The following is a 57,671-nucleotide window of genomic DNA, read 5'->3' on the forward strand; positions in this document are numbered from 1 at the left end:
GCTCCGGCTACAGCTGCGCGCTTGTCGAGCTAACGGACTATGCGCCACCGGGCACGCTGTGCGGTGGCCCGTGTTCACCCACCTGGGTTACCGTGCGCGGACCCGGTTGCGCTGGCGGCGATAGCGGTGGGCCGGTGTTCATCGGCGATGTCGCCTTCGGCATCGCCAAAGGGGTCAACCGAACCACGGACGGCCGGTGCCTGTTCTATTATTATATGTCGACAGATTATCTGCCGGCGCCCTGGCGGTTGCTCACCACAGCACCTAGCGCGCGCCGACGAGATCGCCCCTGACCTGGTCGCTGCCGGGGACGGGTTCGGCGGGATCGTTACCGATTTTAACGACTCGGTTAGTCTCATCGACATGGATCACCGTCGGCACGAGGGTCCGCGCGAAGGCATCATCGAACATCGCATAGCTCATGATGATGACGAGATCGTCAGGATGGACGAGGTGCGCCGCGGCGCCGTTGATACCAATCACGCCCGTTCCGCGGGGGCCTGGAATGACGTAAGTCTCAAGCCGCGCGCCGTTCGTGATGTCGACGATCGCAACCTGCTCACCCTCAAGCAGGTCAGCGGCGTCCATCAGGTCGGCATCCATCGTTACCGATCCAACATAGTGCAGGTCGGCCTGGGTCACCGTCGCGCGGTGGATCTTCGACTTCATCATGATCCGCATCATGACCGTGACTCCCAACAGGGCTCCTAACGGCCCGGCGCTAGCAGATTGTCGCTGAACGCACACTGTTCAAGTGCTGCGCTGCAATATCGCACTTGCAGCACGCGGTGCGTATTCCCAACTGCTGGGAAGTAGGACCAGTGGAATCCACCGACTATGGCGGAATGGCATCGTGCAAGGTGCTGAATTTTCGTCGTTTTCTTATTTGGCACGTCTCTTGCTCTGTCACTGACGACAATTTGCCAATGGAGTTTGAAAATGGAAACGCAGACCAATCACGTCGCACTTCCGCTGCGCTCACATACAATCTTGGGCGTCTGCGAAGCGATCGGCGAGGAATTCGGCTTCAACCCCGTATATCTGCGCATCCCGTTTGCCGCGTCTGTGATCTACAGTCCGATGATGGCGATCGCCGCCTATCTGCTGCTTGGATTGGGCGTCCTTGCTGCCCGGCTGCTGGTCAAGGACAAGCAGCAGGTGACGGAGTCCGTCGCGCGATATGCCGACGATGGGGCGAACAGCCAGGTCGAGCTAAAGAAGGCCGCCTGACCTAGTAGTCGCCGCGGGCTTCGGCGCGGGCTTCGAGGAGATCGAATAAAGCGCGGTGTTGCAGCAGCAGTTGCTCGCCCCCGAACGCTAGCGCCCGCGCGCGGGCAGGCGCTTCGGTGCCATCGCCGATCACCGCCAAAATCGAATTGTCGTCGGGCAGCGACGGCGCAGGAGACTCAATACCCGCCCGGGTTGCCGCCCGATCAAGCAGGCGGCGAATCGGCAACCAGTCGCCGACGAGCGCGGTCGCGGCGCCAAGCGAGCAGCCCTCGCGTTCGGACATAGCCAGAGTCTCCAGGGCATGCCGCGCGGCGACGAGGCTAGTTTCCGTCTCCCCCGCCCCCGGCGTGCTGGGCAATGGCCCCACCGCCGAGGTGAGGCGGACGAGAAACAGGCGTTCGCGCTCGAACCCTTCGGAGGCTCTGCCTAGCCACGCTTGGACGGCCCCCTTGGGCGCGCGCTGGAGCGCAAGTTCGATGACCCCCGGATACCGCCCGTGAAGGCTGCAAAGAAGGTGGACCGCGTCCGCCAAATCGCGGCCCGAATGGCGACCGGCGGCCTCAAGCAGCGAGTTCAAATATGAATGGCGTGCACAACCTTCGCCCGCGACGCGCGCGAGTTGAGCCTCGGCAACGCTGACCGGCTGAACATTCGCCAGCGCGGCTTTCTGCTGAGCGGCGGGCCGGAAATTCGCCATTCTACTCCCCTCGTCCTGACATCAGGCGGAGCCTAGTCGAGTTCGTCCTAACCCAAGGGCGTAAAGACGAGGTTTATGGTCGCGTAAGCTTTCGAGAACCTTAGTCCCGCTGCGGGACGGAGCATCAATCATCGCGGTAGGCGAGTTCGAAATTGCCCCAGCGGCGACCCTTGATCCACAGGGGAACGAAGACGTTTTTCACCGGGATAAACTTGTCGCCCAGTTCCATGCGATAGGTCGCGAGTGTCGCGGGCCGGTCGCTTGCCAGCGCCATGCGGGTGGTGTCGTCGATCAGGACGCGGCGATTGCGGCTGTGCTCGTCGTTCCACACGGGATCCGGACCCTGCGGATGGCTTCGCTCCGACAAGTGCGTTGGAAGATAGCCATTCATGTCGCCGATCGCGGAGCCGATGATGCGGTTGTCGCCAGCTTTCGTACGATCGAGGATCGGCCGGACGTAGCGATCGGCGCATTCGTTGAAACGCACATCATACTGCACCGGGTTGGTACCTTCGACCATGCGGTAATCGGCGTCGAACACGTCATCGACGGTGATTTCACCGTCATCGATCGCCTGTTCGATCGCGGCCTGGATGTGGCGGCAGGTCTCTTGCGCCTTCAAGATGAAGGGAGTGTCGTCGATCTCGGCGCCAGAGTTGGCGAGCGTATCGAGCATGGTGTTCGATAGCAGCTCAAGGTGCGCAAGGCGCTTTTCGGCCGTCAGCAATTCCTTGCCGTTGTCGCGAGCGTCGGCAGCGAAATCGGTCAGGCCGGCTTTCACGCGGTCGACGCTGGTCTGGATCATGCTGGTCGAATGCGCGATGCCCTCGGTTTGGCGATCGACCATACCGACGATCTCGCTGACTTCGCGAACGGTGTCGCTGATCATGCCGAAGCCGCTCTGGGCGGCGCGGCTCTGTTCCACGCCAGTCTTGATCTCGGCTGTGACGGCGCCAGCTTCTCGGGTAAGTTCGCCGATGGTCGATGCGATCTGGCTAGTTGCGGCGCGCGTGTCGTGCGCCAGCTTTTTCACCTCGGCTGCAACCACCGCGAAGCTTCGGCCAGCGTCACCGGCGCGCGCGGCCTCGATCGTCGCATTTAGCGCGAGCATGTTGGTCTTGCGGGCGATCGTCTCGATCGTCGAGGAGACGGTCTGGACCTGGTTCATCGCCAGAGCGAAACCCGCCATGCGCTCACCAAGCTGGACGATCAGGCTGGTCAGCCCTTTGAAGCCCTCGATCGTGCCCTCAATCGCCTCGCGGCCGGCATCGAGTTTTGCCTTGGCCTGTTCCGAAAGCAGCCGGGCTTCATCGGTTGAGTCTGAAACGCGCGCCTGATCGCCCATTAGGCGCGTCGTGACTTCTTCGAGCTGGTCGAGCATCTTCATATGCTCGGCGATGCGGGTTGCGACGCCTTGCACGTAGCCAGCCACGTCGCTGCATTCCATCGACAGCGAACCGCAATCCCGCGCGACGGCGCGAATGGCATTTTCCGTAACTTGCTCGATACCCTGCGTGGCCATCGAAGACGCGCTCCCACCCAAAACCGTGAGAGCGTGTTAGGTGGAACGTCCTACTTCTTAGTTAACCAACCTTGATGCCGTCGGGACAGCTAGCGGCCGTTGGTCATTCCCTTGCGACCCTGCAATTCCTCCCACGGCTGACGCAACTCATCGGTTTGCCTGCCCCATTCGCGCTTCGTCATGCAGGTGCGTTCGACTCCCCCGATGGTGCCCGTCCGAATGGCTTTCTTACAGACAACGGTGTCGAGATCTGACGAGGCCATGACCTTCGGCGCCGTCAGCGCCGCCGTGCTTCCCGGAAGCTTCCACGCAATCACCCCCTCGCTCGTGCGCGCCTGAGAGGCCGACTGGCCCGGGAGCGGCTTGAATTCCGCATGCATCGTGATGAGGTTGCAGGTTTCGGCATCCAGCAACGGATGGCCACTGCTGTGCGTGACCTTGCATTCGGTCACATATCCTTTGCCGTCGACTGTAACCTTGAACCCGACCGCGCCTTCTTCTTTGGCCGCAATTGCGCGAGCGGGGTACAGCTTCTGGAAGATTTCCCAGTTTTGCGCGTTCTGAGCGGCTCTATCAGGAGCCTGCGCAAACGATGCGGTCGACAGCGCAGCTACGATCGGTATCGCCAGCACAGATTTGATCATCACACACCCCTTCGTTTGATCGAGCCGCAGGATCTGACTGCGCCTACGTTCCTACTTCGGATTTTGAGTTGCAAGGGCCTTTAAATACTCCTGCTGAGCAATGGAGTCACAAGTGGGCCCTTGGCACATGCCTTCGCTTGTAAAGCCTCGGCGCCCCTGCAACTCTTGAAACGTCTGCCGGTACTCGTCTGACCGTTTGGCCCATTCGGAACTGGTCATGCACGTACGCTCCACCGCCGCGAGCGTGCCGACGCGAACGTTCTTCTTGCAGACGACCTTCTCCGGCTTCTGATCGCCTGTCAGCAGAATTGGTCTGATTGGTTCCGGGGTCCGGCCCGGGATGGTCCAGTTTACGACACCTTCCGCCGTCTGCTGCGTGAGATGGCCGCTCGCATCTCTCGCGGACTTGAATTCCGCATGCAGCATAATGAGCTGGCATGTCTCGATATCGAGCAGAGGATGGCCGCTTCCGTGGGTGACTTCGCACTCGGTCGCATGCGCATCCTTGTCCAATCGGACTACGAAGAACACGGCGCCCTGCTCACCCGCAGCAAGGGCGCGTGGCGGGTAATTTTGAAATACGATTTCGCGGATCTGGCGAGCGCCATTATCGGTGGCGCCGGAAGCCGTGGCGGAAGCACCCTGCAGCATTGAAACCGCAAGGGCGGCGCAACACAATGCCCTGTTCATGAGCTTCTCCTGTCTTGGACAAGAGACGCCTTTTACCACTTTCTCGGCGCGGGCGCGCTGATCATCTGCTGATCGAAACCTGATCCCTTAGTAAAGTAGGAAGTCCTGCCGATGCGCCGCCCATTCGCATTCGTCCGGAATCGTCAGCTCGTCGAGGTCCGACGCCTGGGCGCCCTCATCGTCGACCCACTCGCGCAGCAGCGGAGAGCCATTGATCACATCGATCGCCAGCTTCTCGAACTCATACTCGTAAGGGAAGTCGCGCCAAAGATCGTAATCCGGATAGAGATTTCGGATGGCCTTGAATGCCAACGACTGCAGCCGCCATGGCCTGAAAGCCTGATGATCGTAGGCGGCGCCTTCTGCGTGGATGAAAAGGCCGCGGCACATCTCGCCCACGTGCTTGTGAAACGTGGGCTGGAACGTCGTGTCGCGAAGCGTGCAGCCCCGTAGCCATTCGGGCGCCAGGCGCTGCATTTCGGCAAGAATGCGGTTCGGCTCCAGATCCGGTGCACCAAACAGCTCGAGCGCCCGCGTCGTGCCCCTGCCCTCGCTAAGCGTTGTGCCCTCAAGCATCACCGTCCCGGCATAGGCGCGCGCCATGTTGACGTTGGCGGCATTGGGACTCGGGTTGATCCAGACGCGCTCGGGCGGCCAGCCGTATCCGGGTCCTGCTTCGGGTTCCCAACCCTGCATTTCGATCACGCGATAATCGACGTCGAGCTTGAAGTGCTCGATAAACCACTTCCCAAGCTCGCCGAGCGTTAGGCCGTGACGCATCGGGATCGGGCCGGCCCCAACGAAGCTCTCCCAACCGGGCCGCAAGGTCAGACCTTCGATCGGACGCCCAGCAGGATTCGGGCGATCCAACACCCAGACAGACTTGCCATGTTCCGCCGCGGCTTCAAGCACGTACAGCAGCGTCGTGATAAAGGTGTAGATGCGGCAGCCAAGGTCCTGCAGGTCGATAAGGATAGTATCGAAAGTGCCCATCGACTGCCCGGTCGGACGGCGAACTTCGCCGTAAAGGCTGAACACCGGAATGTTGTGGACTGGATCAGTGAAGTCGTCGGACTCAACCATATTGTCCTGCTTGTCGCCGCGGAGCCCGTGCTGGGGACCGAAGGCTGCAGTCAGGTTCAGCCCGGCAGCCGCCAGCGCATCGACGCTATGCGTGAGGTCGCGCGTCACCGAAGCGGGGTGCGCGAGGATGGCAACTCGCTTGCCCTCCAGCGGCCGGCGAAGCTCGGGCTCGGCAATGAGCCGATCAATACCGAATAGGGTCATGACCGCTGCTTAAGGCAGGCGGGCGGTGAAGCAAGCGGGGTCATGGAAGTCCGGCTTATCGCCCTCGGGATGCGCCAGCGCCCAGTAGCTTTTCGTCCCGTCCCGTTCTTCAAGGATCGCAGAGAGACCGAGCTCCCACGATTGCGAGGCGACTGGGATCGTCGCGCCCAGCGCCCACCAGGTCATATTGTCTTCGAGCCGGACGTATGGAGCGGCCACATCCGCGTCGGTGCGTCCTGCGCGATGCGAAGTGAAATCGTAGGCAGCCCAATCTCCCGATGGCGCGAAGTTCCACTCACGGTATTCGCTCCGGCCGGGCGCGTGGAGCCATGCCTCGAGACAGGTTGTCTCCCAGAGATTCTCCGATCGCGACGGCTCGTCCGAAGTTGGCGGGAGCACGAACCGGCTCGCCGGTGCGCCGATTCCGAACCAGATGTTGGTCGAGCCGACCGCGCCGAGCGAAGCCGCATGGTCGATATTGACCCAGACCTTGAACGGCGGTCCTGATGAATGCGTGTCGGGGTGCGGCACGAGGTTCAGCTGCATCGGCCCGGTGTAGCAGGGTCGCGCGAACGACGCTAAGCGCCGCGCATGACGTCCTACAGTTCAACCTTGCTCAAGCTCCTCGACGAGCGAGGGTATATCCACCAGCTGACCGACGCGGCGGCATTCGATGCGCTTGCCGCCCGCGAGCCGGTCAGCGCCTACATCGGCTTCGATGCCACAGCATCGAGCCTGCACGTAGGCAGCTTGGTGCAGATCATGATGCTCCGGCGGCTGCAGCAATCCGGTCATCGCCCCATCGTGCTGATGGGCGGCGGGACGACTAAGGTCGGCGATCCGTCGGGCAAGGACGAGAGCCGCAAGCTGCTGACGGAGGAGCAGATCAACGCGAACATTGCCGGCATCCGTCGGGTGTTCGAGCGGTTCCTGACGTTCGGCGACGGTCCGAACGACGCCATGATGGTCAATAATGCTGATTGGCTCGACAGGCTGGAATACATTCCCTTTTTGCGCGACGTCGGGCGTCATTTCACGATCAACCGCATGCTGACCTTCGACAGCGTCCGCCTGCGGCTCGACCGTGAGCAGCCACTGACGTTCCTCGAATTCAATTACATGATTTTGCAAGCATACGATTTCCTGGAATTGTCCCGACGCGCAGGCTGCCGTGCCCAGATGGGCGGATCGGATCAGTGGGGAAATATCGTCAACGGCATCGAGCTCGGACGCCGGGTGGATGGCGCGGAGTTATTCGGCGTAACGACGCCGCTGATCACCACCGCCGACGGCGCGAAAATGGGTAAAACCGCGCAGGGCGCGGTGTGGCTGGATGAGCAACTCCTGAGCCCATATGATTATTGGCAGTTCTGGCGGAACACGCAGGACGCCGATGTAGGGCGCTTCCTGCGGCTTTTCACGGATGTTCCAGTTGATGAGGTCGCGCGGCTTGAGGCTTTGCCCGGGGCCGAAATTAATCAGGCAAAGATTGTGCTGGCGACAGAAGCGACAGCAATGCTGCACGGTCGCGACGCGGCGCAGAAGGCAGAGCAGGCCGCGGCGGAAACCTTCGCCGGGCGCGGTGCGAGTGCTGACTTGCCTACCCTCCGTACGGGCGGGTCGATTGCCGTTCTCTCGGCGCTGACAGGCTTGGGTTTCTGCGCTTCCAACGGCGAGGCCAAGCGCAAGATCGCGGAGGGCGCGGTAAAGCTCGACGATCAGGCGGTCAGCGACCCCGCGCTGCAGATCTCAATTGGCGACGCGCCGGTGAAGCTGAGCCTCGGCAAGAAGAAACACGGTCTGCTCGTTCGCTAGCTGCGTCGCACCAAGACTACGCCAGCTACCACCAAAGCAGCGCCGAGAAGGCGGCCCAAGCTAACCGGTTCGCGCGGCAGGCCGAGCGCACCGATGTGGTCGAGCCACAGTGCCATGGCGATCTGTCCGGCAATGCCGATGGTGATCAGCGAGGCGAGCCCGATCTTCGGCGCCGCATAGGCTGCAACCGCGACATAGGTGGCACCGTACAGCCCGCCCATCCACGCATACCAGGGCAAGCCAGCAAAGGACGCCGCCGGCGGCTTGTTTCCGCCGGCAAGCCAAGCCGCAAAGAGAGCGATCGTCCCGACCGCAAAGGAGACCAGTGCCGCCAGTACCGGCGACCCGCCGGCCTTCGCGAGCATTGCGTTCGTCGGGGCTTGAACAGCGATCATGCCCCCCGCGAAGATAACGAGCAAAACCGGTAATATGGCGACGGGATTCATTGAAGCTCCTCAACCGGAGCGGATCAGGTCGACCGCCTGATCGCGCTCAAATAGATAAAGGCAAACGCGCGCGGCTTGGCCGCGTGGGCCCTTGAGACCGCCATCGCGGTCGAGCAGGAGTTGCGCGTCGCTCTGCGCGATTGGGGCAAGCGCCTGCACATCTTCCGCTGTGGCGATACGAAAGGCCTCCTCGCCAGACTGGCGGGTGCCGAGGATCTCGCCCGGCCCGCGCAGGCGCAGATCTTCTTCGGCAATGCGGAAGCCGTCGTTCGTTTCACGCATGAGCGCCAGGCGGGCGCGGCCGACCTCCGTGAGGTTCTGGCCCCGGACCAGCAGACAAACACTCTTTCCGCTGCCTCGACCGACCCGACCCCGAAGCTGGTGCAACTGAGCCAGGCCAAACCGCTCGGCGCCTTCAATCACGATGAGCGTCGAATTGGGGACGTCGACACCGACTTCGATAACGGTCGTTGCGACCAAAAGCGCCAGTTCGCCGCCGGCGAAGCGGGCCATCACTGCATCCTTGTCGGGGCCTTTCATGCGGCCGTGCACGAGACCGACGCGATCCTCACCGAAACGAAGTTTCAGAATACGCGCCCGCTCCTCGGCAGCCGCGGCATCGGTCTTTTCGCTTTCTTCGACCAGCGGGCACACCCAATAGGCCTGGCCGCCGGCTTCGATGTGTCGACCAAGCCCCTCGATCACCTCGCCCAGCCGCTCCTCGCTGATCACTCGCGTTTCAATCGGCGTCCGGCCCGGCGGCATCTCGTCGATCCGGCTGACGTCCATCTCGCCATATTGGGTGAGCGTCAGCGTGCGCGGGATCGGCGTAGCGGTCATGACCAGCAGATGCGGCGGCCGCTCGGCTTTTGCCGAAAGCAACAGGCGCTGGGAGACGCCGAACCGATGCTGTTCATCAATCACCGCGAGGCCGAGGCGCCTGTAGGTGACCTTCTCCTGGAAAATGGCGTGGGTGCCGACGAGGATATCGATCGAGCCGTCGGCCAGCCCCATCAGCACGCTGTCGCGCGACCGGCCTTTCTCACGACCCGTCAGGATCGCGACGCGGACGCCGATGCTGTCGAGTTGCTTGAGCAAGGTCGCATGATGTTGGCGCGCAAGGATTTCGGTCGGCGTGAGCAATGCGGCTTGCGCGCCGCTCTCGACAGCGGTGAGCATCGCTAGCAAGGCCACCAGCGTCTTACCCGAACCCACATCGCCTTGGAGGAGGCGCAGCATCGGCGCCTGCTGCGCCATGTCGCCACGGATCTCTTCGGAGACACGGCGCTGCGCGCCCGTGAGTTCGTACGGCAGGCTCAGCTTGCCGATCAGGGCGCCCGTGCCTGCCAGCGGCGTCGTTCGATGGCGCCGCTGCGATTGACGCAGCAAAAGCAAGGCCAGCTGATTGGCGAAGACCTCGTCGTAAGCCAGCCGGCGCCGAGCGGTTTCCTCGCCCGGCTCTCGATGCGCCTGCGTAAGCGAGGCCCGCCAATCCGCCCAACTTTCGCGGCTGGCCAGGCCGGGCTCAATCCACTCCGGCAGTTCCGGCGCGCGTTCCAGGGCGTCGCGGGCAAGTTCGCCGAGGCGGCGATTGGTCAGCCCTTCGGTCAGCGGATAGACGGGCTCACGCAACGCGGGCTGCACCCCCTGTCCCGGCTCGCTGACTTCGGGATGGATGATCTGCCACTCGTCGCCATAGGCTTCGAGCTTACCGGAAACCGTTCGCAGATGACCGATTGGCAGGCTCCGTTTCGCCCAGCCTGGATTGTTGAAGTAGATGAGGCTGATCGTGTTGCCGTCGCCATCGGTAGCGAACACGCGTGTCGGCCCGCGCCCGGATCGATTTTCGCGCGTCTCGACCGGCGTCATGTCGAGGATCACGTTTCGCCCGAGCAGAACGGGAGATGCATGATCGGCGCGGATGCGTTCGATTGCGCCGGTCGGCAGGTGATAAAGCAGGTCGACGACGCGCGTCAGGCCCAGCTTTTTCAGCATCTTGGCAACCTGCGGCCCGACGCCTTTCAGCGTTTCCACCTCGGCGAAGAGCGGATTCAGAATTTCGGGCCGCATGATTGACTGTTAGCGGCTCCGTCGACGCTCGCAATGAGGTCGGTTTCACCCTACATGCGCCCTATGCCCAACGACCTGGATTTGAAGCGCCTGGCATGGCGCGCGCATCATCGCGGCACGAAGGAAGCGGATCTGATGATCGGTGGCTTCTTCGACGCGCATCACGCCGCTTGGACGACGGATGACTGCGCGCTGTTCTCCGAGATGCTCCATGAGCAGGATGTCGACATCATGTCCTGGGCGCTGGGAACCGCGACGCCGCCCGAGCGCTTCGCAGGTCCCATGATCGACGCATTGCAGAAGCTCGACTACATCCGGATTGCCAAGTGACTGAGCCCCTGCAGCGCGTAATCCTTGCCGACCGGCCCCTGACCCTGGCGGGTGTCCCGACCGGGTTCCTGCCGTGGCTGTCGGCCGATCTCGCGCGAGCCGCCGGCGGAACCGGTAAGGGCGGACGCGCCGTTGCCATTGTGGCCGACGAAGCCGCGATGCGTGCATTGGCCGAAACAGTTCCCCTGTTCGCGCCGGAAGTCGAAGTGCTGACTCTGCCGGGGTGGGACTGCCTGCCATACGACCGAGCTTCCCCCGCCCTTCGGGTTATGGCCGAGCGCCTGGCGACGCTCAGCGCGCTACAAGCGAAGCGCGAGAAGCCGCAGTTGCTGATCACCACCGGAAGTGCCGCTTCGCAGCGATTGCTGACGGCATTCCGCGTCCGTCAGTTGACCCGCCGCATTGCAGAAGGCGAGCGCGTTGCGCGCGAGGCGTTGATCGAACAGCTCAATGCGCTTGGATACGAGCGCGCCGATACCGTCGCAGAACATGGCGAATATGCCGTCCGCGGCTCGCTGATCGACGTGTTTCCCGCGGGCGCGGAGTTTGCGCTGCGGCTCGACTTCTTCGGCGACGAGATCGACAGTCTGCGCAGGTTCGATCCCGCCGATCAGCGCTCGACCGACAGGGCCGACGCGTTTGTGCTGATGCCGGCTTCCGAGGCCCTGCTGGATGTCGATAGCATCAAGCGTTTCCGCTCGCGCTACCGCGAGGAGTTCGGCGCCACCGCCACCCAGGATCCACTGTATCAGGCCCTATCGGAAGGCCGCCGGATGGCGGGCATGGAGCATTGGCTACCGCTGCTGGAAGAGCGGCTAGAGACATTGTTCGATCATCTTGGCGATCATGACATTGTCTTCCGCGATACGGCCGCAGACCAGGCGCTGCAGAGCCGGCGCGAAGCCATCGAGGATTATTACCAGAACCGCGTTCGCGCGATGGAGGGCGAGCCGGGCAGCTACCGGCCGCTCGAGCCTGGAAAGCTTTATCTCACCGAACAGGAATGGACGCAGATCGTCGGTGACCGCCCTGTTCACCTTGCGTCGCCGTTTCCCGAGCCCGAGTCAGCCCGCATCATCGATTTCGGCGTGCAGCCCGCGCGCGACTTCGCGCCCGAGCGGGCTCAACAGGAGAACGTCTACGAAGCGGTCGCCAAGCATGTCGGCGAATTGCGGAAGAGCGGCCATAAGGTCGTCCTTGCAAGCTATACCCGAGGTGCGCGTGAACGCCTCGCAGGTCTGCTGGAAGACCACGGCCTCAAGTCGCAGAAGATGGCCGACAGCTGGCAGGAAGCGCTCGGCGTCAAGAATCAGCCCGCGCTGCTTGTGCTGCCTCTCGATCACGGTTTCACGACGCCAGAAGTTTCGGTGCTCACCGAGCAGGACATGCTCGGAGACCGCCTGGTCAGGCGGCGCAAGAAGCGCAAGGACGCCTCGGCATTTCTCGAGGAGTTGGCGACGCTTTCGCCGGGCGATCTCGTCGTCCATGCCGACCATGGCATCGGTCGGTACGAGGGCCTGACGCAGATCAAGGTCGGCAACAGTCCGCATGATTGCGTCGCCCTTGAATATGCGCGCGGCAACAAGCTGTACGTCCCGGTCGAGAATATCGAGTTGCTGAGCCGCTACGGCAGCGAGAACGAGGGCGTAACGCTCGACAGCCTCGGCGGTGAGGCGTGGCAGCGGCGCAAGTCGCGGATGAAGGAGCGGATTCGCGAAATGGCGGGCGAGCTTATCAAGGTCGCCGCACTGCGCGCGACGCGGCCGGGCGTCATTGCAGAGCCGGACTCCAGCTATCCCGCCTTCGTCGATCGCTTCCCGTACGAGGAGACGGACGACCAGGAGCGCGCGATCGCCGACGTCATCGAGGACCTAGGCGCGGGCAAACCGATGGACCGGCTCGTCTGCGGCGACGTGGGCTTCGGCAAAACGGAGGTCGCGCTGCGAGCGGCGTTCGTGATGGCGATGACCGGAAAACAGGTAGCCTTGATCGGGCCGACCACCCTCCTCGCCCGCCAGCATTTCAAGAACTTCGAGGAGCGGCTGCACGGTTTCCCGCTCAAGATTGGCCGCCTGTCGCGGCTGGTCCCCGCCGCCGAGGCCAAGAAAACAAAGGAGGGGCTGGCCGACGGTACGGTCGATATCGTCATCGGCACGCACGCAATCCTGGCCAAGGGCATCGAATTCAAGCGGCTCGGCCTGGTGATCGTCGACGAGGAGCAGCATTTCGGGGTCACGCACAAAGAGCGGCTGAAGGCGCTGCGCGCCGACGTTCACGTGCTCACGCTAACTGCGACGCCGATTCCACGCACGCTGCAGATGGCGATGAGCGGGCTGCGCGAGCTATCCGTGATTCAGACACCGCCGGTCGATCGTCTTGCTGTCCGCACTTACGTTACGCCGTGGGACGGCGTGGTGCTGCGCGAGGCCCTGCTGCGCGAACATTATCGCGGCGGGCAGAGCTTCTTCGTCGCGCCGCGGATCGCCGATCTTCCTGACCTTGAAGAGTGGTTGCGGGAACAAGTGCCGGAAGTGAAATTCATCACCGCGCACGGCCAGATGAGCCCAACCGAGGTCGAGGAGCGAATGAGCGCTTTCTACGACCGCAAGTACGACGTACTTCTGTCGACGACGATTGTCGAAAGCGGGCTTGATATTCCAACAGCGAATACGCTGATCGTGCACCGGTCGGACCGGTTCGGCCTAGCCCAGCTCTACCAACTTCGCGGTCGCGTTGGGCGTTCCAAGACCCGCGCCTACGCCTATCTGACCATGCCGGCGACGCGGTCGATTACCGAGGCGGCGCAGAAGCGGCTGCAGGTGTTGGCCGACCTCGACAGTCTGGGCGCCGGCTTCCAGCTCGCCAGCCACGACCTCGACATTCGCGGTGCGGGCAATCTGCTTGGCGACGAGCAGTCCGGCCATATCAAGGAAGTCGGCTTCGAGCTGTACCAGTCGATGCTCGAGGACGCGATCGTCGAGATGAAGGCCGGCGGCGTCCCGGCTCGCGAGGACTTCACGCCGCTGATCAGCGTGGACGCGCCGATCATGATCCCGGAGACTTATGTCCCCGACCTCGACCTTCGCATGGGTCTATATCGTCGCCTCGGCGACCTCGACGACCGCCAGGCTATCGACGCCTTCGCGGCCGAGTTGATCGACCGCTTTGGTACGCTGCCGGAGGAAACGGCGAACCTGATGAAGATCGTCGAGGTGAAGCTGAACCTTCGCCAGGCAATGGTCGCGAAGCTCGACATGGGTCCGAAGGGCGCCGTGGTCACATTCGCGGACAGTGGCTTCCCCGATCTCCAAGGACTGCTCGGCTACATCGACCGCCTCAAAGGTACTGCCAAGCTGCGCCCCGACAGCAAGATGACGGTGTCGCGCGATTGGCCGACGCCCGAAGCAAGGCTCAACGGCGCGGTGCAGCTCGCGCGCGGCCTGGCCCGGGTCGCGGCCGCGGGCGAAGCCGCCGCCAAGAAAGAATTGGAGCCGGCCTAAGCCGCTTCGGCGTTGGCTGCGGCGACGAAGCGCGCTAGCTCGTCCTGTGTCAGCGCACCGGCGCCGAGGAACCCCTGGTAAAGGTCGCAGCCCCATTCGGCGAGCAGGTCGAGCTGGCCAGTGGTTTCCACGCCTTCGACCACGACCCGCAGATCGAGCTCGCGCGCCAGGTGGATCATCGCGCGGACGACAATACGGTCGCGCTCCCCGCCAACGATGTCGGCAATGAGCCCACGGTCGATCTTGATCGAATCCAGCGGCAGCGAAATCAGATAGGCAAGGCTCGCGTAGCCCGTGCCGAAGTCATCGACAGCGATCTTCATGCCCGCTTCGCGCAAGCGCGTCAGCCGCTCCGCGACGGCTTCCTGGTCCGTCAAAAGCGCGCTCTCGGTGATCTCGGCTGTCACCCGGCGCGGGTCCATTCCTGCCGAAAGGACCTCGTCGAGCAACCATAGCTCGTAATTCGGTCGCGCAAGATCCGCTGGCAACACGTTGATCGACAGGCCCAACCCCTTGAGCGGGCCTTCCCAGGCCGCCGCCGTCCGCAGCGCCTTGCGCTGTACAAGCCTCGAGAGGCGCTCGGCTAGACCCCCTGCGGCGGCGCGGTTGAAGAGCAATTGCGCGTCGTTCGCGACGGCTGACCGGGCCAAGGCCTCCGCACCCATGATGATGCCCGTCGCCGGATCGATCAGTGGCTGGAAAAGAACGTCGACCTGCTCATGAGCGATCGCGGCCTCGAGCAGCGGATCCCGCCGCGGGGCAGCCAGGGCAGTCGCCCCATGGTCAGAAGCTCGCCGGCCCCACTTGCTCATATCGTTCCAGGTCAAAGCCTCTTTCCCCCGCTACTCAACTCACCTTGCCCCTGGTCTCCACGAGCGCTGACTAACCGGTGCCGCCGGGGTCGGATATGGGCTGCCAAGGTTGCGCATCGAAACGGGACAGTGACCTCGCGCGTTCGGATGCCTATCTTCACCCTTGCCACTGCTTGAGGAGTTGCGGCTTTGAATGCGGACATGGGCACCTCAGCAGTGATGGCCGATCTTTCGACCCAAGGAATCGGATTGCTATCTTCGCACACCGATGTCGCCCGGGCGGCAGAGGCCATGCTTCGCAAGCGCTTCACATTCGCGCCGATTGAATCCGCCAGCACGCTGGTCGCGCTCGGCGGCGATGGCTTCATGCTGCAGACCCTGCACAGGATGCTCGAGGAGGACAGGTCCATCCCCGTGTTCGGCATGAACCGGGGCACCGTCGGCTTCCTGATGAACGAATGGCGCATCGACCGGCTTGCAGAACGGATTGCCGCGGCGAAGGCGATCCGGGTTGCGCCACTGCAGATGAAGGCGACGACCGTTTCCGGCCAGGTCTTTACCTACGCCGCGATCAACGAGGTCTCGCTGCTGAGGGAAACGCGGCAGACCGCGAAGATTGAGATTTCCGTCAACGGACGGGTCGCGCTGCCGGAGCTTGCTTGCGACGGCGTCCTGGTGGCGACGCCGGCCGGGTCGACCGCATACAATCTTTCCGCGCACGGCCCGATCCTGCCGCTGGCAGCCAAGATGCTGGCGCTGACGCCCATCAGCCCGTTCCGCCCGCGACGCTGGTCTGGTGCCATCCTTCCGGACGACACGGCGGTATGTTTTTCCATTCTTGAGGCCGAAAACCGGCCTGTTTCGGCGGTCGCCGATCAGATCGAAGTTCGCGACGTCGCGCGCGTCGAAGTGCGGCTTGATCGCGAACGCTCGCTCACCTTGCTATTCGACCCCGAGCATGCGCTGGACGAGCGGATCGCGATGGAACAGTTCGCCACCTGAATTTTCGGCTAATCCAGCCGTGGTGACTTGCCTTTAAGGAAGGCCGCGCTATTGAGCGCCCGCGCCCTCTTGAGGGCTGCTCCCCGGTAGCTCAGCGGTAGAGCATCCGACTGTTAATCGGACGGCCGCCTGTTCGAATCAGGCCCGGGGAGCCATTTTCTTCCAGCGCGAAAGAACGAAGCGGCCGAGCTTTGGGCGTCCCGGCCGCTCCGACGAGACGTGTTCATGTCCGCTAAGAGGACCGCCCCGCACTGCCACCAACCCATTTTTTCGAGGCTCGCTCCAGCGAGAAGTCTGGCGCGTGTCAGGATGGGACGGCGTTAGCCGTCGATCGACGCCATCAGCGACGCATTGCCGCCCGCCGCAGTAGTGTCGATGCAGGTTACCCGTTCCGTCGCGAACCGAGCAACATAGTGCGGTCCGCCCGCCTTGGGGCCCGTTCCGCTGAGGCCCTCGCCCCCGAAAGGCTGGCTCTCTACGACCGCGCCGATCTGGTTGCGATTGACGTAGAAATTGCCGACCCGCGCATGCTCCTCGACATAGTCGCGGACGGTGTCGATCCGGCTTTGCAGCCCTAGCGTCAGGCCATAGCCCGTCGCGTTGATTTGCTCGACGACGTCCGCCAGCTTTTCGCCGTTGAAGCGAATAACATGGAGGATTGGGCCGAAGTTTTCCTTGTTGAGCTCGCTCAAAGATCGGATTTCGTAGATCGCGGGCGCGACGAAGCTGCCCTTTGCTGCCTCGACCGGTAGATCCAATCGTCCGACGCGCTTCGCGTGCTGATCGAGCCAGGTAAGGTGTTCGTCGAGAAGCTTCTTCGCCTCTTCGTCAATGACCGGACCAACGTCCGTTGCCAGGTCTGAAGGGTCGCCGACCGTCAGCGCGCTCATGGCGCCAGCGATCATGGCCACTATGCCGTCCGCCACGTCGTCCTGGACGAAGATGACGCGGCACGCGGAGCAGCGCTGGCCCGCACTCTGGAATGCGGACGAAATGACGTCGCGCGTGACCTGCTCGGGGAGCGCCGAGCTGTCGACGATCATCGCATTCTGCCCGCCGGTCTCGGCGATGAAGGGAATGATCGGTCCGTCGCGCTCTGCGAGGGTTCGGTTGATCAACCGCGCAGTATCAGTCGAACCGGTGAAGGCGACGCCGGCGAGTAGCGGATGCTGCGTAAGCGCGGCGCCGACGCGGCCGTCGCCGGGTGCAAGCTGAACGATATCCTTCGGCACGCCAGCCTGGTGGAAGAGATCGATGGCCAAGGCGCCAATGAGCGGAGTCTGTTCCGCCGCCTTCGCGATCGCCGCATTGCCGGCGGCCAGCGCCGCGGCAACGGGCCCGGTGAAGATCGCCAGCGGAAAATTCCACGGGCTGATGCAGGCAAACACGCCGCGGCCATGCAGCCGCAGCTCGTTATGCTCCCCGGTTGGCCCTGGCAGCGGCATTGGCCGGACGAACTGCCGCCGCGCCTCGGATGCGTAGAATCGAAGGAAATCGACCGCTTCGCGGACTTCGAGGATCGCGTCTGGAAGCGTTTTCCCGGCTTCACGGATGCACAGCGAGTAGAATTGCTCGCGATGCTCCTCGAACAAATCGGCGGTGTGATCTAGCAGCCGCGCGCGGGCCTCGCCGCCTACCGCATCCCAACGCTGCTGCGCAGCATGACCCGCGCGCACCATTTGGTCGACGTCGTCCGCGCTCGCTTCGAAAACGGTCCCGACCTCGCTGCCGCGATCGTGCGGTGAGGTCACAGGCCGCGGCGTTCCCGATCCAATCGTGGGCTTCGCGATCCAGCGCTTGCTTTCGAGGGCCTGTAGGCGCGCCAGCACCGGCTCCCGCTCCAGCGCGTCGGAAAGATCGAGACCGGCGCTGTTGTGCCGGTCGGGGCCGAAGACGTTGCGTGGAAGCAGGATCTTGGGATTCCGCCGCGGCTTCAACGCGTCGAGCTCCGCAACCGGATCGCCGATCAGCTCATCAATCGACACCTGCTCGTCGGCGATGCGGTTGACGAAGCTGGAATTGGCGCCGTTTTCGAGGAGGCGGCGAACCAGATAGGCCAGCAGTTCCTTGTGACTGCCGACTGGCGCGTAGATGCGCACCGGTGTGCGGCGGTCCCCGATCGCGCCTTCCAGCCGGGCGAGCTCTTCATAAAGCTCCTCGCCCATGCCGTGGAGCCGCTGGAACTCGAATTCATTGCCGCCCGCGAGTGCCTTGATCTGGCCGATGGTGTTGGCGTTGTGCGTGGCAAACGCCGGGTAGATGGCGTCCGTGGCAGCCAGCAGCTTGCGCGCGCATGCGAGGTAGGAGACGTCGGTCGCGACCTTGCGCGTGAAGACCGGATAATCGGGCAGTCCACCGACCTGCGCGGCCTTGATCTCCGTATCCCAATAGGCGCCCTTGACCAGACGAACCATCAGCTTGCGCCCGTAGGTTCGCGCCGCGTTGATGACCCAGTCGCATAACGGTGCCGCGCGCTTCTGGTATGCCTGAAGCGCCAGTCCGAACCCGCCCCAGCCCTTGGCGAACAGAGCATCGTCGGCGAGCAGCGCCTCGAATACGTCCATCTGCAGCTCGAGCCGGTCGGCCTCCTCGGCGTCGATGGTGAAGTGAACGTCGGCTTGTGACGCCAGCATCGCCAGTTCGCGAACGACCGGGACCACCGCGGCAAGTGCCTCTTCGCGATGCGTGTATTCGAAACGCGGGTGAAGCGCCGTCAGCTTGACCGAAATGCCGGGATCCTTGCGGAAGCCACCTTTGGACTCTTTCGCGATCCGCTGGAGCGCAGCACGGTAAGATTGCGCGTAGCGATCGGCGTCGGCGAACGTCTTGGCCGCCTCACCCAGCATGTCGAAGCTGTGGCTAAGGCCCTGCTTCTGCTCCGGCGCCGCGCGCTTCAACGCCTCATCGATGGTGCGGCCGAAGACGAAATTCTTGCCGAGGATCTTCATCGCCTCGCGGACAGCCGTTCGGACGACCGGCTCGCCAAGGCGACCGACCGCGCGACCGAGGGCGGCCTTCCAGTTGGACGAACGATCCTGTGCGCCTTCAAGCACCTTGCCGGTCAGCAGCAGCGAGAAGGTCGCGGCATTCACGAACGCGGAGTCGGACCGTCCGACCTGATCCGACCAATCGGGACCCGACAATTTGTCGGCGATCAGCTCATCGGCGGTGTGGGCATCGGGAATGCGCAGCAGGGCTTCCGCTAGGCACATCATTGCAATGCCCTCGTCCGAGCCCAGGTCGTAGGCGTGGAGGAACGCGTCCACCCCCGACGGCCTGTGCGCGCGAACGCCTTTGACCAATGCACGGGCCGTCGCGGTCGCTTCGCCGAGTTCGGCGGCGCTCAGCCGAGCCTGGGCGATCCGCTCGTCGACGACCTTATTTTCGTCCGGACGATAGGCACCGCGAACGGCGGTACGATCGATCGGCATGGCGGCGGCCATTGGCTCTGCGATCAGGCCGGCTGTCCGTGGCAATGCTTGTACTTCTTGCCCGACCCGCATGGGCACGGCGCATTGCGGCTGATCGGCGCTTCGGCAACGCCCCCGCCCTCGCGGTGCGGCAGATCGGGCTGCGGGATGTTCAACAACGGCGGCATGTTCGACATCAGGCCGCGCGCCGCGGCGTCGATATCTGCCGTGTCGTCGTCCGCCGAGAACGGATCGATGTGCTGCGTGATGAAGTCGGGCAACTCGGGCGGCGGCGCCGGATCGAACGATACCTGCGCCCGCATCAGCACGCGGGTGACTTCCTCACGGATCGCGACTAGCAGCCGCTCAAACAGCAGGAAGGCTTCCTGCTTGTATTCGTCGATCGGCTTCTTCTGCGCATAGCTGCGCAGGTGGATGACCTGACGCAGCGCGTCGAGCGTCCCGAGATGCTCCTTCCAGTGGTGATCGAGCGTCTGGATCAGAACCTGCTTCTCGATACTGGCCCACTGGTCCGGCTCGATCTGCTGGAGCTTCGCCGCAATTGCGTCGTCAGCGAGCTTCTGGATGCGCTCGGTGACTAGTTCGGGATCGATCGCTTCTTCCTGCAGCCACTCGTCGATCGGCGGCTGAAGGCCCAGCACCTCGTCGATCGCTTCCTTGAGGCCCGGAACATTCCATTGCTCCGGATAGGTCCCCTCAGGACAGTTCACTGCCACGATCGAATTGATCGTCTCGGCGCGCATGTCGACGATCGTTTCGTCGACGCTCTCCGCGTCCATGATGTCCGAGCGCTGTTCGTAGATGACCTTGCGCTGGTCGTTCATCACGTCATCGAATTCGACGACCTGCTTACGGATGTCGTAGTTGCGGGCCTCGACCTTCTTCTGCGCCGTCTCGATCGCCTTGGAGATCCAAGGGCTGACGATCGCTTCGCCGTCCTCGAGCTGGTTCTTCATCAGGCGCGAGAACATGGTCTGCGGACCGAAGATGCGCAGCAGGTCGTCGTCGAGACTGAGGTAGAAGCGCGACAGGCCAGGATCGCCCTGACGACCCGAACGCCCGCGCAGCTGGTTGTCGATACGGCGGCTTTCGTGACGCTCGGTGCCGAGCACGTAAAGGCCGCCGATACTGAGCACATGCTGCTTCTCGGCGACGATCTCGGCGCGGATCTGTTCGGCCTTTGCATCATATTCGGGCGTGCCGGCGACGAGCTCGGGGAACTCATCCTGCATCCGGAACTCGAGGTTGCCGCCCAGCTGAATGTCGGTACCCCGGCCCGCCATGTTGGTGGCGATCGTCACCGCGCCAATGCGGCCTGCCTGCGACACGATATGCGCTTCCTGCTCGTGGAAGCGGGCGTTCAGCACGGAGTGCTTGATGCCTTCCTTTTGCAGGAACTCGGACAGCATCTCCGACTTTTCGATCGACACCGTGCCGACCAGCACCGGCTGACCGGCCTCCTGCTTGCCCTTGATCTCCTTGGCGATGGCCGCGAACTTCTCGGGCATCGTCTTGTAGAATTCGTCATCCTCGTCGACGCGCTGCACCGGGACGTTGGTCGGGATGGAGACCACGTTCATCTTGTAGATGTCGAAGAATTCCGGCGCCTCGGTCATCGCCGTGCCGGTCATGCCCGACAGCTTCGGATACATGCGGAAGTAGTTCTGGAAAGTGATCGAGGCGAGCGTCTGGTTCTCAGGCTCGATGACCACGCCTTCCTTGGCTTCCACCGCCTGGTGAAGGCCGTCCGACCAGCGGCGCCCATCCATCATGCGGCCGGTGAACTCATCGATGATGACGACCTTACCGTCCTTCACGATGTAATCGATGTCCTTTTTGAACATCACATTGGCCTTAAGGGCCTGATTCAGGTGGTGGACGACCTGCGTGTTGGCGATGTCGTAGAGATTGCGTCCTTCGATCAGCCCCGCAGCCTCGAGCATGCGCTCGGCCTTTTCGGTACCGTCTTCGGTCAGGACGACGCTCTTCTGCTTCTCGTCCTTATCGTAGTCAGACGCCTCGAACGTCTTCACGATGCCGTCGACGGAAATGTAGAGGTCGGACTTGTCGTCGGTCGGTCCCGAGATGATCAGCGGCGTCCGCGCCTCGTCGATCAGGATCGAATCTACCTCGTCGACAATCGCAAAATTGAAGGGCCGCTGGACCATCTGGTCACGCGAGAACTTCATGTTGTCGCGAAGGTAATCGAAGCCGAGTTCGTTGTTCGTCGCGTAGGTGATGTCGCAATTATAGGCGTCCCGACGCTCCTGGTCGGTCAGGTTCGGCACGATCACGCCGACCGTCATGCCGAGGAAGCGGTAGATCCGCCCCATCCAGCCCGCGTCGCGGGAAGCGAGATAGTCGTTGACGGTCACGACGTGGACGCCCTTGGAGGTCAGCGCGTTCAGATAGACCGCGAGGGTCGCGACGAGCGTCTTGCCCTCGCCCGTCTTCATCTCGGCAATTTCGCCGCGATGGAGCGCAATGCCGCCGATCAGCTGAACGTCGTAGTGACGCTGTCCGAGCGTCCGGATCGCGGCTTCGCGCACCGTAGCAAAAGCTTCCGGCAGGAGATCGTCGAGCTTCTCGCCGCTCGCCAGCCGCTGACGAAACTTCTCCGTCTGTCCGCGCAGCTCATCATCCGTCAGCGCCGAAATGTTGGGCTCGAAGCCGTTGACCGCGTCGACATATTTGCCGAGCCCGCGAACGTAGCGATCGTTGGCCGATCCGAAGATGCTTTTTGCCACTGCGGCGAACATGGAAATCCCTTAAAAACCCGCGCGATTCAGGTGCGACGAAGTGCACCCGCCGAAGCAGGGGAAAATGTCTCCGGCGATTTAGGGAGCGCCCCCCTTATAGTCAATTAATCGGGGGCGCTGCCGAACGAAGGCTCAGGCCGCGTCGAGGCTGCTTTCGAGCCACTGCTGAATCTGGCTGCGGGGCGCGGCGCCGACCTTCTGCGCCACCGGCTGGCCGCCCTTGAAAAGCAGCATCGTCGGAATGCCGCGGACGCCATAACGGCCCGGCGTGTCCGGGTTCTCGTCGATGTTCAGCTTTGCGATCGTGACCTTGTCGCCGAGTTCACCCGCAATCTCCTCGAGCGCCGGGGCAATCATTCGGCACGGTCCGCACCACTCTGCCCAGAAGTCCACGAGCACGGGGGTTTCAGAGCCCAGAACGTCGGACGCAAAGCTCTGGTCGGTGACAGACTTGGTGGCCATGACAAAAGATCTCCTGCGAATTGATGGCTGATATGGGCGCTTGGGGCACCACCCTCAAGGCGTCAGTTCGATCAACTTGGGACCGGCTGTGTACAAAAGGGAGGCGCTGACATGCCGACCAGGGAAGATGATCTCCAACGCCTGGGTGTAGGCCTTCATCTGCGCCAGGTGGCTGGCCGGAACGTCGTCATCGGCTACGGGCACCCGCCCGGTCTTGAAGTCGATCACCGCCACCCGGTCATCGGTGACCATAAGGCGATCGACCGTTCCGGCGATGACGCGGCCGTCGTGCAGTGTTGCTGCAAGTGGCGCTTCGCCCAGTGAGCCAGGCCCGAAGAGATCGGAAAAGCGTGGATCCGACAGGATATCGCAAACGAGGGCAACGACCTCGTCACGGACCGAGATCTCCACAACATTGGCGGATTTTTCGAGCCAGCGGTCGGCGGCGGCCGATCGCGCGCCCGGTGGCACCGCGGGCAGAAGCTCGAGCAGATGGTGGATCCAGGTTCCACGAAGTGCCGCCCGGCGCATCGCCTCGCTCGGTGGTGGCGCGCTTTCATCATCCACGGCGATTGCTGACGGCGCGAGCGGACGCGGCGGCCGCGCCTCGGGTGGCGCCGGCTGCATCGCCCACGCCGGAACAATCGTGGTCGGCAGTTCGACTTTCGATCGGACGCGCCTAGGCGAAATCGGCGCGCCAGCGGCGTAGCGCAGTGCAACGTGACCCTCGCCCGCCTCCGAGATGGGCAACATGGCCTGCTCGACGGTCCGATGCCAGCAGCCCGCCGGCCGCGGATCGGCGCCATCCTTGCGCTCCTTCGGCCGTACGCCGCTAATAATCAGTCGGTCCGCAGCGCGCGTCAGCGCTACATACAACAGGCGCAGATGCTCCTCTGCATCGCGGCGCTCGCGTTCGGCCATTGCTTCCTCGAAGGGCGGGCCACGCTCTTCCTTGCGGGGCCGCAGCAGCGGCGCATCACCGACACCTGGCACCGGGATGTCCATTGAAATCGGCATTCGGCCCAACCGCGCCGGGTCAGCGGTCGCGTCGGCGAGGATGACCACCGGCGCTTCGAGTCCCTTGGCGCCGTGAACGGTCATCACCCGCACCTCGTTGGCCGGAGCCCCGGGATCGCGCTGGACGTCCACTGTGCCGCGCGAAAACCACGAGAGGAAGCGGTCGAGGGACGCGGTTTCCGTGCGCTCGAATTCCAGCGCGCTGTTCATCAACTCATCGATGGCATCCCGCGCCGCCATGCCGAGGCGTGAGTAGATCTTACGGCGACCCTGCATCGGACCGGTCAAGATGGTCTCCAGGAACCGCGAAGGCGTCGTGAAATCGGCAATCCGTAGCAGCTCAGACAGTGCCGAATGGGCAGCGGCGAACGCGTCATTCTCCCCTGCCCGCTCGCGCAATGCGCGCCACAGACGGCCCTCCCGCCCATAAGCAAGCAGCCTAAGCTGGTTTTGGTCCCAGCCGATCAGTGGCGACACGAGGAGACACGCGAGGCTGAGGTCGTCGCTGGGCTGGACCGCAAACTTCACCGCCGCGAGCAGATCCTGCACCGCCAGCGGTTCGTGCAGATGCAAGCGGTCGACACCAGCCACGGGCACGCCGGCCGAAAACAGGCGGGCCACGATGAGCGAAGCCAGTTCGCCGCGGCTGCGGACCAGGATCAGAATGTCCCCCGGCGTCAGGGGGCGCTCGGTCGAGGCCAGCACTGGCCCTTCCTCGAGCATCGCCCGAATGCGGTCGGCGATTTCCTCCGCATATTTGCGGTCGCGCAGGCTAATCCAGCGTTCTTCGCCTTCGTCGCTGTCATCCTCGGGGTCGGGAATCGCGAATGGCTGCCAAAGCTCGACCTGGCCAGGCCGGGTGGAATGATGCGCGCGATGGGCTGGCGGCGCCTCGGCCAGCCCGATCGCTTCGGCGCCGACCGCGTCGATCACGGCATCGACCACATCGAGCACCGGTTGAGCCGAACGGAAGCTGGCAGCGATAGACAGGTCGCGAAATTCTTGCGCCCTCGCCTGATAGCTGAAGAGGTCGTCGGCGCCCGGATCGAGCGCCGCCGCGCGCGCCTTGAAATGCTCACGGGCCTCGTTGAATCGGGCGGGGTCGGTTCCCTGAAAGCCGTATATCGCCTGCTTGAAGTCACCCACCATGAACAGCGTGCGTACACGTTGCTCGGCCTCGCTCGACCCGCTGAAAAACTCATCGACCAGCCGGTCGATGATGTCCCATTGGGCGGCGTTGGTGTCCTGCGCCTCGTCGACCAGCACGTGGTCGACCTGCCGGTCGAGCTTGTAGCGCACCCAATCGCCCATGCCCGGCTCGTTCAACAGGCGCCGAGTCCAGTCGATGAGGTCGTTGAAGTCCGCGACTCCGGCAGCGCGTTTCGCTCGCGTATAAGCGAGCGCAAAAGCCTGTCCGGCGCGTAGGCCGGCAGCAATGTCGGCAGCAAACTCCGCGCCGCGCTGGATACGGAGGAGGTCGCCGATGAGATTGGCCAGCCGACCCGCGTGTTCTTCGTAGTTTGGCTCCGCTTTCTTTTGGCCCGCGGAAACTCTCGGTGTACCCTTCTCGGTCTGAACGACCTTTCGCAGATTATTAAGCTTCGCGGCACGTTCGATTGGTGTCAGGGCCAACCATTCATCGATCTCCGCCGCGTGACCCAGACCGGAACTTGCTCCCCAGGCCCGATTAGCGTCGGCAACCGCGCGAAGCAGATCGCAATCGAACCGATCGTCGCCGCAGTGGTGCGCGATGTAATCTTCGACCGAATCGTCGTGCGTATCCACCGGAAGCTGAAGCAGATTACGAATGCGCGGTTCGATGGTCTCAGGAAGACCAAACGCGTCCATGGCATCGGGTCGCCGCGCGCAGATTTGAAGATATTCAATGGCGCCCGCTTCACCGAGCCGGTGGCTGAGCCGCTGCACATCCGCGATTAGGCCTTGGGCACCACTACTCTCGGCATCGGCAAGCACCTCGGCCAAGGTCCGTCGCACCAATTCCTGCTCGGCACGCCCTTCCAGGGGCTGGAAACCAGGCACGATCCCGGCCTCGGCTGGAAACGCGGCCAGCAGCGACTGCGAAAAGGCATGAATGGTCTGGATCTTCAGCCCGCCAGGACAATCTAGGACGCGGGCGAACAGCTGTCGTGCGCGCTCGCGCATGCGGGGATCGTTGCGCTCGCCAAGGTGCAGCAGATCCTGGCCAAGGTCGGTATCCTTGAGCCGCACCCATGCGGCGAGCCGCGAGCCGATGCGATTGGCCATCTCGGCAGCCGCAGCCTTGGTAAAGGTTAGACACAGGATCGATTCCGGTCGCGCGCCCTGCAACAGCAGGCGGAGCACGCGCGCCGTCAGCACCTGCGTTTTGCCTGTGCCCGCAGAGGCCGACAGCGCAGCATGGACACGCGGGTCCGACGCCTGCGACTGCTCGCCCTTGAGCTCCGGCAAAGTCTTCAGGCGCCCGCTCATGCGGCTTCCCAACTTTGACTCGACCGCATAGAGACCGAGGCATGAGCGAAGACGACAACGACCGCGCCGACGAGCAACGGCGCTCCAAGCTGGTCAAAGCCGGCGTCACCGTAGGGATCGGCTCCGCGGCCTTGGTTGCCGCCCTGCTCTACGCCTCCAAGGTGAAGAAAAAGCCGCGCAATTAGGGTCATTTGCGGCCGTACCATTCTTCCAGCCGCATAAGCTGGTCGTAGTCCCCATATGGCGCGTAGGCGGGGTTTAGCTTGGCGGTGAACGGCGCGGTGCCCGTCAGCCATTTCTGCGCTGCCTGCGCGAAGTTCCGGTAGGCGTGATCGAGGAATTCGCCGGACTGCAAGCCCTTGTCCGGCTCCATCTTGCGGCCGAACTTGCCGCGATACCGCGCCAGTGACCAATATTCGAACTTCACCGGATCGCCTGACACGCCCTCGAAGCCGCCGTTCCGCCCGATGAGACCAAGCAAGCCCAACTGCAACGCAAAGCCCTCAGTTACCGTTTTCTGGGAGGGCGGCTGGCCGGTCTTATAGTCGATGATCGCGAGATTGCCGTTGGCTAGCTGGTCGATGCGATCGACCCGCCCGTGCACGATGACCCCCGCGAGCGGCGTCTTTCCAGTCACTTCAGCGCGTAGCGGCCGCCGTCCCTCGGCCTGGTTTTCGCGCTCCTGGTTCGCAATCCAGTCGATTGCTTCCAGCAGGCGCGGAGCCCACAAGGCCCGCAGCATCGGGTGGATCGCGCCGTCCTGCAGCAGCCGCTCCGCGCGCGCTCGCAGCCGGTCGGGATCGCACTCGTCGTGGAGGAGCCATTCCTCCAGCGCCTTATGAACCGCGTCGCCCTTCCACCGCGCGTCCTGCTCCGCGTCGACCGGATCCAATTGGCGAAGGTTCAGAATGGCGCTCGCGTAAAACGCAAAGGGATCGGCGTTGAGGCGATCGACTGCTGTGACGGATATACGGTCGGGCCGCTGCTCCGCTGGAGGCGATGGCGCCGGGCGATCGACAGGTTTTGCCGGGCCGGGATCGTCAAGCAGACGCGTTAGCCGTTCGAGCCGCGTATCGCGCGGGAGCCCGCCGCTGATCGCCTCCAGCCGAAGCAGGAAGCGCGACGCAACGGTCGGCGACTTGGCGTCGCGGCGCGATCGGGTGATCAGCACTTCAGGCGCACCGAGCGCGCTCGCGAAATCGTGCGCAGCAAGGCCGATGCGCGTTTCGAGCGTCGGCATCCCAAGCGTTGCGCGGACCTTGGGCGGAAGCCATGGGTCGGGCGCCGGGAGAGATGGCCACACTCCCTCGTTAAGGCCGCCCAGCACCACGAGATCGGCACGTTGGAGGCGCGCTTCAAGCAGGCCCCAGATGAATATACGCGGGTGACCGCCATAAGGTGGGCGGACGGCGCGGGCGTCGAGCAGTTGGCGGAGGATCGGGACAGCGTCGGGCGCGGTGATTGACAGGGTTTGCGCGGCGTCGGAGCTTTGGAGTTCGGAAAGCAACTCGGCGGCGGCTCGCCCAGCGGGTCCTCGCCAGCCCCGGTCACCGGCAAGAGCTTCCGCGGCAATCGATAAGGCTGTCGCGAAGGCGGCGACCGCAATTGGCTTGGCCAGCAAATTGTCGAGCGGGACAAGGCACGGACGGATCTTCTGCCACGCAGCGACGTCCACGAAGTGCGCGTCAAGGCCAGCCAGCCCGGCGGGGGGACGCGGGCCGCGCAGCTTCAGGTCGAGTTGGCGGACCCGTTCAAGCCAGGCGAGGCGTTCGTCGCCCTCCCCGCCAACCAAAGGGTGTTTGAGCAGGGCCAGCAAGGCGACGGGGGCCAATTCTTCAGCAGCCGCGCCCGCAATGCTCAGGAGAAGCGTTCCGGCAGGCGCGGCGCCTAGCGGCGTGCCGGCGCTGTCGTCGGCGGCGATATCCCATCGGGCGAGCAGTGCCGACACACGGCCAGCCAGCTGGCGATCGGGCGTGATCAGCGCGGCCGTTCGCTCAGGCGTTTCCAGCGCCTCGCGCAGCGCGAGCGCGATCGCCTGTGCCTCGGCGGCGGGATCGCGGAGCTCGGCGACCCGAATTCCGCTGAGGCGGCGTTCGGCTGGGCTCAAGCGCTGCCACTTATGCGAAAAGTCCGATGCGGCCATCGCATTGGCGATTGCCCGCCCACGTGCCGGCGACGAGGTCGCGGCTCCGGCCCAGCGCCACTGCTGCACCTCGCCACGCGCTACGCCGATCCGGTCGAGCAAGGTTTTCAGATGCAGTTGCGGATGCGTGGCTTCGCTGCGCCCCTGATCATCGGGGCCGAGCCCATCCCATTCAGCGTCAGGGAATATGTTGGGCAGCCACAAGCCGGGCAGCACGACCAGCCCATCCGGCATTCGTGCCACGCGCGCCAGAACGTCCGCAACTGCCGGGGCGGCCGTCGTAATGCCAGCCGCCACTGTAAAGCCCTGAGGCGGGCGATCGCGCCATCGCTCCGCCAACCCGTGCAGCAGGCGGTTGCGGCGTTCGGCCAGGTCGATCGCACCCGACTCCGCTAGAAGGTGTGGCCATACCTCGTAGATCAGTTGCAGCTTCTCGAGCGATTTCTCCCAATGCGCCGCCAGACTGTCGGTCTGCGACACCGCCTCGCGAAGTCGAAGCGGCGGCACTTCTTCGATGAGCAATGCATCTAGCGTCCGCGTCAAATCGGCGGCCAGGCGCAAGCTTTCTGCGGTGCCCTCGCCACGCAGGGTGGCGGCAAGGCGCAACAGGCGCTCCAGCGGATCGATCGCGGGTGGAACAGGATCATCAATTTGATCGAGCGCGCCGCCCACACGTTCGCCAAGGTCAGGGTCGCCGATCGGAATCAGTCGAGGCAAAAGCAAGCCGCTGCCACTGGCGCGGACAAACGCCTCGGTGACGGCACGGACTGCGCGGTTGTTCGGTAGAAGGATGCGGCCCGCGGCCAATCCCAAGGGATCCCTGCCGAAGCGCGCAATCAATCCCGCAGCGAGCGCATCGGCGAAAGAGCGGTGCGACGGGATGCTGTAGACGGCGACCCGTTGCGGGTCAGACATTCTGCAGCACCGCTTCCGTCACAGGGATCGACTGAGGGGTGCCGACGTCGAACCACAAACCCTGATGAACGGCCCCGTAAAGCCGTCCCTCTTCCATCGCGCGGTCCCACAGGATGTTGGTCGAGAACGGACCGCTCGGAGCGTCGCGGAGCAGGCGCTTCGACGCGATTTGGATGCCGGTGAAAACGAACGGCGCCACATGGCTGCGTTCACGGCGACGGATGCGGCCCACCCGGTCCATGTGAAAGTCGCCCTGCCCCTTGTGGCCGACCGCGCGTGCCTGCGGGACAAGCAGCAGCAACGCGTCCATCTTTTCCCCATCCCATTGCGAGGCAAGCAGCTTCAAAGTGTCGGCGGGGCCATCGATCCACAGATTGTCGCTGTTAAGCGCGAGAAACGGATCGCAATCGATCAGCGGTTCGGCCTTGATCAGGCCGCCGCCGGTTTCGAGCAGCAGATCCCTTTCATCCGAGATCTTGACGTTGAGCTCTCTTGCGCGCGTCGCAAGATGAGCCTCAAGCGCGTCGGCAAGGTAGTGAACGTTGACGACAACGTTCTGCACGCCCGCGGTGCGCAATCGGTCGAGCACATGATCGAGCAGCGCCTTTCCGCCGACCTCGACCAACGGCTTCGGACGCGTCGCCGTCAACGGGCGCATACGCTTGCCAAGGCCGGCCGCCATGATCATCGCGGTCTTTGGCACCTCGGCCGGCACTTCGGCGCGGAGACGGAGGGCCTGACGCGCCTGGCTCACGCCGCGTCCTGCCAGGGTTCGTTGCGGTGCACGGGCAGGACATTGGCATCGAACCAGTCACGAACGGGAGCGAGATGCGGCTGGGCAAGGTCGCGCTCGAGCAGCCCCCACATTCGCGGCTGGAACCGGCGGTAACCAGGCTTCCCATCCCGCTTCCACAAGCGGGTGAAAACCCCAAGGATGCGCGTGTTTCGCTGTGCAGCCAGCGCCCAGTAAGCGCGCTTGAAGACCTCGCCGCCCCCGGTCGCTGCGACGTAGCGTTCGATCATCGCGCGTTCCGTGTCCGGCGACACATCACGACGTGCGTCCTCCAGTACGGACGCGAGGTCGTAGGCCGGGTGACCAGCGAGTGCGTCCTGAAAATCCAGCAGGCCGAAATGCGCAACGCCGGCGCGGCCCTGAACGAGCATGATATTTTCAGCATGATAGTCGCGCAGAACGGTGACTGGTCCCAATCCGTCTTCAGCGACGGGCGCAAGCACTTGCCTCCAGGCATTTTGGAAGCCGTCGGTATCCACGTCCAGGCCGACCGCCGGGCAATACCAGTCTGTAAACAGCGCTACTTCATCAAGCCATTCTTCAAGCCCGTGTGGCTTGAGGCCAGTCATCGGCGCGTGGCCATGGAGTTCAACCAGCAGGTCTGTCGCAAGCGCATAAAGCTCATGTTCGCGCGCTGGGTCTGCGTCGAGCGTTTCCCGCAGTCGCGCATCGCCGAAATCGCCCAGTAGCAACAGCCCGTTGTCGAGATCCCGGGCGAGGATATCCGGGGCACTGAGCCCACGGTCGACGAGCCATTCGGCCACGGCAATGAACGGTCGCGGATCCTCATGCGGTGGCGGCGCATCCATCAGGACGGCACTGCGGTCCTGATGCATCACCCGGAAATACCTCCGGAACGAAGCATCGCCCGCCAATGGCAGGATTTCCGCCCCTGCCCATCCAGCCGCGGACAGGAATTCGGGCGCATGCGGCGGCGGGGTCATTGGGGAGGCCATCGGCCCTCCCATGACGGGGGCACCGAGGCTGTCAAGATTCTGTCGCCGGTCGGAGCGATGTCGAGCGACAGGCGGAGCGCGTCCGGCCATGCGTGCTTCCCTGCCCGTTCAGGCCATTCCACCAGAAGCACTGCATCCGCAGCAGCATCGAGCCCAAGTTCGTCCATCTCGGACGCCTCCTCGATACGATAGAGGTCCACGTGCCAGACCGGCGGCTCAATCTCCTCGTAAGGCTGGACGATAGCGAAGCTGGGACTGGGCACATCGCCCTCGTGGCCAAGCGCCGCGATGAAACCACGCGCCAGTGCCGTCTTGCCTGCGCCCAGCGACCCGGAAAGCGTGACGACGTCTCCCCGCCGGGCGGCACGGGCCAGCGAAGCGCCAAATGCAGCCGTTTCGGCCTCGCTTGCCAGCTTCATCGCGATCCGCGGGGGATAGAAAGAGACACGGTGGTACCCTTGCCTCGCTCGGAATCAATGGCGACCGATCCGCCGTGGGCTTCGACGAATTGTCGTGTCAGCGGCAAGCCAAGACCCAGCGCCGCTTCTCCACGCACCCCTGCTTCCGCGACGCGATCGAAGCGGTCGAATACCCGAGGCAGATCCTCCTCGGAGATACCCGGTCCGTTGTCGGCGATCCTTATCAGCGCCTGCTTCTTGTCTCCAGCTGCTGTCAGCGAGACGCGCCCTTTCGAGTCCGTATAGGCAATGGCGTTCTGCAGGACGTGCTCGATCGACTCCCGGAGACGACGAGCATCGCCAAAAACATGGCCTACCCCGGCACTAATCTCGACATCGAGCTTCTGGCTCTTTTCGGCGGCACGCGGCCGGACAGTCTCGACAGCCGCACGGCAGAGGCCGGCAAGATCGACGCGCTCTTTTTCGAGAACGACGCCGCGCGCGTCACCCGTCGTCAAATCCAGCACGTCGTTGATGAGCTTGGACAGTCGCTCAACCGACTCCAAAATTGCATCGACATAATCGGAGGCTTTTGGACTGAGTTCGCCCGCGTAGCCGCCGCCCAGCAACTCTGCGAACCCGCCGATCGAGGTCAGTGGCGTCCGCAATTCGTAGCTCATGTTGGCGACGAAGTCGGTCTTAACGCGGTCTGCTTCCTCAAGCGCAGTCGCGCGCTCGCGCAGTGCTGCCTCGATGCGGGTCGAGTCCGTGACGTCGACCATGGTGAACAGCGCGTTTCCATCAGGCAGCGGAACTGCAGCGAACTGGAAGTGCCTGCCATCGGTCATCGAAATGCGACCGCTGGAAGATTGCCGTTCGTTCGTCGTCTGACGAACCATCTCGCGGATTTGCGCGGCCGCAGTCGGATTGACCAGTTTGCGGGCCATTGCCGGAACCAATTCATCGACTCGTGGGTGCGTCGTCAGCCACTCCTCGTCGAGCTCCCAATCTTCGAGGAAGCGGCTGTTCCAGGTATAAAGTCGGCCATCGCTGGCAAAGACGCTGATCGCCTCGAACAGGTTGTCGAACGTGGCGGCGCGGACGCGCAGCAGCGTATCGCGCGCCGAGGCCAGGCGCAGCTGCTCGGTGCGGTCCTCAAGGAACAGGCGCAGGCCGCCATCCGGCAGCGGCTGGGCAACCACGCGGATATGGTCGCCCGCCGGCAGCATCCATTCCTCTTCGACGACCTCCTCGGCACTCGTGAACCAGGCGCGGCGCTCCTCCTTCCACGTCGGAAAGTCGCGTACTTCGGGCAGCCGATGACCTTCGCGCATCTTCTCGATGACCCGGTCGAATTCCGGCTTTTCCGCGAGCCAGTCGGGATCCAGGCCGGTCATCATCGCGAATGGTCGGTTGAAGAAGCTAATTGTGCGATCGGAATCGAACTGGGCGGTTCCGGCCGTCATGCGGTCGGCAAGCTCACGCTGTGACTCAATATATCGTTCAAGCTCGGAGCGTGCGTCTTCGAGATCCTGCACATCGATCGCGAAACCGGCCACTCCGCCGGACGGCAATGGGACGTCCACCAGCCGAAGCATTCGCCGCTCGCCGCGTATGATTGCGGCCTGCATGCGCGATACGACCTTGCCGCTCTCCTGCGCCTTTCGCGCGGTCGCGTACGGAGCCTCGTCACCACCGGCGTCGATTAATTCGGCACCGCGCTTGATAACGTCGGCGGCGTCCTGACCTTCGACCGCGCCGACGAAGGCGCTATTGACCAGCCCCAGACGCAAGTCCGGACCTCGAAACCACATCGGGAACGGCGCCGCCTCGATCAGCTGCGTGAGGGACTCAAAGGCGCCCTCCATCTGGCGTAGCCGCAAGCCGAGTTTGGCGCGTTCTTCCTCCACGGCGCTGATGTCGATGAACCAGAGGAGCAGCGTGCGGGGCTGTTCTCCGGGCGCCGGCACTCCCCGCACCTCGAAGATGCGGGACGAACCTTCTGCGCTGACCGTTCGGCTGAACTTCGTTGCCTGTGCCTGGGCGATCTGTATGTCTGAATGAAGCGCGGTCACATCGTGACTGCGCAACCCTGCTGCTTCCTGCGCCAGCGCCTCGATCCGGCTAATATCTGCCGGCAGTCCGAGGTCGCGGAGCAACGCTTGATCGATTTCGATTGAGCCGTCCGCCCGCACGAGCAAGGGGCGGCAAGGCATGATATCAAGCAGACGGGCGTTGCCTTGGGCAGCACCAATGACCTGCTGGGCAAGACGAAACCGGCGCGCGCCAAGGACGGACAAGACGACGCCGATCGCCATCCACAGGACCGCGATGGCCGCGATAACAATGTCCGTTGTCCCTGTAGCGCTCACTGCCTGCGCACCGCTCCCTTGGCCCAAGTCATAAAGCGCGACCTCGCAAAGGAAAGAGCACGGCCATTCAGTGCGGGAGGAAGCATGCAAGAGTCTGATTCAAGACAGAAAGACGAAATTACCGTGACATTAAAGTTACATGAATGAGAAAACGGGCACCCTAGTCTTTCGATGATGTTGCGGACGTCCCGCAAATCGGGAACGCCCTCGACCTCTAATCCGACAAGCTGGGGAATGGGTCACAGTGACTAACCGTAATTTGCTCGCCGCTACGGCGCTTCAGACAGGCGCCTTCATCTTCTTCGCTTCGGCGACGCCAAGCTTTGCTCAAACCACCACGACGACCTGCCCGCTGCCTGGCAGCACTGCGCCGTCGACCACCGTCGATCCGAATTGCGTTCCGGCGGACACGAGCCCCGCGGCAGTCGCTGCCAACACGGACACGCAGATCGTCGTGACTGGTTCGCGCATCCGCCGTCCGAATCTCGATTCGTCGGTTCCGATCACCAGCGTCGCAGTGCAGGACCTGACCAGCCGCGGCGAAGTCTCGCTCGGTGACGCGCTCAATGACCTGCCTTCGCTCCGCTCGACATTCAGCCAGGCCAACTCAACCGGCTCGATCGGCACCGCCGGTCTCAGCATCCTCGACCTTCGCGGCCTTGGCACGAACCGGACGCTCGTGCTGGTCAACGGCCGCCGCACGGTCTCCGCGCAGCCGGGCAACTTCAACGTCGACGTGAACACGATCCCCGTCGACCTGCTCGACCGCGTTGACGTGGTCACCGGCGGCAACTCGGCCGTCTACGGCTCGGACGCCGTCGCCGGCGTCGTCAACTTCATCCTCAAGCGCGACTACGAAGGCGTGAAGGTTCGCGGCCAGATCGGCACGAGCACCTACAACGATCGCGACAACAAGTTCGCCAGCATTGTTGCGGGCCACAATTTCCTCGACGGCAAGCTCAACCTGACCGGCGCATTCGAATATGCGAAATCGGACGCCGTCTATTATTCCGATCGGCCCTACCTCGGCGCATATACCGGTGTCCCCGGGTTCTACACCAGCCAGATCACGACCGCGCCGAACCGCAACTTCGACGGTATCCCGAACACATCGTTCTGGAGCGTGAACGGCGGAAACACGCCGGGCATCACCTTCGGCAACATCTCGACCGGCGGCTATGTGCTCAACACCTGTCCGACCTCGGCAAGCGCCGCAGTTCGCGCGCTGGTCTGCACGGGTGCGCAGTCGCCTACCGGCGGCAACATCGTTTCCAACTACGCGTTCAACCCGGACGGGACGCTGTCGCGTGACGTGCCCTACTTCGACAACCGTCCGATTGGCGGCGGCGTGTTCGGCGGCCTCAGCGCAACCGGCGTTGAAGACGCGATGCTGCTTCCAGGCCTGGAGCGCTTTGTCGGCAACGTCTTCCTCAACGGAAATATCTCGCCGGCATTCAAGCCGTTCGTCGAGGCCAGCTATGTACGCGTCAATGCGACGCAGCAGAGCACGCAGCCGACCTTCGTCGCGTCGAACCTCAGCCCGGTATTCAGTCTCAACAACCCGTTCCTGTCCTCACAGGCTCGGGCGCTGATCAGCCAGTTCCCGGCCACCGTTTCGGCCGCCAGCTGCCAAGCGCGCACCGGTACCAGCCAGTGCTTCACCATGCAGCGTTTTAACAACGACCTCGGCACCCGCGCCGAAGACCACAAGCGAACGACGTATCGCGTCGTGGTCGGCGCCCGCGGCGAATTGTCGAGCAGCGGAAACCTCAACTACGAAGCGTCGCTGAACTACGGCCACACGCGGACCTATTATGAGACGGGCGGCAACGTTCTGATCGCCAACTTCAACCGCGCCTCGGACGCGCGTTTGAACTCGGCTGGCCAGATCGTCTGCGGCGTCAATGCCGACGCCAGCACGACGAACGATGACCCGTCCTGCGTTCCGCTGAACCTGTTCGGCTATGGCGCGTCGTCGCAGGCAGCTCGCGATTACGTCCTTTACACCTCGTCGCGCGTGCAAAAGGCCACGCAGCTTGACGGCGTCGCGTTCATCTCTGGTGACTCGTCGGGCTTCTTCCGCCTTCCGGGCGGACCGATCGGCTTCTCGCTGGGCTATGAGCACCGCGAGGAGAAGGCGAGCTCGGTGTATGACGACGTTACCGCGAGCGGCGCGACGTTCCTCAACGCGTTCCAGCCGTTCCTACCCCCCAAGCTGGTCACCAACGAAGGTTTCGGCGAAGTTCGCCTGCCCATCCTGGCGGACCTGCCGGGGATCAAGGAGCTGACTGTCGAGGGTGCGGCGCGTTATTCCAAGTATCGCGGCATCAAGGGCGTTTGGGCTTATAATGCTGGTGCGACCTACTCGCCGTTCAGTGGCCTGAAACTCCGCGCTGGCTATGCTCGTTCGGTCCGGACGCCGACTCTCTCGGACGCATATGCGGCTGAAACGCAGACGTTCGCCAACGGCCTGACGGATCCTTGCGATCAGCCCGGCGGCACCAACGCGAGCAACAACATCAGCTCGAACCCGAACCGCGCCGCGAACTGCGCCGCGGCAGGTGTCCCGACCACTGTCACGTACGTCAACAACAGCGGTGCAACGGTCACGGTGCCCTTCACCAACGTTCCTGGATCGGGCGTGTTGGGCATCAACCGGGGTAATCCTGACCTGGTGCCGGAAAAGGGCGACAGCCTGACGATTGGCGGCGTCGTGCAGCCTAGCTTCATGCCTGGGTTCGCGCTGACCGTTGACTATTACCGCATCAAGGTGCGGAACGTGATCTCCGGCCTTAGCGGCCAGCAGATCATCAACCGTTGCTATGATGATCCGACGGGCATCAATAACGAATTCTGCGCCGCGATCGCTCGTCAGACCAGCACCAACCCGCTGATCAACGGCACCTTTGCCGGCCAGACGACGCGCGACCTGCCGAACCTCAACCGCTTCTCGTTCCCGTCCACCGGCAATGCGTTCATCAACCAGCCGTATAACTTCGCGGCGCTGATCCGTCGGGGTGTCGACTTCGACGCCAGCTATTCGCGTCGCCTGTGGGGCAATGTTCGCTTCTCGGGACGCGCAATCGTCAGCGTGCTGCTGCAGAGCGAGAACTTCAGCTACCTCACGCAGCCTGACCGTTCGGACAAGATCGACCAGACGTTCGGCGATCCGCGGTGGGGCGCTTCTTGGAACGCGAACCTGGACTTCGGCAACGTCGACTTCACGTACAGTGGCAACTACGTTGGCCGTCAGTCGATCCTGAGCTGGGAAACCCAGTTCAGCCACCAGGGACGTGGCCCGACGAACCCCGACGCACGGCCGATCAAATGGTATCCGTCGCAGATCACGCACAGCGCGCGCGTGAATTGGGACGTGCTGACCAAGCTGCGGCTGTATGCGGGCGTCGACAACATCGCCAACAAGCGGCCGCCGTACGACCTGACCGGCGTCGAAGGCGGCAGCCCGTTCAATCCCACGGGTCGCTTCTTCTACGGCGGTGCGGAGTTGAAATTCCGCTAAATCCAGGCATGCACGAGGAAACGGGGGTCGTCCTAACGGGCGGCCCCTTTTTCTTTGAGCGCTGCGTAGCGGGCTGTGTCTCGACAGCCACACCTGCTTAACTTTCGGTATAGTTTCCGCTCTCCGATCATCAGCTGAAGCCACCGGCAATTGACAGCCGCTAACTGCGCGGAAAAGCTGACGTCGGGTCGCTCGTGGCGTCACGCTCGAGCAGAAAACAGGGGAAACAACCATGCGAGCCACTCGTGCCTCCGCATTTCTGCGTGCGAATCTTCTCGTCGGCGCCTCGCTCGGCGCGCTGCTGATTGCCGCTCCGGCTTCGGCAAAGACTGCCGATCAGCCGGCGACGCCGCCGACCGATACCGCCGGCACGCCGGCCGCGCAGGTGCAGGCACAAACCACGGCCGCGACCAACGATCAAAAGGAAGCGCAGCAGACGCCGACCGGTGACGTCTCGGCGGGTTCAAGCGGCGGCGATACGGCCGTCAATCCCAATCAAAGCCAGATCGTCGTGACGGGCACTCGCATCAAGCAGCCGGAATTCACCAGCTCGGATCCCGTGTCGCGCATTGATCCTGAGATTGCGCAGCGCGAAGGGAAGCTGAGCACTGCCGATACGCTGCAGTCGTCGCCGATCGCCGCCGGTTCGACCCAGATTACCTCGGCGCTGTCTTCGAACTTCGTCACCAACGGCGGCCCGGGCGCGCAGACCATCGATCTTCGCGGTCTCGGCGCCAATCGCACGCTCGTCCTGCTCAACGGTCGGCGCGCCGGCCCGGCAGGTACGCGCGGCGGCGTGTCGTCCTTCGACCTCAACGTCCTGCCGCAGTCCATCGTGAAGCAGGTCGACATCCTGAAGACCGGCGCTTCGTCGATCTACGGTTCCGACGCCGTCGCCGGCGTGGTCAACCTGATCACCAAGACCGATTTCAACGGCGTCCAGCTGGACGGCTTCGCCAGCATGCCGGTGCGAACCGCGGGCGAACAGTACAGCGTCAGCGCGCTGCTCGGTAAGACGTTCAATCGGGGCCATATCATGGTCGCGCTGGATTACTTCCGTCAGAACGAGCTGAAGCGTGGCGATCGACGCTATCTCGATTGTCCGGAAGCGTACGTCTTCAAGAACGGATCGAACCAGCGCGCGGACGTTATCGACCCGCGCACCGGCAAGTATCACTGCGAAGATCTGCCCGTCGGGCAGGTTTGGACTTACGACTACGAGTACAACTATCTCGGGGGTCGCGGGAACCTCCACATCAATGACGGTCGCTACGTCGGCCCCGTCAACCTCATGCAGTATTTCCCCAACGGCTCCTACGGTCTGTCGCCGATCACGGGCTGTGGAGACTTTTCCTGCTTCCGCGCTCCGGCGGGCTGGTATCCTACCGGATACGACCCCCTCTCTCACGGTTTACAGGACGATTATAATCCGTTCGCCAGCGAGCAGACGATCATTCCGAAGACGACGCGTTACACGATCTACGCCGACGCTTCGTATGAGCTGACCGACAATATCGAGGCTTATGCCGAGTTCCTCGCGAACCGCCGCAAGACTTACCAGAACGGCTGGCGTCAGTTCTGGACGTTCGGCTTTACCAGCGACATCTATAATGACGGTGGGTCCTACGGCACCTACTGGGCGCCGGGTTGGGAAGGCCTGAACTTCCTCAGCCCGACCGCCGTCACGAACCGTGGTTCGGACGCCAGCCAGAAGGTGGACTATTGGCGCGGTGTCGGCGGCATTCGCGGCGAGTTCGGCAATTTGCTCAAGGGCTGGTCGTACGACGCGTACGTCCAATACAGCCACAATAAGGGCATCTACCGCAGCGAGCAGATCCTGCAGGACGTTATCGACCTGACGAGCTTCCAGACCTCGTCATGCGTCGGCACCCTGACCCCGTTTTCAAAAAAGCAGTGTGTTGATTTGCCGTGGGTCGATCCTAATTTCCTGCGCGGTCAGTTCACACCCGCACAGGCGGCATACCTGTTCGATTGGGAGACAGGTAAGACGATCTATAAGCAGCTGTCCGGAGAAGCTTCGGTCAGCGGCCATCTCATTGATCTCCCTGCCGGACCCGTAGGCCTGGCGCTGGGCATTTCCGCGCGGCGCGACAGCATCAACGATACTCCTGGCGCGATCACGCTCGCACAGCCGAACCCATATTACGATGCGTCGATCGTGCCCGGGTCTCGTGCCTGCAACACTATCTACTATCCGTGCCAAGCTTTCCACGGCAACTCGTGGGGCTCGTCAAGCGGCGGAATCACCGCGGGTCATTCGGTCACCAAGGAAGCTTTTGGCGAAATCTCGATCCCACTGCTGAAGGAACGTCCGCTCTTCAAAGATCTGTCGTTCTCCGGTGCAGCCCGGATCACCAACGTCGAGAACGTGCGCGCAAGCGACGGGCTCACGGATAAAGATAAAGGCAATTGGACCTACAAGCTCGGCGGCAATTGGGCAGTCAACAATTGGCTGCGCTTCCGCGGCACTTATGGGACCTCGTTCCGCGCGCCAGCATTGTTCGAACAGTTCAAAGCGGACGAAACTAGCTTTCCAAGCGCCCGTACGATCGATCCGTGCGTCCAGTATGCTTTTAACCTAGCGCAAGGAAACATCAGCCAGCGCATCGCCGATAACTGCAGGTCGCAAGGGATTCCCGGGAATTACGGCGGTGGCAGCATCACCGCCACCGCGCACTCGCAAGGCGGCATCGGCGTCCTCGATCCAGAGACATCTACGGCGCTGACCGCAAGCATCATCCTTACCCCACGCTTCTCCTTCTTGCCGAAGACGCGCATAAGCCTCGCGGTCGACTACTTCGACATCAAGGTGAAGAATGAAGTCTCACAGTTGGGAGCGTCGAACATCGTCTTTGGCTGCTACGATTCCGATGCTTTCCCGACAGACCCCTTGTGCAGCCTGTTCACGCGTGGTGCTCAGAACGTCACCGACCCGTACGCCATCACCAATGTGTACGATAATTACATCAACATCTCGAGCCAGCGTAATCGAGGCCTCGATTTCACGGCGCTGATTACGCACAACATGGGCAAGCTAGGCACGCTGACCTTGCTCGGTAACGCAACGTATCAGCTGAAGGACAAGATCGCGGTCTTCCGCGACGTGGTCGTCAATAACAACGGCACGATTGGTGATCCGAAGTTCGTGGGTGACGTCAACCTGACCTGGAAGACCCGCGACAAATGGTCGTTCTTCTGGGGCAGCGAAATCTACGGTAAGGCGTCGAACGAGCGGCTGTACAAGGATCGCCACGGCGGTTCGCTCTGCCACGAGAGCAATCCCTCTGTGATCTGGGGCGACTATTGCGTTCGGCTGAAGGTGCCGACCGTTTGGTATCACTCGGCCTCGGTCACCAAGGAATTCGGCTTCGGCCTCGAAGCCACGCTTGGCATGCGCAATATCCTGAATACCCGCCCGCCTCGGGTGAGCACCATCGGTGGCGGCGGCCTGCCCTCGCTGATCGGTCCGGTGGTCGGGACATCGCAATACGACTTCCTGGGCCGCCGGGTCTTCTTGAACCTCTCGAAGAAGTTCTAAGCAGGGCGAGCGTTCGAAGGGGCGGCAGGAAACTGCCGCCCCTTTTCTTGTGCGAGGTCGGCAACTAACCCGGACTGCAATGGCTCACATCAAGCTCAAGCCTGACAATCTGGACGCGGAGGTCGCGCGGTTCGCCCCTGCCCGCCTGACATCGCCGATCTTCGTCAACAGCATCCCCAAGAGCGGGACGCACCTGATCAAGAACATCCTGCGAATGTTCGTGCCGCTGGATCAGCACTACCGGACGCAATTCATCCAGTGGGGCAACCTGCAGGAGCATCTGGTCGCCTTCGACCGCAGCCGGAATCTCTTCAGCTACGGGCATCTGTTCTTTTCCGACGCCTCGGCCATCGAACTCGCGGGTGTGCGCAAGATCCTGCTTTATCGCGATCCCTACGACTGGGTGTTAGCGCGGGCTCGGTTCTTCCTGTCGGACGAATTCGACGGAAACATGGATTTCATCAAGGATGGCACGCTGTCGGTCGATGACCTGCTGTCGCTGATGATCTTCGGCATTCATGGCAAAGCCCCGAAGCTGTCGGACATGTATGACCTCAATGTCGCCGCCTGGCTCGGATCGTCTTTCGTTCATCCCGTACGCTATGAAGATCTCGTCCGGCACGTGCGCGAACTCGACGGTGAGGAAGCGGAGAAATTCTTCAATGCTCTTTTCGGCGCCGCGGGCATCCTGGTTCCGGATGACTGGCGGGAGCGGGTTCGCGTGGGCGCCGACCGCAAGCACAGTGGCACGGCGCGCGAGAACCTGACCGGCATTTCGGTCGAGTTGCCAAACAGCCTGCCGGAACGACATCGGCGGTTGGTGGACTATGCGGCGCCTGGGCTCCGCCAGCTGCTTGGATACGCCTGACGCACGATGGCTGACGATGCTGACATCCGCGGCTTCCCCCGGCTGATGGAAGCAGAGGAGCTGTTTCGCGAAGGCCGCAAGGACCAGGCATCGCTTAAGGTCATCGAACATCTTCGCCAGCATCGTGATGAGCCGCGCGGCCTCGCACTGCTTGGCGAAATGGCGATGGAAAACGGCGCGCTTGTCCAGGCGGAACAATTCCTCCGCCGTGCCGCGCGACAAAGCGCATCCATGGAGGTGAAGCGCAATCTTGCTGCCGTGCTGCTGCAGCAAGATCGGCTCGACGCCGCGCTGGAAGCTTACACCTACCTCGAGCGGGAGGATGAAGGCCTTGCGGCGAGTGCAGCGCGCGCAATCATCCTCGACCGGCTCGGTCATTCTGATGAAGCGATCGCCATCTACGAACGCGTCGTTGCCGACCCGCGGGCCGATGCCAAGCATTGGATCGCCTACGGCCACAGCCTTCGATTTGCCGGAAGAACTGCCGACGCAATCGCTGCTTATCGCCACGTAACAGACGCCGACCCGGAGCGCGGTGAGGCCTGGTGGGGCCTTGCCGACATCAAATCGCAGGTGCTGACCGACGATGATGTGCAGCGCATGGAAGAGGCCCTCGGCATTGCCGTGGATGCGCTGAATATCGTGCCCTTGCACATGGCGCTGGCCCGCGCATGGCACGACCGCGGCGATCACGAGCGCGCCTTCGGCCATTATCGCGAAGGAAATCGCATCCGCGCCGAAGTCATCCGCTACGATCCTGCGGAACTCAGCCGGGAGGTCGACGAGTTCGTCCGCATGCCGGTCCCAGGTGACGGACAAGACGCAAGCAGTGCTGCTGGGCCAATCCCGATTTTCCTGATCAGCCTGCCGCGTTCTGGCTCGACCTTGCTCGAACAGATCCTCGGCCGGCATCCAGACGTGCAGGCGTTAGGCGAGCTGCCGTACGTTCGCGCCGTGATGCGAGCGTCCCTGGAAGTTCACATGCAGCGGGGCGCACTGACCGTTCCCCAATATATCGGTCGGCTGACGGTGAATGAGAAGCGGGCGCTTGGCGCCGAGTATCTTCGCCGGGCGGCAATGCATCGCAGGGTCGATACGCCTTACTTCATCGACAAGATGCCGTCGAACTGGAGCGATATCCTGTTCATTCGCGCGATCCTGCCTCAGGCGCGGTTCGTGGAGATCAGGCGCAACGCGATGGACTGCGCCTTTTCCAACTACACACACCATTTCAGCTCGGCGCACGCGGCGTCGTTCGACCTCGTGAACCAGGCCCAGGCCACCATCGATTACACGCGGCTGATGGATCATGTCGCCAGCGCGGCACCAGGCATGATCTGCCAGGTGCGATATGAGAAATTGCTCGACCATCCGGAACGCGAACTCCGCCGCGTTCTGGATTACCTCGGTCTGGAATGGTCCGACGACCTGCTCAGCTTCCACGAGTCCGATCGCACCGTGCGGACACCGAGCGCGGAGCAGGTGCGCCGCCCGCTCAACCGCAGCGGCGTCGATCGCTGGAAACCCTATGCGCAGTGGCTGCGGCCCCTGCGCGATGCGCTGGGGCCGCTTGCCGACGCCTGAATCTTAGTAGCGGTAATGGTCCGGCTTGAACGGACCTTCCGGCGTCACGCCGATATACGCCGCCTGCTTCTCGGTCAGCTTGGTGAGCTTGACGCCCAGCTTGTCGAGGTGAAGCGCCGCGACCTTTTCGTCGAGGTGTTTGGGCAGGACATAGACGTCGTTCTTGTACTCGTCCGACTTGGTCCACAACTCGATCTGCGCCAGCGTCTGGTTGGTGAAGCTGCTGCTCATCACGAAGCTCGGGTGACCCGTTGCGTTGCCAAGGTTCACCAGGCGGCCCTTGGACAGAATGATCAGGCGCTTGCCGTCGGGGAATTCGACTTCGTCGACCTGCGGCTTGATCTCGGTCCACTTCATGTTGGCGAGCGCGCCGATCTGGATCTCGCTGTCGAAGTGGCCGATGTTGCAGACGATCGCCATGTCCTTCATCGCCCGCATGTGGTCTAGCGTGATGACGTCGGCGTTGCCGGTGGCGGTGACGAAGATGTCCGAGCGGGTCGCCGCTTCTTCCATCGTCACGACTTCATAGCCTTCCATCGCGGCCTGCAACGCGCAGATCGGATCGACTTCCGTGACCAGCACGCGCGCGCCGCCGTTGCGGAGCGAAGCGGCGGAGCCCTTGCCGACGTCGCCGAAGCCGGCGACGGTCGCGACCTTGCCGGCCAGCATCACGTCGGTGCCGCGGCGGATGGCGTCGACCAGCGATTCCTTGCAGCCGTAGAGGTTGTCGAACTTCGACTTGGTGACGCTGTCGTTGACGTTGATCGCCGGGAATGGGAGCTTGCCCTGCTTGGCAAGGTCATAGAGGCGGTGGACGCCCGTGGTCGTCTCTTCGCTGACGCCCTTGATGTTCTGGACGGTCTTGGTGAGGTAGCCCGGACGTTCGGCAAGAAACTTCTTCAGCGTGGCAGCGAAGATTTCCTCTTCCTCGTTCGAGGGCGTGAACAGGGTCTCGCCCGCTTCGACGCGCGCGCCCCACAGCGCGAACATCGTGGCGTCGCCGCCGTCGTCGAGGATCATGTTGCAGGTCTGGTCCTGACCCCAGTCGAAGATGCGGACGACATATTCCCAATATTCTTCCAGCGTCTCGCCCTTGACGGCGAACACCGGAACGCCGCTGGCGGCGATGGCGGCCGCAGCGTGATCCTGGGTCGAGAAGATGTTGCACGAGGCCCAGCGGACGTCGGCACCAAGCGCGGTCAGCGTCTCGATCAGCACCGCCGTCTGGATCGTCATGTGGAGCGAGCCGGTGATGCGCGCGCCCTTGAGCGGCTTCGAGGCACCGAATTCGTCGCGGAGTGCCATCAGGCCCGGCATTTCGGTTTCCGCAATGTCGATTTCCTTGCGGCCGAAGTCGGCGAGGCCGAGGTCCTTCACGACATAGTCGTTGAAACGAGTTTCAGCCTGCGTCGCCACGTGATGTTCTCCGAGTGAAAAAGAAAAAGCGCCGTCAGTCGGCGCGATGGCCGCAGCCGTTAGCGGCGGCGGACCGGAAAGGCAAATATAAAGAATTCTTTATATGTCGGTTTCAAGCGGCGCCCGTCTCGCTGGCGAGAAGGCGCGGATCAACCCCTTCGGACTTGAAGGCCGCGCCCCAGCGCTCGTCGGCCGGCGTGTCGAACAGGATTTTCAGGTCGGTTCGAGCAGTGAACCAGCCGTGGCGGGTCATCTCCTCGTCGAGCTGCCCCTCGCCCCAACCTGCATAGCCCAGCGCGACCAGCCATTGGCTCGGTCCGCGGCCTTCGGCGATGGCGCGAAGGACGTCAATCGTGCCGGTCATCGCGAACAGCTCGCCGGTCTCGTCATTCACCTGAAGCGTGTCCTGCCCGCCCCAGTCGGTCGAGTGGAGGACGAAACCCCTGCCCGGCTCGACCGGACCACCGTGATGAACGGCGACATCGGGCGCCTCGCCTGGATCGATGTCGAGCTGTCGCAGCAAGCCGCGGAAGCTGATCCCCGCCCTCTTATGCCCGATCCCGACACCCACAGCGCCGTCCTCATCGTGCGCGCACACGGCGATCACCGCGCGTTCGAAGCGCGGATCAGCCATGCCCGGCATCGCCAGCAGCAGTTTACCAGACAGGAACGCGGGCTCTTTGATCATCGCCTCTCCAATGGTCCCCGTCCGCGTGACGGGCAAGACTTGAGACAGCAACACGCCGGGCCTAAGTCGCGCTTCATCCCCACCCCAGAAGGAAATACGACATGACCATCCAGATCGGCGACCGCCTTCCTGACGTTCCCCTAGCCATTGCGACCAACGACGGCCCGCAGCCGACGACCAGCGGCGATTTCTTCAAGGGCAAGCGCGTTGCGCTCTTCGCCGTCCCGGGCGCGTTCACGCCGACCTGCTCGGCCCGCCACCTGCCTTCCTATGTCGAAAAGGCCAGTGAGCTGAAGGGCAAGGGCGTCGACGAGATCGCTTGCATCTCGGTCAACGATCCGTTCGTCATGGGCGCGTGGAACAAGGCCGACGGTTCGGAGGACATCACCATGCTGGCCGACGGCAACGGCGATTTTGCCAAGGCGACCGGCCTTGAGATGGACGGCAGCAAGTACGGCATGGGCCAGCGCAGCCAGCGTTACTCGATGGTCGTCAATGACGGCGTCGTCGAGCAGCTGAACGTCGAAGCGCCGGGCGAGTATCGGGCGTCGAGCGCCGAATACATGCTGGATCAGCTCGCTACCGCCTGACGGCTCACCGCCGCCTCACCACTCCTCGCCGCTGTTCGAAAATTTCATGCGAACAGCGGCGGCGCTCGCGCGTTTGACCAACCGACAAGCGTAACAACCATGAGGAGAGTGAACCATGGCAACGAACAACAATCGCGGCGGTCGTGGCGGCAACAATCGCAACCGGAACAATAATCCCACCGGCCGTAACCAGTACAGCAGCGGCGGCGTGCTCGACCTCGCCCGTGAGCGGCCGCTGGCCGCTGCCGCCACGGCGGTGGGCGCTGCGGCGGCAGGTCTCTTCCTGTGGTCGAAGCGTAGCCAGATCAGTGATCAGCTGACGAACCTCAGCGACCAGATCAGCGAGTGGTCGGAAAATGCGCGCGGTGAGGAAGGCTTCATCGGCCGCAACTTTAAAGGAAGTGATGAGCAGGACCAGTCCGACATCGCGGAAGAAGCGATGACGCTGAAGGCCACGGGCAAGAAAACCAGACGGCCGCTGGACCCGACCATCGAGAACCAGACGAAAGCCGGCGCCGTCGCTTATTAAGCTGAATGCAGCCGACGAAGGAGGGGCGCTTTCGGGCGCCCCTTTTTCTTATTGCGTCAGGAAATCGACGATCGCCTGGCCAAGTTCGGGCTTGGTCACCGAGCTCATGTGCGTGCCGGGAATTTCGCGGAACACGGCGTTGGGCATCGCTGCGGCCAACTCGGCGGCCGAGCCATTGTCGTCATCTTCCGATCCGCAGACTACCAACGTCGGCATGGTAAAGGCCTGCAGCCAATCCATGAACGTGTCGGCAAAGCTTTCGAGCAGCAGTCCAGCCGCCACGCGGTCGACCTTCTGGCTCTTCATGAACTGAATCGACAGCCAGTGCGGATCCCCGCGCTGAACTTGGTCAAACAGTTGGATTGCTTCGATGAAGAAGGTCTTGCGGCGCTGCCAGTGGCGAAGTCCCTCGAGGCCAGCCCCGCCGAGAATCGCACGCCGCGGCTTCAGCCCCTCGCCCACACCTTCGACGGTGGTCCGTGCTCCCAGGGAAAAGCCGCCCAAATCAAAGTCCGCCAGTTGCAAGCGCGCGATCAGTTCCGTCAGGTCCCGGGCCAGAATGCCGACAGGATAATGTTCGGCACCGTGTGGCCGACCGCTCAAGCCGTGCGCGCGCAGGTCTGGCATGATGACGCGAAAGCCTGCTTCGGCAATCCGCGCCGCATGGCCGAACTTAATCCAGTTCATGTTCGCGTCGGAGAACAGGCCGTGCAGCAGCACGACCGGACGCCCTTCCCCAAGCTCATGATAGGCCAGCTCAACGCCGTCGGAGGCCGTCCAGCGCGTGACGATCGGCTCGCTCACCCCGGAAACGCCCCGGTGGCGTCGACCCATTTGTCGATCAGCTTCTGATACTCGTCCGTCCGCATTTCCTGGAGCCCCGCGGTGTTGAGCCAGGCGCGATGCATGCTCTCGGCGCCGAAATGGTGCTTGGGCACGAATGGTGACGGATCATCGAACGACGCGACGGTCAGGTCCATATTCTCGCTGCCGTCCTTGAACTTGAAGCCGAGCGAGGTCCCGCATTCCCGGCAGTAAGGTCGCACGGCAATCGGTGAGCTATCGAACCAGTCGGGCTCGTGATCCCAGTCGACGTTCGCCTGCTTCACGTTGGTGAAGGCGATCGACACCGATCCCGTTGAACGCTGACACATTCGGCAATGGCAGAGGTAAGCCTCATGATTGTCGACGTTCGCGGTGTAGCGGATGCGTCCGCAGGCACAGCTGCCGGGCATCGGATCGGGCATCAAATCCTCCTTGAGTCCCGCGTGCCATGCCGGTCTAAGTGGCGTGATGTCCAGCGCGCCGCTTATCCCGTTCGAAGAGATCTCGCGCGATGCAACATGGCTGGCGCAGGCGCTTGATCCCGCGAGCGGGCAAGTCCGGCTGATCGCGATGAACCGCGCGAGCTATCGCGCCGCGAGCTTCCTCGACGACCGCATGCTGCAGCAGCCCGTCAACGCGCAAGTGGCGCCATGGCCCGACGTTGAGGAGGCTGTAACTGGAGACCTTCGCAGCGACGCGCGGTGGATTTTTCATATCGGGCACGTTGGCTCGACGCTGATTTCCCGTCTGCTGGGGGAGTTGCCGAGCGTGTTGGCCCTTCGTGAGCCGCGGCTGCTCCGCGACCTCGCCCTGAGCCCGGCAGAAGTGCGCCGGCAATATGTCGATGCGGTCCCGAGGCTCATGTCGCGCACCTTCGCCGCGGATGAGGTGGCCTGTGTGAAGGTGACGAGCTTCGCGAGCGAGATTGCGCCGGCGCTTGTTCCGCCAAGCGAGCGCGCGCTCTTCCTGTTCGCGCGGCCGGATCATTACATTCCAAGCATTCTCGCCGGGGAGAATAGCGTCAAGGAATTGCACGCACTTGCCTCGACGCGGGCAGCTCGCATGAAGACCCGTGGCGTTGAGCTGCCCCCCTCGCGGAACGATGCGGAGCTCGCCGCCGGTGCCTGGGCGAGCGAGATGTGTGCCTTGGAAGCCGCCGCTCTGGCGATGACGGACCGGTCCATCGACTGGTGGGACTTTGACGCTTCGCTGAGGGACATGCCGGGCGCGCTGGCGCGGATCGCCGATTTCTTCAGCTTTGATGCCGATCAGGAAGCAATCACCGCGATCGCCACCGGACCACTGATGAAGCGCTACTCCAAGGCGCTGGAGTATGATTACAGCCCGACCCTCCGCAGTGACCTGATCGCCGAGGCATCGCAGCGCCATGCCGACGATATGCGTGGTGCGCTTGCCATGCTCGCCGCGGCAGCCGACAAGTCGCCGTTGTTGGCGTCAGCGCTGCAACGCGCGGGGGAAGGCTGAATGTACAAGGTCCTGCAGGTTCTGACCGACGACGAGGTCGCGGAGTGCCGCCGCATCGCCGCCAGCGCGCAATTCGTGCACGGCCGCGTCAGCAACCCGCACAACCAGGCCAAAAACAACGAGCAGCTGCACGAACCCGCGACCTACAAGCAGACGGCGCAGTTGCTGCACGCCGCGCTGATGCGCAGCGAAGACTTCGTGAACTTCGCCTTCCCGGTCTCGATGGCTCCGCCGCTGATCACCCGGTACCAACCGAGCATGCATTACGGCGCCCACACGGACACCGCCTATCTGAAGCTGCCGGGGGGAACGCTGCGCAGCGACCTCAGCTGCACGATTTTCCTCAACGATCCCGAGACGTATGAGGGCGGCGCGCTGCGCATCGCGCTCGGCGATGCCGAACTCTCATTCAAGCTCCCTCCGGGCGTTGCCGTTGTCTATCCCTCGGACACGCTTCATGGCGTAGAGCCGGTGGCGGCGGGCGAGCGCCTCGTGGCAATCACCTTCATCCAAAGCCGCGTCCCCGACCCCTTCAAGCGCAACCTGCTCTACAACCTCAACGAGGTCGCCGCGCTGGAAGGCCTGCAGATGCAGCCGCAGAACTTTACCCGTCTCCAGCTCGTTCAGAACCAGCTGCTGCGCTACTGGGGCGAAAAGCCCTGACCGATCATTTGACCTTGTGCCTCGAACAGCTGACCAAGTCGAAAAACTGACGCGCGGTGTAATCGCGCTGGTCGCCAGACGTTCGGTACCACAGCGCTTCCCGCAGATCGGGAATAAGAAAGTGCGCGGGAGCTGGTCCGTGAAGTTTCGGAACGCTTTTCCACAATTTGTAGCCAGCATCCGTGGCTATGAAATCCACCTCACCTAGAGGGCGAGGTTGGCCGCTAGAGTTTCGCGATTCCCAGCCGGGGGCCGAGCCAGTCGGCGTCGATGCCAAATATTGTTGAAGGTTGGATCCACCATCGATCGGGATCCACCAATAAGTTCGTCCAGTTTCTCCAATGTGCATTCGCATTACGAGATTTCCCGGAGGCGGTCTGGACCTTTCGACCTCATAAAAGTCGGCGGTGACGGAGGACTGCGTGCGAAGCGCGTAGTGCGCGTGCTCGATGCTGCACCTCTGCAGCCCCGCCGCTGCGAACGTCAAAAAACTGGCGATCACGGTATAATCCGCCGACTGAAACCCGAGCAAAATCATGCTCGACCCGATTTGTGCTGGGATCAAGCCGCCTTCTGCAAATGCTTGCGGCCCAATAGCTCGGCGATCTGCACCGCGTTCAGCGCGGCGCCCTTGCGCAAGTTGTCACTAACCACCCAAAGGCTCAGCCCGTTGTCGACGGTCGGATCCTCGCGAATGCGGCTGACGTAGGTAGCATATTCGCCGACAGCCTCGACCGGCGTCACGTAGCCGCCGTTCTCGCGCTTATCGACGACCATGATACCCGGCGCCTCGCGGAGAATGCTCCACGCTTCGTCGGCGGAGATTTCGTTCTCGAACTCGATGTTCACCGCTTCCGAATGGCCGACGAACACCGGCACGCGCACACAGGTCGCGGTCAGCTTGATCTTCGGGTCGAGGATCTTCTTGGTCTCGACAACCATCTTCCACTCTTCCTTGGTCGAGCCGTCGTCGAGGAAGCTGTCGATGTGCGGAATGACGTTGAAGGCGATCTGCTTCGTAAAATGCTCGGGTTCGTTACTGTCGCCGACGAAGATGTTGCGCGATTGCTCGAACAGCTCGTCCATCCCGCGCTTGCCGGCGCCGGAGACCGATTGATAGGTCGCCACGACGACGCGCTTGATCTTCGCCGCGTCGTGCAGCGGCTTTAGCGCCACCACCAGTTGCGCTGTCGAGCAGTTCGGATTGGCGATGATATTCTTCTTCGCAAAGCCGGCGATCGCTTCCGGGTTCACTTCCGGCACGATCAGCGGGACGTCGGGGTCCATGCGGTAGAGCGAGCTGTTGTCGATCACCGTGCAGCCGGCCGCCGCGGCGACTGGCGCGTAGACTTTGGAAACTTCCGAGCCAGCGGCGAACAAGGCGATGTCCCAGCCGGTGAAATCGAAATGCTCGAGGTTCTTGACCTTAAGCTCTTCTCCGCTGTCGCCGAAATCGATGACGTCGCCGGTCGAACTGGACGACGCGATGGCCGCGACCTCGTCGAGCGGGAATTGACGCTCGGCAAGGATGTTGAGGATCTCGCGACCGACATTGCCCGTCGCCCCGACGACCGCGACCCGGTAGCCCATGTTCTTCTCCGATTAGCTTGCGAGGCCGCCTATCGCATCGGCCCGGTGAAAGCGATATGGCGTTGCGATCCGCGCGGGCAAGGGGGGAAGATGCGCCGACCGGTTCTGTTGCTCGCCCTGGTCTTGATCGCCTTGCTCGCGGCGTTGGCGGCGACCCCACTGCTGGAAAAGCCGCCTGACCTGCGCATCCACACTGCGGCCGGCACGTTCGATGCGACCCGAGCCAAGGAACGGCTGGCCATCATCCTCGGAGACGAGAACCCGCACCCGTCGGATTCCGCGGCATCGGACGTGGTCCGCGCCCGGCTGATTGCCCAGATTGAACAGCTCGGACTGCAACCGATCATCCGCGACCAGTTCGCCTGCAACACTTTGTACAAGCAGCGCGGCGTTTCCTGCGCGCGTGTTCGCAACATCATCGTGCGGTTGGGACCGCAAACCGGCAAGGCGCTCCTCCTCAACGCGCACTATGACAGCACCCCCGTCGGCCCTGCCGCCGCAGACGATGGTATCGGTGTCGCGACGTTGCTTGAGGTCGGTTCGATCCTAAAGCAGCGGCCAATCCGGCGCCCGGTGATCCTGCTGTTTAACGAAGGTGAGGAACTTGGCCTGATCGGCGCCCGCGCCTTCATGGCCGATCCTCTCAGCCGCGACGTCGATGCGCTGATCAATCTCGAAGCGCGCGGCGTGACGGGTCCCGTCAACATGTTCGAGACCAGCCGGCCGAACGCGGCGCCGATCGCTGCCTTCGCGAATGCGGTCGACCGCCCGATTGCGAACTCTCTGTCGACGGACGTCTACCGGCTCATGCCAAACTATACCGACGTCAACAGTTTCGCCGAGCGCGGTTGGTTGACGCTGAACCTGGCGCCGATCGGCAACGAGACCCGCTATCACAGCCCTGGCGACACCGCAGCGGCGCTGGACCCTGCGACGCTGCAGCACATGGGTGACCAGACATTGGCCTTGGCCGAAAAACTGGCGCTCGGCACGCCGCGGGCAGAGAGCGGCGACCGGATCTTCATGGACGTTGCGAGCCGCGTGCTCGTCTCAATGCCGCTGTTCGTCGGCGCGATCCTCCTTGCCATCCTCCTGCTGGCTTTCGCTGTCCTCGCTCTTGTGCGGGGGGGCCTAGCGCGCGGCACCATCTTGGTCGTCGGAACGATGTTCGCGGGAAGCGTGGCTGCCTGGATCTTGCTCGAACTGATCGGTCTGCTCCGCCCAGGCATGTTCTGGCGCGCATCTCCGAGCTGGACGCTTCTCATGGTTTATGCGGTCATGATTGCCTGCGGCGTTGGCCTGATGACCACCATCGGGCGCACCCTGGACCGAACGGAGCTCCGCCCGGTCTTCTGGTTCATCTTCCTCATCCTGGGTGGCGCCGTCGGCCTCTTCGCCCCCGGCGGAATCGTCTACTTCCTGTTCCCACCGCTCATTGTTCTGGCAGGGATGATAGCGAAGCAAAGGTGGCAACCAGCAGAGCGCGTCGCGTCGATCGTCGCCGTCGCCGTGCTCTATCTTACCTGGGGTGCGATGCTGGGGCTCCTTCAGGAGTTGCTCAACGTCGGCCCGATGTGGATCTTCGCCCTGCTCGGCAGCTTCCTCATCCTGCCCGTCATCATCGAGGCGCGCTCGCTGATTGCGAATGCCGGAAGCGGCTTTGCGATCGCCCTGCCCGCGCTGCTGACAGCGACAGGCGTCGTCGCCGTGCTGGCAGCCCCCGCTTACTCTGCAGACCGGCAGCAGCGGTTCGTGATCCAGCGGGCCACCGAAATGCCGAGCGGCAAGAGTTGGTGGTCAATCCTGAACGACGGTGCGCCACTCCCCAGAGCCATGCCGGGAAGTTGGTCGCGCGGAACGCTTCCAATCAGCGAACGCCAACGGTGGCTTGCGCCTGCCCCGCAAGACCAGCTGAGCCATGCTCCCGCTTTGCAAGTCGTGTCCCAGGAGAGTCTCGGAAAAGGCCGCGCGCTCACCTTCCGGCTGGCAGCCAATGGAAACGAGCGGATCGAGCTTAGCGTCCCGGAGGGGACCCGGATCCTGTCGGCGGGCGTGGATGGTTTCATCATGCCAATCGATCAGAAGGCGTCCGGCAAGACCAGCATCAGCTGCGGGGGGCGCAGTTGCGATGGGGCGGTCGTTCAACTCACGACTGCGCAGCCAGGCCCGGTCCGATTGAATATCTTGGGTACCCGTCCGCTGCCGGCAAACGCGACGCCCCTTCTGAATGCGCGACCGCAACTGGCTCGGCCGCAATACAACCGCGACGAGGCCATAACCTACACGCGGCAGACGCTTTAGGCCGGCAACTCGATCATCACATGCCCGAGCTTCCAAAGGTGCTCGAAATAACGGCGGCCGAAAGTGTCGCGCTCATCCGTCGGAAGACCGTCTAATGCCGGCACCTCGATGATGTCGGCGATCGTCCTCCTTCCATCGGCGCCATCGAGGACGAACTGCTCCATTTCCGAGCAGCGCAGAGAATAGGGCCCCCGCTGGAACAGCCCCGGGCCTTTTCGCGCTAGTCCAGGCGCAGGGTGCGGCACGAACCGCCGCCAATCCCCCCCGTCGAAATCAACCTGAGCGATGTTTTCGTCGGCGTGCCGTAGCGTGCACATGTGCATGCCGGCACTCAAGCGCAGCATCTCGACCGCGGCCCAGTGCTCGCGCGGGACTAGCGGATCGACTGCTTGCGCGACGGCAGTGTCGGGACCCCATTCGGCGTTCCTCCAATAGGGGTAGTTGTCGGCCCAGTTCTGAAATTGCAGCCCTGAGCCTTCGATCAGCTCGAACAGCTGCGGCACGGTGTAGGCACGGTCTTGCGGATGCAGGAACGTGTCGACCAGTGCCGCGTCATGCTTGAGTTCGTCGGCGGCATTTATGTAGTCACGGGCGTAGTGACGTTCGGGCAGCTCGCGAAGAATTGCACGAACCTGCGCGACCCCGGCGTCCGATTGGGAAACGCCGATACGCCGCAGCGCATCCTGTACCATGTAGATCCCGGTGCGGACCGTCTGCCCGTACACCATCAGCGAGATGACCCCATATGGAGCGAGCGCCTCGCGCAGCGCGGACAGGCCGGCACCCGGATCTTCCATGTGGTGGATGACGCCGGTGCACAAAATCAGGTCGAAACGCTTACCGATCGAGCTGACTTCCCGCAGGTCACCCTTGAACAACTGCAGGTTTTTGAGCCCGTGGTGTTCCTGCAGGAACCGCTCGTGCGCCAGCGACGCCTCGGAGAGATCGATGCCGATAACCTCGTCCGCCCGGTTCATCAGCGCGGTGTAGGCGGCCTGTACCGTGCCGCAGCCTGCGACGAGGATCTTGAGCGGTCCGGACGGCCGTCCACGCGGCCAGATGACGGGTCCGTAAAGCGATGGCTCGCCGATCTGGCTATAGCCGCCGCGGATTGCCTCTTCGAGATCAGCCAGCGGCTCGGGATAGGCGAAGGCCTCATACTGCTGCGCGACCAGGGTCGAGACGTCTTTCATTGCGCGATGCTTAGCCGACTCGACGGGATGTGCTAAGGCACTCGCAGGCGCCCGGCGCCCATTGCGCCGGACGGCACCGATCGAGGAGGTGTCATGGCGACTCAAACGATGACGCGGCGGAACGCAACCAAGGCCGCGAAAGTCCCAATCCGTCACATCACGCATGATGATCTCAGCATCTCGCTACGGCAGGGGCTGGATGATTTCCTGACATTTCGCGGCGACATCGTGTTCGCCGGCGTCATCTATACGTTGATCGGGCTCGCCGCCGTGGTGATGACCGCCAGCGCGCCATTGATGCCCTTTTTCTTCCCCGTCGTTGCCGGCGTCGGATTGCTCGGACCCGTGGCGGCGGCCGGTTTCTACGAACTTGCTCGGCGACGGGAAGCCGGGGAGCCGGATATCCACTGGTACAAATTCATCGACGTGCTGAAGCGGCCGACCGCCGACGACATGGGGATCGTCGCAGGATTGCTCCTCCTGATCTTCTTCGGCTGGCTTGTCGCCGCTGGCGCTCTCTACGCCGCCCTGTTCGATTGGGCGACGCCGGAGTCCGTCCCGCAATTCCTGTCGATGGTCTTCCTGACTCCGCAAGGTTGGGCCTTGATTATCGGCGGCGCGCTGATCGGCGCGATCTTGGGCTGGGTCGTCCTGGCGCTCAGCGTCGTCTCGATGCCGATGCTGGTCGACCGCGACGTTACCGCGGCGCAGGCCGTCTCGGCTTCATGGCGCGCGGCGCATGCCAATAAGGGCGAGCTGATCCGCTGGGGCCTGATCGTGCTCGGCCTGCTGATCGTCGGGTCGATCCCCCTGTTCGTCGGGCTCGCCTTCGTCCTGCCATGGCTCGGCTATTCGACCTGGCACCTCTACACCCGGCTGATCGACCGCAGCGCGCTTCGCTAGCGCTTGTTTAGCACCTGCGCGTCGAGGAAGCGGGTGATCGTGGTCCACACATGGGTTTGCGGCCCCTCACCCGCAATCGCGTGCGTCGCGCCGGGATAGGTCATCATCTCGAACGGCACCTTGTTCTGCTGCAGCCGCGCGTAGAGCTCGGTCGAGTTCTGGAACACGACGTTGTCGTCCGACATGCCGTGCACCAGCAGCAGGGGGTCCTTGATCTTGACCGCATCCTCCAGCGCGCCGGACGTCTGGTAGGGCTTCGGGTCGACCGACGGATTGCCGAGATACCGCTCGGTGTAAGCCGTGTCGTACAACTCCCACTTGGTCACCGGCGCAACCGCCGCGCCCGCCGCGAAGACGCCCGGCGCCTTTTCCAACAGCTTTAGCGTCATGTAGCCGCCGTAAGACCAGCCCATCACCGCCACCTTGCCGGGATCGACGAACGGCTGGCGCTTTAGCCACTCGACGCCGGCCAGCTGATCGGCCAACTCGGCATCGCCCATCTTGCGATAGATCGCGCCCTCGAACTTGGTGCCGCGACGGTTCGTGCCGCGATTGTCGATGGTGAAAACGATCCAGCCCTTGTCGACGAGCGCCTCATGCAACGGCAGCGCCTTGTACCATTCGTCGGTCACCTGCTGCCCGTGCGGCCCGCCATAAACGTAAAAGAAAACCGGGTAGCGCTTCCCGGCGACCAGCCTGGGCGTCAGCATCCGGTAGTGGAGTGGCGTTCCGTCCGGCCCCGTGACGGTACCGAAGGTCGGCTTCACGTGGCTGTCGACATAGGGCGCGTAGGGATGCGCGGCGTTCAGCGCATTTTCTTCAATCCACGCGAGCCGCTTGCCCGCCGCGTCGGCCAGATACGTTTGCGACGGCTGGCTTGGGTTGGAGCGGGTCACGAGCGCGTGGGTCGCGCCCTTGTCCATCACCGCCTTGTTGTACCAGCCCTGCTCCGTAACCCGCTGCGGCGCCCCGGGCGATTTGTAGCTGACCCAATATAGCTGCTGCTCGATCGGCGTCTCGGCGGTACCCGTGAAATACACCCGCCCGGCCTGCTCATCGACGCCAGCGACATCCTCAACGGCCCAATTGCCGCGCGTGAGCTGCGTCCACTTGCCCGCCTGCCAGCGATACAAATGCGGATAGCCGCTGCGCTCCGACGACCAGATCAGGCTTCCGTCCTTCAACGGCTTGAAATTGTCGTTGAGATTGACCCAGGTCGGGGAGGTCTCCGAAAACAGCATCGACGACTTGCCGGTTGCGGGATCGACGCGCAGCACGTCGAGGCGCTTCTGGTCTCGGCTGAGCCGCTGGACATACAGGCTGCTGCCGTCGCGAGCCCAGTCGACGCGGGCGAGGTAATAATCCGGGTTCGCGCCTAGGTCGGCTTTTACCCGCGACTTCCCGTCCGGTGTCATCAGGTACAGATCGACGATCGCGTTCTTGGTACCGGCGGAAGGATATCGCTGTTCAATCAGCGAGGTACCGGAAGCGCCGATCGCTGCGCGCCGGACAATCTGGACCGGACTCTCGTCAACGCGCGCGACGGCCAAGTAGCGGTCACCAGGCGACCACCAGTATCCGGTGTCGCGGGCAAGCTCTTCCTGCGCCACGAATTCGGCCGCGCCCCAGCTGAGCGTCTTGCCGCCGTCGCTTGTCAGCGCTCGCTCCTGTCCGCTCGACGCGTCCATCACGTACAGATTCTGGTCGCGCAGGAACGACAGATAGCGGCCCGTTTCCGAAACCTTCGCGTTGATCTCTGTTGCGGCGGTGCTGGTCAGGCGACGGACCTTGCCGTCAAGCATCGCCTGATAGAGATCGCCATCGATCGGAACGAGGATCGATTTGGAATCCGGCGCCCACCCATATTCGGTGATCCCCTTGGTGCCCGCGATCCGCGCCCGCTCGCGCCGCATCTTCTCCTCTTCGGAGATGGCGCCGCCGCTACCAATCTTCTGCGAATCCACCAGCATGCGTTGCTGGCCCGTCGCCGTGTCGATCGCCCAGAGATCGTAGCGGTCCTTGTCGTCCGCACGGTTCTTCAACAGCGTGACGAAGCGTCCGTCCGGCGACAGTTTCGCCTCGCGCGGCGTCGGGCCAGCCAGCGACGGGCTGGAGAACACGCGTTCAAGGGGAAGATCCCGGGCGATGGCGGGGGCGGACGCGAGAAGCAGCGCAACGGCTGCGGACCTGAAAATCA

General features: G+C 63.2%; 43 protein-coding genes and 1 tRNA gene (2 of these 44 cut by a window edge). 18 read left to right on the top strand and 26 right to left on the bottom strand.

Going from position 1 to position 57,671, the window contains the following annotated elements:
- Nucleotides 1–293, top strand: the 3' portion of a protein-coding gene (locus QU596_RS02945; protein WP_308517038.1) for a chymotrypsin family serine protease. It extends 904 nt beyond the left edge of the window; the window shows 293 of its 1,197 coding nt (coding positions 905–1,197); its start codon lies beyond the left edge, outside the window; its stop codon occupies nucleotides 291–293.
- On the opposite strand, the gene panD is transcribed toward QU596_RS02945, so the two are convergent.
- Nucleotides 265–699 (bottom strand): aspartate 1-decarboxylase, encoded by a 435-nt coding sequence (gene panD / locus QU596_RS02950; RefSeq protein ID WP_308517040.1) that lies wholly within the window; start codon nucleotides 697–699, stop codon nucleotides 265–267. The genes QU596_RS02945 and panD overlap by 29 nt on opposite strands.
- Before the next feature lie 240 nt (nucleotides 700–939).
- On the opposite strand from panD, the gene QU596_RS02955 reads away from it, so the two are divergent.
- On the top strand, nucleotides 940–1,230 hold the full coding sequence (locus tag QU596_RS02955; RefSeq protein WP_308517042.1) for a PspC domain-containing protein: 291 nt from the start codon (nucleotides 940–942) through the stop codon (nucleotides 1,228–1,230).
- Between the two features lies 1 nt (nucleotide 1,231).
- Here the strand turns inward: QU596_RS02955 and QU596_RS02960 are convergent, their stop codons facing one another.
- From QU596_RS02960 to QU596_RS02985, 6 genes are all read right to left on the bottom strand, one after another.
- On the bottom strand, nucleotides 1,232–1,927 hold the full coding sequence (locus tag QU596_RS02960; RefSeq protein ID WP_308517043.1) for a DUF6975 family protein: 696 nt from the start codon (nucleotides 1,925–1,927) through the stop codon (nucleotides 1,232–1,234).
- Nucleotides 1,928–2,051: 124 nt separating this feature from the next.
- On the bottom strand, nucleotides 2,052–3,449 hold the full coding sequence (locus tag QU596_RS02965; protein ID WP_308517045.1) for a methyl-accepting chemotaxis protein: 1,398 nt from the start codon (nucleotides 3,447–3,449) through the stop codon (nucleotides 2,052–2,054).
- A gap of 89 nt (nucleotides 3,450–3,538) precedes the next feature.
- Nucleotides 3,539–4,093, bottom strand: a complete 555-nt coding sequence (locus QU596_RS02970; RefSeq protein ID WP_308517047.1) for an energy transducer TonB — start codon at nucleotides 4,091–4,093, stop codon at nucleotides 3,539–3,541.
- Between the two features lie 51 nt (nucleotides 4,094–4,144).
- Nucleotides 4,145–4,744, bottom strand: a complete 600-nt coding sequence (locus QU596_RS02975) for an energy transducer TonB (RefSeq protein WP_308517049.1) — start codon at nucleotides 4,742–4,744, stop codon at nucleotides 4,145–4,147.
- A 126-nt stretch (nucleotides 4,745–4,870) separates the two neighbouring features.
- Nucleotides 4,871–6,070 (bottom strand): exo-beta-N-acetylmuramidase NamZ family protein, encoded by a 1,200-nt coding sequence (locus tag QU596_RS02980; RefSeq protein ID WP_308517051.1) that lies wholly within the window; start codon nucleotides 6,068–6,070, stop codon nucleotides 4,871–4,873.
- 9 nt (nucleotides 6,071–6,079) lie between these two features.
- Nucleotides 6,080–6,616: a DOMON domain-containing protein gene (locus QU596_RS02985; protein ID WP_308517053.1), complete on the bottom strand. Its 537-nt coding sequence runs from the start codon at nucleotides 6,614–6,616 to the stop codon at nucleotides 6,080–6,082.
- Between the two features lie 45 nt (nucleotides 6,617–6,661).
- Here QU596_RS02985 and tyrS point away from each other — a divergent pair, with 45 nt between their 5' ends.
- Nucleotides 6,662–7,885, top strand: coding sequence for a tyrosine--tRNA ligase (gene tyrS, locus QU596_RS02990; protein WP_308517056.1), 1,224 nt, complete (start codon nucleotides 6,662–6,664; stop codon nucleotides 7,883–7,885).
- Here tyrS and QU596_RS02995 read toward each other — a convergent pair.
- Together QU596_RS02995 and recG are read right to left on the bottom strand one after the other, a co-directional pair.
- Nucleotides 7,882–8,331 carry a DMT family transporter gene (locus QU596_RS02995; protein ID WP_308517057.1) on the bottom strand — a complete coding sequence of 150 codons (450 nt, stop codon included), beginning with the start codon at nucleotides 8,329–8,331 and terminating at the stop codon, nucleotides 7,882–7,884. The genes tyrS and QU596_RS02995 overlap by 4 nt on opposite strands.
- Nucleotides 8,332–8,340: 9 nt before the next feature.
- The gene (gene recG, locus QU596_RS03000) at nucleotides 8,341–10,401 is read right to left on the bottom strand and encodes an ATP-dependent DNA helicase RecG (protein WP_308517058.1); all 2,061 of its coding nucleotides are present in this window, start codon (nucleotides 10,399–10,401) and stop codon (nucleotides 8,341–8,343) included.
- A 63-nt stretch (nucleotides 10,402–10,464) separates the two neighbouring features.
- Between recG and QU596_RS03005 the strand changes: the two genes are divergently transcribed.
- Nucleotides 10,465–10,731 carry an FAD assembly factor SdhE gene (locus QU596_RS03005; RefSeq protein WP_308517059.1) on the top strand — a complete coding sequence of 89 codons (267 nt, stop codon included), beginning with the start codon at nucleotides 10,465–10,467 and terminating at the stop codon, nucleotides 10,729–10,731.
- Nucleotides 10,728–14,231, top strand: coding sequence for a transcription-repair coupling factor (mfd, locus tag QU596_RS03010; protein WP_308517061.1), 3,504 nt, complete (start codon nucleotides 10,728–10,730; stop codon nucleotides 14,229–14,231). Before QU596_RS03005 ends, mfd begins: the two co-directional genes overlap by 4 nt.
- Here the strand turns inward: mfd and QU596_RS03015 are convergent.
- The gene (locus tag QU596_RS03015) at nucleotides 14,228–15,043 is read right to left on the bottom strand and encodes an EAL domain-containing protein (protein ID WP_308517064.1); all 816 of its coding nucleotides are present in this window, start codon (nucleotides 15,041–15,043) and stop codon (nucleotides 14,228–14,230) included. The genes mfd and QU596_RS03015 overlap by 4 nt on opposite strands.
- Before the next feature lie 201 nt (nucleotides 15,044–15,244).
- On the opposite strand from QU596_RS03015, the gene QU596_RS03020 reads away from it, so the two are divergent.
- Nucleotides 15,245–16,045 carry an NAD kinase gene (locus QU596_RS03020; protein ID WP_420030936.1) on the top strand — a complete coding sequence of 267 codons (801 nt, stop codon included), beginning with the start codon at nucleotides 15,245–15,247 and terminating at the stop codon, nucleotides 16,043–16,045.
- A gap of 80 nt (nucleotides 16,046–16,125) precedes the next feature.
- Nucleotides 16,126–16,200 (top strand) — tRNA-Asn (locus QU596_RS03025).
- A gap of 165 nt (nucleotides 16,201–16,365) precedes the next feature.
- Here the strand turns inward: QU596_RS03025 and putA are convergent.
- The 4 genes from putA to addA form a co-directional block, all read right to left on the bottom strand.
- Complete coding sequence (gene putA, locus QU596_RS03030) at nucleotides 16,366–19,488, bottom strand: bifunctional proline dehydrogenase/L-glutamate gamma-semialdehyde dehydrogenase PutA (RefSeq protein WP_308517065.1); 3,123 nt, start codon at nucleotides 19,486–19,488, stop codon at nucleotides 16,366–16,368.
- A gap of 11 nt (nucleotides 19,489–19,499) precedes the next feature.
- On the bottom strand, nucleotides 19,500–22,235 hold the full coding sequence (gene secA, locus QU596_RS03035; protein ID WP_308517066.1) for a preprotein translocase subunit SecA: 2,736 nt from the start codon (nucleotides 22,233–22,235) through the stop codon (nucleotides 19,500–19,502).
- A 132-nt stretch (nucleotides 22,236–22,367) separates the two neighbouring features.
- The gene (trxA, locus tag QU596_RS03040; protein WP_308517067.1) at nucleotides 22,368–22,697 is read right to left on the bottom strand and encodes a thioredoxin; all 330 of its coding nucleotides are present in this window, start codon (nucleotides 22,695–22,697) and stop codon (nucleotides 22,368–22,370) included.
- A 54-nt stretch (nucleotides 22,698–22,751) separates the two neighbouring features.
- Nucleotides 22,752–26,183, bottom strand: coding sequence for a double-strand break repair helicase AddA (addA, locus tag QU596_RS03045; RefSeq protein WP_308517069.1), 3,432 nt, complete (start codon nucleotides 26,181–26,183; stop codon nucleotides 22,752–22,754).
- A gap of 41 nt (nucleotides 26,184–26,224) precedes the next feature.
- Here addA and QU596_RS03050 point away from each other — a divergent pair, with 41 nt between their 5' ends.
- Nucleotides 26,225–26,368: a hypothetical protein gene (locus QU596_RS03050; RefSeq protein ID WP_308517070.1), complete on the top strand. Its 144-nt coding sequence runs from the start codon at nucleotides 26,225–26,227 to the stop codon at nucleotides 26,366–26,368.
- 2 nt (nucleotides 26,369–26,370) lie between these two features.
- Here the strand turns inward: QU596_RS03050 and QU596_RS03055 are convergent, their stop codons facing one another.
- The 5 genes from QU596_RS03055 to QU596_RS03075 form a co-directional block, all read right to left on the bottom strand.
- On the bottom strand, nucleotides 26,371–29,241 hold the full coding sequence (locus QU596_RS03055) for a PD-(D/E)XK nuclease family protein (RefSeq protein ID WP_308517072.1): 2,871 nt from the start codon (nucleotides 29,239–29,241) through the stop codon (nucleotides 26,371–26,373).
- Entirely contained in the window at nucleotides 29,234–29,929 is a 696-nt protein-coding gene (locus tag QU596_RS03060) for a nucleotidyltransferase family protein (RefSeq protein WP_308517931.1), read from the bottom strand. The genes QU596_RS03055 and QU596_RS03060 overlap by 8 nt, the downstream gene beginning before the upstream one ends.
- A gap of 62 nt (nucleotides 29,930–29,991) precedes the next feature.
- On the bottom strand, nucleotides 29,992–30,990 hold the full coding sequence (locus QU596_RS03065; RefSeq protein ID WP_308517074.1) for an aminoglycoside phosphotransferase family protein: 999 nt from the start codon (nucleotides 30,988–30,990) through the stop codon (nucleotides 29,992–29,994).
- Nucleotides 30,975–31,409 (bottom strand): tRNA (adenosine(37)-N6)-threonylcarbamoyltransferase complex ATPase subunit type 1 TsaE, encoded by a 435-nt coding sequence (tsaE, locus tag QU596_RS03070; RefSeq protein ID WP_308517075.1) that lies wholly within the window; start codon nucleotides 31,407–31,409, stop codon nucleotides 30,975–30,977. The genes QU596_RS03065 and tsaE overlap by 16 nt, the downstream gene beginning before the upstream one ends.
- Entirely contained in the window at nucleotides 31,406–33,760 is a 2,355-nt protein-coding gene (locus tag QU596_RS03075) for a sensor histidine kinase (protein WP_308517076.1), read from the bottom strand. The genes tsaE and QU596_RS03075 overlap by 4 nt, the downstream gene beginning before the upstream one ends.
- A gap of 244 nt (nucleotides 33,761–34,004) precedes the next feature.
- Here QU596_RS03075 and QU596_RS03080 point away from each other — a divergent pair, with 244 nt between their 5' ends.
- The 4 genes from QU596_RS03080 to QU596_RS03095 all read left to right on the top strand — a co-directional run bounded on the left by QU596_RS03080 (nucleotide 34,005) and on the right by QU596_RS03095 (nucleotide 43,291).
- Nucleotides 34,005–37,280, top strand: coding sequence for a TonB-dependent receptor domain-containing protein (locus QU596_RS03080; RefSeq protein WP_308517079.1), 3,276 nt, complete (start codon nucleotides 34,005–34,007; stop codon nucleotides 37,278–37,280).
- A gap of 232 nt (nucleotides 37,281–37,512) precedes the next feature.
- Nucleotides 37,513–40,839, top strand: a complete 3,327-nt coding sequence (locus tag QU596_RS03085) for a TonB-dependent receptor domain-containing protein (RefSeq protein WP_308517081.1) — start codon at nucleotides 37,513–37,515, stop codon at nucleotides 40,837–40,839.
- A 79-nt stretch (nucleotides 40,840–40,918) separates the two neighbouring features.
- A complete protein-coding gene (locus QU596_RS03090) occupies nucleotides 40,919–41,707 on the top strand; it encodes a hypothetical protein (protein WP_308517083.1) in 789 nt (262 codons plus the stop codon).
- Nucleotides 41,708–41,713: 6 nt separating this feature from the next.
- Nucleotides 41,714–43,291: a tetratricopeptide repeat-containing sulfotransferase family protein gene (locus QU596_RS03095; RefSeq protein WP_308517084.1), complete on the top strand. Its 1,578-nt coding sequence runs from the start codon at nucleotides 41,714–41,716 to the stop codon at nucleotides 43,289–43,291.
- Nucleotides 43,292–43,294: 3 nt separating this feature from the next.
- Here the strand turns inward: QU596_RS03095 and ahcY are convergent, their stop codons facing one another.
- Together ahcY and QU596_RS03105 are read right to left on the bottom strand one after the other, a co-directional pair.
- Nucleotides 43,295–44,707: an adenosylhomocysteinase gene (ahcY, locus tag QU596_RS03100; protein WP_308517086.1), complete on the bottom strand. Its 1,413-nt coding sequence runs from the start codon at nucleotides 44,705–44,707 to the stop codon at nucleotides 43,295–43,297.
- A 112-nt stretch (nucleotides 44,708–44,819) separates the two neighbouring features.
- Entirely contained in the window at nucleotides 44,820–45,392 is a 573-nt protein-coding gene (locus tag QU596_RS03105) for a YqgE/AlgH family protein (RefSeq protein ID WP_308517932.1), read from the bottom strand.
- Between the two features lie 104 nt (nucleotides 45,393–45,496).
- Here QU596_RS03105 and QU596_RS03110 point away from each other — a divergent pair, with 104 nt between their 5' ends.
- A complete protein-coding gene (locus QU596_RS03110; protein ID WP_308517088.1) occupies nucleotides 45,497–45,985 on the top strand; it encodes a peroxiredoxin in 489 nt (162 codons plus the stop codon).
- A gap of 115 nt (nucleotides 45,986–46,100) precedes the next feature.
- Nucleotides 46,101–46,514, top strand: coding sequence for a hypothetical protein (locus QU596_RS03115; protein WP_308517089.1), 414 nt, complete (start codon nucleotides 46,101–46,103; stop codon nucleotides 46,512–46,514).
- A gap of 48 nt (nucleotides 46,515–46,562) precedes the next feature.
- Here the strand turns inward: QU596_RS03115 and QU596_RS03120 are convergent, their stop codons facing one another.
- Both QU596_RS03120 and QU596_RS03125 read right to left on the bottom strand, forming a co-directional pair.
- Nucleotides 46,563–47,318, bottom strand: coding sequence for an alpha/beta fold hydrolase (locus tag QU596_RS03120; protein ID WP_308517091.1), 756 nt, complete (start codon nucleotides 47,316–47,318; stop codon nucleotides 46,563–46,565).
- A complete protein-coding gene (locus tag QU596_RS03125; RefSeq protein WP_308517092.1) occupies nucleotides 47,315–47,761 on the bottom strand; it encodes a GFA family protein in 447 nt (148 codons plus the stop codon). Before QU596_RS03125 ends, QU596_RS03120 begins: the two co-directional genes overlap by 4 nt.
- A gap of 46 nt (nucleotides 47,762–47,807) precedes the next feature.
- Here QU596_RS03125 and QU596_RS03130 point away from each other — a divergent pair, with 46 nt between their 5' ends.
- Together QU596_RS03130 and QU596_RS03135 are read left to right on the top strand one after the other, a co-directional pair.
- Nucleotides 47,808–48,824: a hypothetical protein gene (locus QU596_RS03130; protein ID WP_308517093.1), complete on the top strand. Its 1,017-nt coding sequence runs from the start codon at nucleotides 47,808–47,810 to the stop codon at nucleotides 48,822–48,824.
- On the top strand, nucleotides 48,825–49,487 hold the full coding sequence (locus QU596_RS03135; RefSeq protein ID WP_308517095.1) for a Fe2+-dependent dioxygenase: 663 nt from the start codon (nucleotides 48,825–48,827) through the stop codon (nucleotides 49,485–49,487).
- A 561-nt stretch (nucleotides 49,488–50,048) separates the two neighbouring features.
- Here the strand turns inward: QU596_RS03135 and QU596_RS03140 are convergent.
- Nucleotides 50,049–51,077, bottom strand: a complete 1,029-nt coding sequence (locus QU596_RS03140) for an aspartate-semialdehyde dehydrogenase (protein ID WP_308517097.1) — start codon at nucleotides 51,075–51,077, stop codon at nucleotides 50,049–50,051.
- A 90-nt stretch (nucleotides 51,078–51,167) separates the two neighbouring features.
- Between QU596_RS03140 and QU596_RS03145 the strand changes: the two genes are divergently transcribed.
- Nucleotides 51,168–53,378, top strand: coding sequence for a M28 family peptidase (locus QU596_RS03145; protein WP_308517098.1), 2,211 nt, complete (start codon nucleotides 51,168–51,170; stop codon nucleotides 53,376–53,378).
- Here QU596_RS03145 and QU596_RS03150 read toward each other — a convergent pair.
- Nucleotides 53,375–54,571: a class I SAM-dependent methyltransferase gene (locus tag QU596_RS03150; RefSeq protein WP_308517099.1), complete on the bottom strand. Its 1,197-nt coding sequence runs from the start codon at nucleotides 54,569–54,571 to the stop codon at nucleotides 53,375–53,377. The two genes, QU596_RS03145 and QU596_RS03150, sit on opposite strands and share 4 nt — an antisense overlap.
- A 93-nt stretch (nucleotides 54,572–54,664) precedes the next feature.
- Between QU596_RS03150 and QU596_RS03155 the strand changes: the two genes are divergently transcribed.
- A complete protein-coding gene (locus QU596_RS03155; RefSeq protein WP_308517100.1) occupies nucleotides 54,665–55,474 on the top strand; it encodes a DUF2189 domain-containing protein in 810 nt (269 codons plus the stop codon).
- On the opposite strand, the gene QU596_RS03160 is transcribed toward QU596_RS03155, so the two are convergent.
- Nucleotides 55,471–57,671: the 3' portion of a S9 family peptidase gene (locus QU596_RS03160; protein WP_308517102.1), read on the bottom strand. 1 nt of this gene lie beyond the right edge of the window; the window shows 2,201 of its 2,202 coding nt (coding positions 2–2,202); its start codon straddles the right edge of the window (only 2 of its three bases are visible, at nucleotides 57,670–57,671); its stop codon occupies nucleotides 55,471–55,473. The genes QU596_RS03155 and QU596_RS03160 overlap by 4 nt on opposite strands.

This window comes from Sphingomonas flavescens (genome assembly GCF_030866745.1).
Lineage (GTDB): Bacteria > Pseudomonadota > Alphaproteobacteria > Sphingomonadales > Sphingomonadaceae > Sphingomicrobium > Sphingomicrobium flavescens.

What these genes read in the sequence shown, in the direction of transcription:
- QU596_RS02955 (WP_308517042.1), top strand. Translation starts at nt 940, where the DNA reads ATGGAAACGCAGACCAATCACGTCGCACTTCCGCTGCGCTCACATACA.
- QU596_RS02960 (WP_308517043.1), bottom strand. Translation starts at nt 1,927, where the DNA reads ATGGCGAATTTCCGGCCCGCCGCTCAGCAGAAAGCCGCGCTGGCGAAT.
- QU596_RS02965 (WP_308517045.1), bottom strand. Translation starts at nt 3,449, where the DNA reads ATGGCCACGCAGGGTATCGAGCAAGTTACGGAAAATGCCATTCGCGCC.
- QU596_RS02970 (WP_308517047.1), bottom strand. Translation starts at nt 4,093, where the DNA reads ATGATCAAATCTGTGCTGGCGATACCGATCGTAGCTGCGCTGTCGACC.
- QU596_RS02975 (WP_308517049.1), bottom strand. Translation starts at nt 4,744, where the DNA reads ATGCTGCAGGGTGCTTCCGCCACGGCTTCCGGCGCCACCGATAATGGC.
- QU596_RS02980 (WP_308517051.1), bottom strand. Translation starts at nt 6,070, where the DNA reads ATGACCCTATTCGGTATTGATCGGCTCATTGCCGAGCCCGAGCTTCGC.
- QU596_RS02985 (WP_308517053.1), bottom strand. Translation starts at nt 6,616, where the DNA reads ATGCAGCTGAACCTCGTGCCGCACCCCGACACGCATTCATCAGGACCG.
- tyrS (WP_308517056.1), top strand. Translation starts at nt 6,662, where the DNA reads ATGACGTCCTACAGTTCAACCTTGCTCAAGCTCCTCGACGAGCGAGGG.
- QU596_RS02995 (WP_308517057.1), bottom strand. Translation starts at nt 8,331, where the DNA reads ATGAATCCCGTCGCCATATTACCGGTTTTGCTCGTTATCTTCGCGGGG.
- recG (WP_308517058.1), bottom strand. Translation starts at nt 10,401, where the DNA reads ATGCGGCCCGAAATTCTGAATCCGCTCTTCGCCGAGGTGGAAACGCTG.
- QU596_RS03005 (WP_308517059.1), top strand. Translation starts at nt 10,465, where the DNA reads ATGCCCAACGACCTGGATTTGAAGCGCCTGGCATGGCGCGCGCATCAT.
- QU596_RS03015 (WP_308517064.1), bottom strand. Translation starts at nt 15,043, where the DNA reads ATGAGCAAGTGGGGCCGGCGAGCTTCTGACCATGGGGCGACTGCCCTG.
- QU596_RS03020 (WP_420030936.1), top strand. Translation starts at nt 15,245, where the DNA reads ATGGGCACCTCAGCAGTGATGGCCGATCTTTCGACCCAAGGAATCGGA.
- putA (WP_308517065.1), bottom strand. Translation starts at nt 19,488, where the DNA reads ATGGCCGCCGCCATGCCGATCGATCGTACCGCCGTTCGCGGTGCCTAT.
- secA (WP_308517066.1), bottom strand. Translation starts at nt 22,235, where the DNA reads ATGTTCGCCGCAGTGGCAAAAAGCATCTTCGGATCGGCCAACGATCGC.
- trxA (WP_308517067.1), bottom strand. Translation starts at nt 22,697, where the DNA reads ATGGCCACCAAGTCTGTCACCGACCAGAGCTTTGCGTCCGACGTTCTG.
- addA (WP_308517069.1), bottom strand. Translation starts at nt 26,183, where the DNA reads ATGAGCGGGCGCCTGAAGACTTTGCCGGAGCTCAAGGGCGAGCAGTCG.
- QU596_RS03050 (WP_308517070.1), top strand. Translation starts at nt 26,225, where the DNA reads ATGAGCGAAGACGACAACGACCGCGCCGACGAGCAACGGCGCTCCAAG.
- QU596_RS03055 (WP_308517072.1), bottom strand. Translation starts at nt 29,241, where the DNA reads ATGTCTGACCCGCAACGGGTCGCCGTCTACAGCATCCCGTCGCACCGC.
- QU596_RS03060 (WP_308517931.1), bottom strand. Translation starts at nt 29,929, where the DNA reads ATGATCATGGCGGCCGGCCTTGGCAAGCGTATGCGCCCGTTGACGGCG.
- QU596_RS03065 (WP_308517074.1), bottom strand. Translation starts at nt 30,990, where the DNA reads ATGGCCTCCCCAATGACCCCGCCGCCGCATGCGCCCGAATTCCTGTCC.
- tsaE (WP_308517075.1), bottom strand. Translation starts at nt 31,409, where the DNA reads ATGAAGCTGGCAAGCGAGGCCGAAACGGCTGCATTTGGCGCTTCGCTG.
- QU596_RS03085 (WP_308517081.1), top strand. Translation starts at nt 37,513, where the DNA reads ATGCGAGCCACTCGTGCCTCCGCATTTCTGCGTGCGAATCTTCTCGTC.
- QU596_RS03090 (WP_308517083.1), top strand. Translation starts at nt 40,919, where the DNA reads ATGGCTCACATCAAGCTCAAGCCTGACAATCTGGACGCGGAGGTCGCG.
- QU596_RS03095 (WP_308517084.1), top strand. Translation starts at nt 41,714, where the DNA reads ATGGCTGACGATGCTGACATCCGCGGCTTCCCCCGGCTGATGGAAGCA.
- QU596_RS03110 (WP_308517088.1), top strand. Translation starts at nt 45,497, where the DNA reads ATGACCATCCAGATCGGCGACCGCCTTCCTGACGTTCCCCTAGCCATT.
- QU596_RS03115 (WP_308517089.1), top strand. Translation starts at nt 46,101, where the DNA reads ATGGCAACGAACAACAATCGCGGCGGTCGTGGCGGCAACAATCGCAAC.
- QU596_RS03125 (WP_308517092.1), bottom strand. Translation starts at nt 47,761, where the DNA reads ATGCCCGATCCGATGCCCGGCAGCTGTGCCTGCGGACGCATCCGCTAC.
- QU596_RS03130 (WP_308517093.1), top strand. Translation starts at nt 47,808, where the DNA reads ATGTCCAGCGCGCCGCTTATCCCGTTCGAAGAGATCTCGCGCGATGCA.
- QU596_RS03135 (WP_308517095.1), top strand. Translation starts at nt 48,825, where the DNA reads ATGTACAAGGTCCTGCAGGTTCTGACCGACGACGAGGTCGCGGAGTGC.
- QU596_RS03140 (WP_308517097.1), bottom strand. Translation starts at nt 51,077, where the DNA reads ATGGGCTACCGGGTCGCGGTCGTCGGGGCGACGGGCAATGTCGGTCGC.
- QU596_RS03145 (WP_308517098.1), top strand. Translation starts at nt 51,168, where the DNA reads ATGCGCCGACCGGTTCTGTTGCTCGCCCTGGTCTTGATCGCCTTGCTC.
- QU596_RS03150 (WP_308517099.1), bottom strand. Translation starts at nt 54,571, where the DNA reads ATGAAAGACGTCTCGACCCTGGTCGCGCAGCAGTATGAGGCCTTCGCC.
- QU596_RS03155 (WP_308517100.1), top strand. Translation starts at nt 54,665, where the DNA reads ATGGCGACTCAAACGATGACGCGGCGGAACGCAACCAAGGCCGCGAAA.